Annotated in this window: 52 protein-coding genes, 4 tRNA genes and 1 pseudogene (1 of these 57 running past the window's edge); 26 read left to right on the top strand and 31 right to left on the bottom strand. The window is 63.7% G+C overall.

Annotated features, from left to right (window positions below):
- Positions 1-306, bottom strand: partial view of a substrate binding domain-containing protein gene (locus D7S89_RS02305; protein ID WP_121275203.1) — the start only. 609 nt of this gene lie to the left of the window's left edge; only the first 306 of its 915 coding nucleotides appear in the window; it begins with the start codon at positions 304-306; the stop codon falls past the left edge of the window.
- Between the two features lie 169 nt (positions 307-475).
- On the opposite strand from D7S89_RS02305, the gene gcl reads away from it, so the two are divergent.
- The 3 genes from gcl to D7S89_RS02290 all read left to right on the top strand — a co-directional run bounded on the left by gcl (position 476) and on the right by D7S89_RS02290 (position 4,120).
- Complete coding sequence (gcl, locus tag D7S89_RS02300) at positions 476-2,251, top strand: glyoxylate carboligase (RefSeq protein WP_121275201.1); 1,776 nt, start codon at positions 476-478, stop codon at positions 2,249-2,251.
- A 75-nt stretch (positions 2,252-2,326) separates the two neighbouring features.
- Complete coding sequence (gene hyi, locus D7S89_RS02295; protein ID WP_121275199.1) at positions 2,327-3,118, top strand: hydroxypyruvate isomerase; 792 nt, start codon at positions 2,327-2,329, stop codon at positions 3,116-3,118.
- 93 nt (positions 3,119-3,211) lie between these two features.
- Positions 3,212-4,120 (top strand): 2-hydroxy-3-oxopropionate reductase, encoded by a 909-nt coding sequence (locus D7S89_RS02290; protein WP_121275197.1) that lies wholly within the window; start codon positions 3,212-3,214, stop codon positions 4,118-4,120.
- A 305-nt stretch (positions 4,121-4,425) separates the two neighbouring features.
- Here D7S89_RS02290 and D7S89_RS02280 read toward each other — a convergent pair whose 3' ends face one another.
- The 6 genes from D7S89_RS02280 to D7S89_RS02255 all read right to left on the bottom strand — a co-directional run bounded on the left by D7S89_RS02280 (position 4,426) and on the right by D7S89_RS02255 (position 10,553).
- A complete protein-coding gene (locus tag D7S89_RS02280) occupies positions 4,426-5,448 on the bottom strand; it encodes an asparaginase (protein ID WP_121275193.1) in 1,023 nt (340 codons plus the stop codon).
- A gap of 69 nt (positions 5,449-5,517) precedes the next feature.
- On the bottom strand, positions 5,518-6,447 hold the full coding sequence (locus tag D7S89_RS02275; RefSeq protein ID WP_121275191.1) for a CysB family HTH-type transcriptional regulator: 930 nt from the start codon (positions 6,445-6,447) through the stop codon (positions 5,518-5,520).
- Positions 6,448-6,528: 81 nt separating this feature from the next.
- Complete coding sequence (locus D7S89_RS02270; protein ID WP_121276017.1) at positions 6,529-7,602, bottom strand: sulfate/molybdate ABC transporter ATP-binding protein; 1,074 nt, start codon at positions 7,600-7,602, stop codon at positions 6,529-6,531.
- An 18-nt stretch (positions 7,603-7,620) separates the two neighbouring features.
- On the bottom strand, positions 7,621-8,511 hold the full coding sequence (cysW, locus tag D7S89_RS02265; protein WP_121276015.1) for a sulfate ABC transporter permease subunit CysW: 891 nt from the start codon (positions 8,509-8,511) through the stop codon (positions 7,621-7,623).
- Entirely contained in the window at positions 8,508-9,383 is an 876-nt protein-coding gene (gene cysT, locus D7S89_RS02260) for a sulfate ABC transporter permease subunit CysT (protein WP_121275189.1), read from the bottom strand. The genes cysW and cysT overlap by 4 nt, the downstream gene beginning before the upstream one ends.
- A gap of 117 nt (positions 9,384-9,500) precedes the next feature.
- Positions 9,501-10,553 carry a sulfate ABC transporter substrate-binding protein gene (locus D7S89_RS02255; RefSeq protein ID WP_121275187.1) on the bottom strand — a complete coding sequence of 351 codons (1,053 nt, stop codon included), beginning with the start codon at positions 10,551-10,553 and terminating at the stop codon, positions 9,501-9,503.
- A gap of 212 nt (positions 10,554-10,765) precedes the next feature.
- On the opposite strand from D7S89_RS02255, the gene lexA reads away from it, so the two are divergent.
- The 3 genes from lexA (at position 10,766) to D7S89_RS02240 (ending at position 12,467) form a co-directional block, all read left to right on the top strand.
- Positions 10,766-11,413, top strand: coding sequence for a transcriptional repressor LexA (gene lexA / locus D7S89_RS02250; protein WP_121275185.1), 648 nt, complete (start codon positions 10,766-10,768; stop codon positions 11,411-11,413).
- Positions 11,414-11,432: 19 nt separating this feature from the next.
- Positions 11,433-11,771, top strand: coding sequence for a hypothetical protein (locus D7S89_RS02245; RefSeq protein ID WP_121275183.1), 339 nt, complete (start codon positions 11,433-11,435; stop codon positions 11,769-11,771).
- An 84-nt stretch (positions 11,772-11,855) separates the two neighbouring features.
- Complete coding sequence (locus D7S89_RS02240; RefSeq protein WP_121275182.1) at positions 11,856-12,467, top strand: DUF2939 domain-containing protein; 612 nt, start codon at positions 11,856-11,858, stop codon at positions 12,465-12,467.
- An 18-nt stretch (positions 12,468-12,485) separates the two neighbouring features.
- On the opposite strand, the gene D7S89_RS02235 is transcribed toward D7S89_RS02240, so the two are convergent.
- A complete protein-coding gene (locus D7S89_RS02235; RefSeq protein ID WP_121275180.1) occupies positions 12,486-12,986 on the bottom strand; it encodes a universal stress protein in 501 nt (166 codons plus the stop codon).
- Between the two features lie 228 nt (positions 12,987-13,214).
- Between D7S89_RS02235 and nodI the strand changes: the two genes are divergently transcribed.
- Positions 13,215-14,129 (top strand): nodulation factor ABC transporter ATP-binding protein NodI, encoded by a 915-nt coding sequence (gene nodI / locus D7S89_RS02230; protein ID WP_121275178.1) that lies wholly within the window; start codon positions 13,215-13,217, stop codon positions 14,127-14,129.
- A 20-nt stretch (positions 14,130-14,149) separates the two neighbouring features.
- On the top strand, positions 14,150-14,995 hold the full coding sequence (locus D7S89_RS02225) for an ABC transporter permease (RefSeq protein WP_121275176.1): 846 nt from the start codon (positions 14,150-14,152) through the stop codon (positions 14,993-14,995).
- Between the two features lie 23 nt (positions 14,996-15,018).
- On the opposite strand, the gene D7S89_RS02220 is transcribed toward D7S89_RS02225, so the two are convergent.
- From D7S89_RS02220 to dusA, 3 genes are all read right to left on the bottom strand, one after another.
- Complete coding sequence (locus tag D7S89_RS02220; RefSeq protein WP_121275174.1) at positions 15,019-15,441, bottom strand: hypothetical protein; 423 nt, start codon at positions 15,439-15,441, stop codon at positions 15,019-15,021.
- Positions 15,442-15,618: 177 nt separating this feature from the next.
- Positions 15,619-15,694 (bottom strand) — tRNA-His (locus D7S89_RS02215).
- A 92-nt stretch (positions 15,695-15,786) separates the two neighbouring features.
- Entirely contained in the window at positions 15,787-16,797 is a 1,011-nt protein-coding gene (dusA, locus tag D7S89_RS02210; RefSeq protein ID WP_121275172.1) for a tRNA dihydrouridine(20/20a) synthase DusA, read from the bottom strand.
- Positions 16,798-17,117: 320 nt separating this feature from the next.
- Between dusA and D7S89_RS02205 the strand changes: the two genes are divergently transcribed.
- The 5 genes from D7S89_RS02205 to D7S89_RS02185 all read left to right on the top strand — a co-directional run bounded on the left by D7S89_RS02205 (position 17,118) and on the right by D7S89_RS02185 (position 22,571).
- The gene (locus D7S89_RS02205; RefSeq protein WP_121275170.1) at positions 17,118-18,011 is read left to right on the top strand and encodes a LysR substrate-binding domain-containing protein; all 894 of its coding nucleotides are present in this window, start codon (positions 17,118-17,120) and stop codon (positions 18,009-18,011) included.
- A 135-nt stretch (positions 18,012-18,146) separates the two neighbouring features.
- A complete protein-coding gene (locus D7S89_RS02200; protein WP_121275168.1) occupies positions 18,147-19,445 on the top strand; it encodes an MFS transporter in 1,299 nt (432 codons plus the stop codon).
- 246 nt (positions 19,446-19,691) lie between these two features.
- Entirely contained in the window at positions 19,692-19,997 is a 306-nt protein-coding gene (locus D7S89_RS02195; RefSeq protein ID WP_147426579.1) for a hypothetical protein, read from the top strand.
- 339 nt (positions 19,998-20,336) lie between these two features.
- The gene (locus D7S89_RS02190) at positions 20,337-21,329 is read left to right on the top strand and encodes a PRC-barrel domain-containing protein (protein WP_121275164.1); all 993 of its coding nucleotides are present in this window, start codon (positions 20,337-20,339) and stop codon (positions 21,327-21,329) included.
- A 9-nt stretch (positions 21,330-21,338) separates the two neighbouring features.
- Positions 21,339-22,571 (top strand): MFS transporter, encoded by a 1,233-nt coding sequence (locus tag D7S89_RS02185; RefSeq protein WP_121275162.1) that lies wholly within the window; start codon positions 21,339-21,341, stop codon positions 22,569-22,571.
- Positions 22,572-22,683: 112 nt separating this feature from the next.
- On the opposite strand, the gene D7S89_RS02180 is transcribed toward D7S89_RS02185, so the two are convergent.
- On the bottom strand, positions 22,684-22,926 hold the full coding sequence (locus D7S89_RS02180; protein ID WP_121275160.1) for a hypothetical protein: 243 nt from the start codon (positions 22,924-22,926) through the stop codon (positions 22,684-22,686).
- A gap of 64 nt (positions 22,927-22,990) precedes the next feature.
- Positions 22,991-23,188, bottom strand: coding sequence for a hypothetical protein (locus D7S89_RS02175; RefSeq protein ID WP_121275158.1), 198 nt, complete (start codon positions 23,186-23,188; stop codon positions 22,991-22,993).
- A 166-nt stretch (positions 23,189-23,354) separates the two neighbouring features.
- Here D7S89_RS02175 and D7S89_RS02170 point away from each other — a divergent pair, with 166 nt between their 5' ends.
- Positions 23,355-23,780 (top strand): hypothetical protein, encoded by a 426-nt coding sequence (locus D7S89_RS02170; RefSeq protein ID WP_121276013.1) that lies wholly within the window; start codon positions 23,355-23,357, stop codon positions 23,778-23,780.
- 22 nt (positions 23,781-23,802) lie between these two features.
- Here the strand turns inward: D7S89_RS02170 and D7S89_RS02165 are convergent, their stop codons facing one another.
- From D7S89_RS02165 to D7S89_RS02155, 3 genes are all read right to left on the bottom strand, one after another.
- Complete coding sequence (locus tag D7S89_RS02165) at positions 23,803-24,945, bottom strand: enoyl-CoA hydratase/isomerase family protein (RefSeq protein WP_121275156.1); 1,143 nt, start codon at positions 24,943-24,945, stop codon at positions 23,803-23,805.
- Between the two features lie 131 nt (positions 24,946-25,076).
- Positions 25,077-25,415: a DMT family transporter gene (locus tag D7S89_RS02160; RefSeq protein ID WP_121275154.1), complete on the bottom strand. Its 339-nt coding sequence runs from the start codon at positions 25,413-25,415 to the stop codon at positions 25,077-25,079.
- A 1-nt stretch (position 25,416) separates the two neighbouring features.
- A complete protein-coding gene (locus tag D7S89_RS02155; RefSeq protein ID WP_121275153.1) occupies positions 25,417-25,914 on the bottom strand; it encodes a heme-degrading domain-containing protein in 498 nt (165 codons plus the stop codon).
- Between the two features lie 224 nt (positions 25,915-26,138).
- On the opposite strand from D7S89_RS02155, the gene D7S89_RS02150 reads away from it, so the two are divergent.
- The 7 genes from D7S89_RS02150 (at position 26,139) to D7S89_RS02120 (ending at position 31,549) form a co-directional block, all read left to right on the top strand.
- Positions 26,139-26,215 (top strand) — tRNA-Met (locus tag D7S89_RS02150).
- 285 nt (positions 26,216-26,500) lie between these two features.
- Positions 26,501-27,046, top strand: a complete 546-nt coding sequence (locus D7S89_RS02145) for an NUDIX hydrolase (RefSeq protein WP_121275151.1) — start codon at positions 26,501-26,503, stop codon at positions 27,044-27,046.
- A 31-nt stretch (positions 27,047-27,077) separates the two neighbouring features.
- The gene (gene aat / locus D7S89_RS02140) at positions 27,078-27,815 is read left to right on the top strand and encodes a leucyl/phenylalanyl-tRNA--protein transferase (protein ID WP_121275150.1); all 738 of its coding nucleotides are present in this window, start codon (positions 27,078-27,080) and stop codon (positions 27,813-27,815) included.
- A 78-nt stretch (positions 27,816-27,893) separates the two neighbouring features.
- A complete protein-coding gene (locus D7S89_RS02135; protein WP_121275148.1) occupies positions 27,894-28,712 on the top strand; it encodes an arginyltransferase in 819 nt (272 codons plus the stop codon).
- Between the two features lie 110 nt (positions 28,713-28,822).
- The gene (locus tag D7S89_RS02130; protein ID WP_121275146.1) at positions 28,823-29,866 is read left to right on the top strand and encodes a quinone-dependent dihydroorotate dehydrogenase; all 1,044 of its coding nucleotides are present in this window, start codon (positions 28,823-28,825) and stop codon (positions 29,864-29,866) included.
- A gap of 88 nt (positions 29,867-29,954) precedes the next feature.
- A complete protein-coding gene (locus D7S89_RS02125) occupies positions 29,955-30,767 on the top strand; it encodes a cystine ABC transporter substrate-binding protein (RefSeq protein WP_121275145.1) in 813 nt (270 codons plus the stop codon).
- Between the two features lie 122 nt (positions 30,768-30,889).
- Entirely contained in the window at positions 30,890-31,549 is a 660-nt protein-coding gene (locus D7S89_RS02120; RefSeq protein ID WP_121275143.1) for an amino acid ABC transporter permease, read from the top strand.
- A 53-nt stretch (positions 31,550-31,602) separates the two neighbouring features.
- Here the strand turns inward: D7S89_RS02120 and D7S89_RS02115 are convergent, their stop codons facing one another.
- Positions 31,603-32,319 carry a FadR/GntR family transcriptional regulator gene (locus D7S89_RS02115; protein ID WP_121275141.1) on the bottom strand — a complete coding sequence of 239 codons (717 nt, stop codon included), beginning with the start codon at positions 32,317-32,319 and terminating at the stop codon, positions 31,603-31,605.
- 1,100 nt (positions 32,320-33,419) lie between these two features.
- Here D7S89_RS02115 and D7S89_RS02110 point away from each other — a divergent pair.
- The gene (locus D7S89_RS02110) at positions 33,420-34,154 is read left to right on the top strand and encodes a Crp/Fnr family transcriptional regulator (RefSeq protein ID WP_121275140.1); all 735 of its coding nucleotides are present in this window, start codon (positions 33,420-33,422) and stop codon (positions 34,152-34,154) included.
- Between the two features lie 63 nt (positions 34,155-34,217).
- On the opposite strand, the gene D7S89_RS02105 is transcribed toward D7S89_RS02110, so the two are convergent.
- The 6 genes from D7S89_RS02105 to rnr all read right to left on the bottom strand — a co-directional run bounded on the left by D7S89_RS02105 (position 34,218) and on the right by rnr (position 40,619).
- The gene (locus tag D7S89_RS02105) at positions 34,218-34,454 is read right to left on the bottom strand and encodes a hypothetical protein (RefSeq protein ID WP_121275138.1); all 237 of its coding nucleotides are present in this window, start codon (positions 34,452-34,454) and stop codon (positions 34,218-34,220) included.
- A gap of 128 nt (positions 34,455-34,582) precedes the next feature.
- Positions 34,583-35,275, bottom strand: a complete 693-nt coding sequence (gene rpiA / locus D7S89_RS02100) for a ribose-5-phosphate isomerase RpiA (RefSeq protein WP_121275136.1) — start codon at positions 35,273-35,275, stop codon at positions 34,583-34,585.
- Between the two features lie 198 nt (positions 35,276-35,473).
- Positions 35,474-36,493 (bottom strand): phospholipase D-like domain-containing protein, encoded by a 1,020-nt coding sequence (locus D7S89_RS02095; protein ID WP_183085075.1) that lies wholly within the window; start codon positions 36,491-36,493, stop codon positions 35,474-35,476.
- A 428-nt stretch (positions 36,494-36,921) separates the two neighbouring features.
- Positions 36,922-37,293, bottom strand: coding sequence for a nucleotide pyrophosphohydrolase (locus D7S89_RS02090; RefSeq protein ID WP_121275130.1), 372 nt, complete (start codon positions 37,291-37,293; stop codon positions 36,922-36,924).
- 5 nt (positions 37,294-37,298) lie between these two features.
- Positions 37,299-38,042: a 23S rRNA (guanosine(2251)-2'-O)-methyltransferase RlmB gene (gene rlmB, locus D7S89_RS02085; RefSeq protein ID WP_121275128.1), complete on the bottom strand. Its 744-nt coding sequence runs from the start codon at positions 38,040-38,042 to the stop codon at positions 37,299-37,301.
- Between the two features lie 111 nt (positions 38,043-38,153).
- Positions 38,154-40,619 carry a ribonuclease R gene (rnr, locus tag D7S89_RS02080; protein WP_183085074.1) on the bottom strand — a complete coding sequence of 822 codons (2,466 nt, stop codon included), beginning with the start codon at positions 40,617-40,619 and terminating at the stop codon, positions 38,154-38,156.
- A 206-nt stretch (positions 40,620-40,825) separates the two neighbouring features.
- Here rnr and D7S89_RS02075 point away from each other — a divergent pair.
- From D7S89_RS02075 to D7S89_RS02065, 3 genes are all read left to right on the top strand, one after another.
- Positions 40,826-40,910 (top strand) — tRNA-Leu (locus D7S89_RS02075).
- Between the two features lie 138 nt (positions 40,911-41,048).
- A tRNA-Leu gene (locus D7S89_RS02070) sits at positions 41,049-41,133 on the top strand.
- A gap of 441 nt (positions 41,134-41,574) precedes the next feature.
- Positions 41,575-45,717: an AIDA repeat-containing protein gene (locus D7S89_RS02065; protein ID WP_121275124.1), complete on the top strand. Its 4,143-nt coding sequence runs from the start codon at positions 41,575-41,577 to the stop codon at positions 45,715-45,717.
- A 38-nt stretch (positions 45,718-45,755) separates the two neighbouring features.
- Here D7S89_RS02065 and D7S89_RS02060 read toward each other — a convergent pair whose 3' ends face one another.
- From D7S89_RS02060 to D7S89_RS02050, 3 genes are all read right to left on the bottom strand, one after another.
- The gene (locus D7S89_RS02060) at positions 45,756-47,120 is read right to left on the bottom strand and encodes an autotransporter strand-loop-strand O-heptosyltransferase (protein WP_425470730.1); all 1,365 of its coding nucleotides are present in this window, start codon (positions 47,118-47,120) and stop codon (positions 45,756-45,758) included.
- 204 nt (positions 47,121-47,324) lie between these two features.
- On the bottom strand, positions 47,325-47,717 hold the full coding sequence (locus tag D7S89_RS02055) for a 2-oxoglutarate dehydrogenase (RefSeq protein ID WP_121275120.1): 393 nt from the start codon (positions 47,715-47,717) through the stop codon (positions 47,325-47,327).
- A 46-nt stretch (positions 47,718-47,763) separates the two neighbouring features.
- Positions 47,764-49,599 carry a S10 family serine carboxypeptidase-like protein gene (locus D7S89_RS02050; RefSeq protein WP_121275118.1) on the bottom strand — a complete coding sequence of 612 codons (1,836 nt, stop codon included), beginning with the start codon at positions 49,597-49,599 and terminating at the stop codon, positions 47,764-47,766.
- A 519-nt stretch (positions 49,600-50,118) separates the two neighbouring features.
- Between D7S89_RS02050 and D7S89_RS02045 the strand changes: the two genes are divergently transcribed.
- Positions 50,119-50,529, top strand: a complete 411-nt coding sequence (locus D7S89_RS02045) for a VOC family protein (protein ID WP_121276011.1) — start codon at positions 50,119-50,121, stop codon at positions 50,527-50,529.
- A 109-nt stretch (positions 50,530-50,638) separates the two neighbouring features.
- Here D7S89_RS02045 and D7S89_RS02040 read toward each other — a convergent pair whose 3' ends face one another.
- The 5 genes and pseudogenes from D7S89_RS02040 to D7S89_RS27625 form a co-directional block, all read right to left on the bottom strand.
- Positions 50,639-51,025, bottom strand: a complete 387-nt coding sequence (locus D7S89_RS02040) for a DUF4150 domain-containing protein (RefSeq protein WP_121275116.1) — start codon at positions 51,023-51,025, stop codon at positions 50,639-50,641.
- Between the two features lie 12 nt (positions 51,026-51,037).
- Positions 51,038-51,697 (bottom strand): DUF3540 domain-containing protein, encoded by a 660-nt coding sequence (locus D7S89_RS02035; RefSeq protein WP_121275115.1) that lies wholly within the window; start codon positions 51,695-51,697, stop codon positions 51,038-51,040.
- 23 nt (positions 51,698-51,720) lie between these two features.
- Complete coding sequence (locus D7S89_RS02030) at positions 51,721-52,803, bottom strand: pentapeptide repeat-containing protein (protein ID WP_121275113.1); 1,083 nt, start codon at positions 52,801-52,803, stop codon at positions 51,721-51,723.
- Positions 52,800-55,277: a DUF2169 family type VI secretion system accessory protein gene (locus tag D7S89_RS02025; protein WP_121275112.1), complete on the bottom strand. Its 2,478-nt coding sequence runs from the start codon at positions 55,275-55,277 to the stop codon at positions 52,800-52,802. The genes D7S89_RS02030 and D7S89_RS02025 overlap by 4 nt, the downstream gene beginning before the upstream one ends.
- Positions 55,278-55,309: 32 nt before the next feature.
- Positions 55,310-55,816, bottom strand: a pseudogene (locus tag D7S89_RS27625) (type VI secretion system tip protein VgrG); the annotation flags it as partial.

The raw sequence follows: 55,816 nt of genomic DNA, 5'->3' as shown, positions 1-55,816 counted from the left end.
GTACGCGGCCGGTGCGGACACGATCAGATGCCCCGTCACGGCGCGCCGCCCCGCCGCGAGCTCGTTCTCGGCCTGCTCCCATTCGGCGAGCAGGCCCCGGCAGCGCTCGAGAAACGAAGCGCCCTCCTCGCTGACCACGAGCCGACGCGTCGAGCGATACATCAGCTTCACGCCGAGGCGTTTTTCGAGCGCGTCGATGCGCCGCCCGAGGATCACCGGCGAGACCCCCTCCTCGAGCGCTGCCGCGGCCAGGCTGCCGGCCTCGGCCACCCGCACGAATGTTTCGATCTGCTTGAAGCGATCCATGTGCACTCCTCTATGTGGCCGGCCGCCGTCGCACCGCTGCGCGCGCTCATTCAATACTTTTTGTTTCGAAACAAGCGACTCCACCGAATCTTATCAAACCTTTTCGACAACCCTACAGTGCATCTGAACGCGGTTTCAACGCCATTCCAACGCCATTCAGGAGACATCCATGCCGAAGATGAGAGCCGTCGACGCCGCCGTGCTCGTGCTCGAACGAGAGGGAATCGACACAGCATTTGGCGTGCCGGGCGCCGCCATCAATCCGCTCTACTCGGCGCTGCGCAAGGCCGGCGGCATCAGCCACGTGCTCGCGCGCCACGTCGAAGGCGCCTCGCACATGGCCGAGGGCTATACGCGCGCAGCCCCGGGCAACATCGGCGTGTGCATCGGCACATCGGGTCCGGCCGGCACCGACATGATCACGGGCCTTTATTCGGCATCCGCCGACTCGATCCCGATTCTCGCGATCACGGGCCAGGCGCCGCGTGCGCGGCTTTACAAGGAAGACTTCCAGGCCGTCGACATCGAATCGATCGCCAAGCCCGTCACGAAATGGGCTGTGACCGTGCGCGAGCCTGCGCTCGTGCCGCGCGTGTTCCAGCAAGCCTTTCACCTGATGCGCTCGGGCCGCCCGGGCCCCGTGCTGATCGACCTGCCCGTCGACGTGCAACTGGCCGAGATCGAGTTCGACATCGATACGTACGAACCGCTACCCGTCTACAAGCCGAGCGCCACGCGCAAGCAGATCGAGGCCGCGCTCGCGATGCTCAATGACGCCGAGCGTCCGCTGATCGTGTCGGGCGGCGGCGTCGTCAATGCATCGGCCGAAGCGCTGCTCGTCACGTTCGCCGAAACGGTCGGCGTGCCCGTTATTCCGACGCTGATGTCGTGGGGCGCCATCGCCGACGATCATCCGTTGATGGCCGGCATGGTCGGGCTGCAAACGGCGCATCGCTATGGCAACGCGACGATGCTCGAAGCCGATTTCGTGCTCGGCATCGGCAACCGCTGGGCCAACCGGCATACGGGAAGCATCGACGTCTACACGAAGGGCCGCAAATTCGTGCACGTCGACATCGAGCCGACGCAGATCGGCCGCGTGTTCGGCCCCGATCTCGGCATCGTGTCCGACGCCAAGGCGGCGCTCGAGCGCTTCGTCGAGGTCGCGCGCGAATGGCAGGCGGCCGGCAAGCTGAAGGACCGCAGCGCGTGGGCCGAGGCCTGCCGCACCCGGAAACGCACGCTGCAACGCAAGACCCACTTCGACGATGTGCCGATCAAGCCGCAGCGCGTCTACGAGGAGATGAACCAGGTGTTCGGCCGCGACACCTGCTATGTGAGCACGATCGGCCTGTCGCAGATCGCCGCCGCGCAGTTCCTGCACGTGTACGCGCCGCGCAACTGGATCAACTGCGGCCAAGCCGGGCCGCTCGGCTGGACCATTCCGGCCGCGCTCGGCGTGCGTGCGGCCGACCCGCAGCGCCCGATCGTCGCGCTCTCGGGCGACTACGACTTCCAGTTCATGATCGAGGAACTCGCCGTTGGCGCGCAGTTCAAGCTGCCGTACGTGCACGTGGTCGTGAACAACTCGTATCTCGGCCTGATCCGCCAGGCGCAGCGCGCGTTCGACATGGACTACTGCGTGCAGCTCGGGTTCGAGAACGTGAATGCGCCCGAGGTCAATGGCTATGGCGTCGATCACGTGTCCGTCGTCGAGGGCCTCGGCTGCAAGGCGTTGCGCGTGTTCAAGCCGCAGGACATCCGCCCCGCGCTCGAAAAGGCACAGGCCATGCTCGCCGAATTCAACGTGCCCGTCGTCGTCGAGGTGATTCTCGAACGCGTGACGAACGTCGCGATGGGCACCGAGATCGACGCGATCAACGAATTCGAGCCGCTCGCAGAAACGCGTCACGACGCACCGACTGCGATCTCGCTGCTCGACTGAGCGAGCGTAATGGATTCGACGAGCACCCAAAAACCCAAAACGAGCGACAGCCCCGACCGACCGACGAGAACCGACATGCCGAAATTCGCCGCCAACCTGACGATGCTGTTCAACGAAGTGCCGTTCCTCGAGCGCTTCGCGGCCGCCGCGCAAGCAGGCTTCGATGCCGTGGAATTCCTGTTTCCCTACCCGTATGCCGCGCACGAGCTCGCCGAACGGCTCGAGACGAACCGCCTGCGGCTCGTGCTGCACAACCTGCCCGCCGGTAACTGGGAAGCGGGCGAACGCGGCATCGCGTGCTTGCCCGAGCGCATCGGCGAGTTTCAGGACGGCGTGGGCCGTGCCATCGAGTACGCAAAGGCGCTGAAGGTGCCGCAGCTCAATTGCCTCGTGGGCATTCCCACGCCTGATGTCGATGCCGACCTCGCCCGCGCAACCATCGTCACCAACCTGCGCTTCGCGGCGGACGCGCTCGAACGCGAAGGCATCAAGCTGCTCGTCGAGCCGTGCAACAGCTATGACATCCCGGGCTTTGCGCTCAATCGCTCGCGTCAGGCACTCGACGTGATCGAAGCCGTCGGCTCGACGAATCTGTATTTGCAGTACGACATCTATCACATGCAACGCATGGAGGGCGAACTGGCCGCGACGATCGAAAAACACTTGCCGCGCATCGCCCACCTCCAGCTCGCCGACAACCCGGGCCGGCACGAACCGGGCACCGGCGAGATCCACTACGCGTTCTTGTTCGCGCGACTCGACGCGCTTGGCTACGACGGCTACATCGGCTGCGAATACAAGCCGCGAACGACCACGCTCGATGGGCTCGGCTGGCTACGCGCGCTCGCGGGCCACCGCACCGCTTGAGACTCGCCGGCGAAAACCGCTCCACTCCATCAAGCGCGGCGGGCACTGCGCCTGCCGCGCCTCTCACCACGACAAGATAGACGGACCATCGACATGGCAAAGATCGGCTTCATCGGCCTCGGCATCATGGGCGCACACATGGCGCGCAACCTTCTCAAGGGCGGACACGCGCTCGTCGTCAACGGCGCTTATCCGATACCCGACGACCTGCGCGAGCGCGCGACGGTCGCCGCCGATTCGACGGCGGTCGCCAAGGCGGCCGACATCGTCATCTCGATGGTGCCCGACACGCCCGACGTCGCAAACGTGCTGTTCGCCGACGACGGCATCGCCAAGGGCCTGTCTGCCGGCAAGCTCGTCATCGACATGAGCTCGATCTCGCCGCTCGAGACGCAAGCGTTCGCCAAGCGCATCAACGCACTCGGCTGCGACTACCTCGATGCGCCGGTGTCGGGCGGCGAAGTCGGCGCGCGCGACGCCACGTTGACGATCATGGTCGGTGGCCCGGAGGCCGCGTTCGAGCGCGCCAAGCCGTTGTTCGAGCTGATGGGCAAGAACATCTCGCTGATCGGCGACAACGGCGCGGGCCAGACCTGCAAGGTCGCCAACCAGATCATCGTCGCGCTGAACATCGAAGCCGTCGCCGAAGCGCTGCTGTTCGCGGCGCGCTCAGGCGCCGATCCCGAACGCGTCAGGCGTGCGCTGATGGGTGGCTTTGCTTCGTCGCGCATCCTCGAAGTGCATGGCGAGCGCATGACCCAGCGCACGTTCGCCCCAGGCTTTCGCATCGAGCTGCACCGCAAGGACCTGAACCTGGCGCTCGACGGCGCACGCAAGCTCGGCATCGCGCTGCCCCATACCGCGAGCGCACAGCAGCTCTTCAGCGTCTGCGCCGCGCACGGCGGCAGCGGCTGGGACCACTCGGCGATGATTCGCGCGCTGGAATTCATGGCCGACTTCGAGATCGCGCAGGAGAAGGACCAGAAGACGCTTGCGGCCTGAACCGGCGCAAGCCCGGATTCGGCCTCCGGCTTTTCCAGCCGGACGGCCGGCACGTGGGGCGCCTCGCCCCGGCGCAAGCACAGGCAGGTCCCGCGACCTGCGGTGCGCCCGCCAGGGCAGGCAAAGAAGCCGCTTTCGGCTGAAGGCGGCGGTGGGGTCCGCAGCGGCACCCGGCGACGCCGGGGAAGCCTTGGTCGGTCAGACGTCGTCGTCGGGTGTCCGTCTGTCGGATTACACGTTCTTAGCGCCCGACCTTGCGTTACGATGGCGCGGCATCGCGCGCGCTCTCCCGTTCTGCTCAGTGCTCAGTAGGTATCGAACGCGCGTTGCAGCGCGACGCGATCGGCAAAGCCGGCCGTGAGCGCAAGCATCGTCAACACGCGCGCCTTGTACGGGTTCAGCGCGCCCGCGCTGACGAAGCCGAGCCTATCGTCGGGCGCCGCGCCGTTGTGCATGACGTGCCCCGAACCCACCCGTGAAGCGCGCACGACCTGGATGCCCGCGCTCACGGCTTCGGCCAGCGCGGCCTGCATCGACGCGTGGATCGAGCCGTTGCCGGTGCCTGCGACGACGATGCCAGCCACACGCGCCGCGATCAACGCATCGACCGTCAGCCGCGACGCGCCCGCATAGCTCGTGACGATTTCGACGGCCGGCCACGTCGATGCGACGGCAAACGGCGTGGCCGTCGTATGCGGACGCACGGCGCTGCGCTGCAAATCGACGCGACCATCCTGCACCCAGCCCAGCGCGCCGATCTCGGGCGACTGGAACGCGTCGACGGCATACGTACTCGTCTTCACGACATCGCGCGCACAGTGGATGCGATTGTTGAACGCGACGAGCACGCCCTGTCCGTGCGCGCCAGTCGACGCGGCTACCGTCACCGCATTGAGCAGATTGAGCGGGCCGTCAGCCGACAGCGCCGAAGACGGCCGCATCGCCGCGGTCAGGACGACAGGCTTGGCCGTTTTCAGCACCAGATGCAGCAGATAAGCCGTCTCTTCGAGCGTATCGGTGCCGTGCGTGACGACGACGCCATCGATGTCGTCCTGCAGGCACAACGCGTCGATGCGGTGCGCCAGCGTCGTCCACAGCGTGGCATCGAGATCCTTGCTATCGATGCTCGCGATTTGTTCGGCGTGGATGCGGGCGATGTTCGCGAGCGCGGGCACGGCCGCGAGCAGTCGGTCGACGCCGACCACGCCAGCCTGATAGCCGGCCGTTTGCGCGGCATCGGCCGCGCTGCCTGCGATCGTGCCGCCCGTGGCGAGGACGGCGATGCGCGGCAGCGCCGCTGTCGAAGAGGGGGATGAAGTCGTATTCATGGCCGCCATTCTATACGCGGCGGCGTGCCTATCGGCAGGCCGGCAGCGGGTCGCAGCCGGCCTTTTCCGTTACGCGGCTTCGCGCAGCCGGTTCGTCAGATCGGCCTCACTGAGCTGCGGCGCGAACATCTCGATGAAGCGATACGCGTACGCGCGCAGGAACGCGCCCTTGCGCAACCCCACGCGCGTCGTACTCGCGCCGAACAGATGCTGAGTGTCGAGCGCCACGAGCTCGGTATCGCGTTTCTCATCGTAGGCCATCGCGGCCACCACGCCGACGCCCATCCCGAGCTCCACGTAAGTCTTGATCACGTCCGAGTCGATCGCGGTCAGCACGACGTCGGGCAGGACGCCGGCCTTGGCGAACGCATCGTCGATGTGCGAGCGGCCCGTGAAATCGCGGTCATAGGTGACGATCGGATACTCGGCCACCTCTTCGAGCGTCAATTTCGTGGTGCGGCCGACGAGCGGATGCTGCTTCGGCACCACGACGACGTGGTGCCACGAATAGCACGGAAACGTCACGATGTCGGCGAAGCGGTCGAGCGCCTCGGTCGAGATGGCGATATCGGCCTCGCCGTCGATGATCATCTGCGCGATCTGCCGCGGGCTGCCCTGACGCAGCGCCAGATGCACCTTCGGAAAAATTTCGGTGAACTGACGAATCACCTTGGGCAATGCATAGCGGGCCTGCGTGTGCGTCGTCGCGACGACGAGATGGCCCGTGTCCTCGTCGGCATACTGGCGCGCGACGCGGCGCAGGTTCTCGGCATCGAGCAGCATGCGTTCGATCAGCCTGTGCACGGCCTTGCCGGGCTCCGTGAGCTCGGTGAGCCGCTTGCCGCGGCGGACGAAGATGTCGACGCCGAGCTCGTCCTCGAGGTCCTTGATCTGCTTGGAGACGCCCGATTGCGACGTGTACAGCGCATTGGCGACTTCAGTCAGGTTCAGATTGCGGCGCACCGCTTCGCGCACGAAGCGCAACTGCTGGAAGTTCATGTCGACCTCTCTTCTGTCAATCAGGTTCTATTGTTGTGATCGTGCGCGGCAGGCCACCGCCGCGCACGGTGTGGACCGACTTCAATGCTCTGCAAACACGCGCAGCGAGCGCGGCACGACCGTCACGCGCTCGCCCTCGGCAAGTGCGAGCGCCTCCCATGCGTCGCGCGTGAGCTCGGCCTCGAGCTGGCCCGCCTCGCCGGCCAACTCGACGCGCACCGATGCGCCGAGCTGAATCACGCGCCGTACGCTGGCGGCGAGGCCGTCGTGCGCCGCGTCGTCGTGGCGGTAAAGGCGCAGATCGTGCGGACGCACGTACGCATGCGCAGGCCCTTGCGCGACCGGCGCATCGCCTGCCGTGCGCGCGAGCGCGAGTGCCGCGTGAGCGCCCTCGGGCACGAAGCCGCACGGCTCGAGCCGCCCCGGCAACCGATTCGCGGCGCCCAGAAAGCCATAGACGAACGGCGTGCGCGGATGATCGTAGACCTCCTGCGGGCTGCCGGTCTGCTCGACCTGGCCGTGATTGATCACGACGATGCGGTCGGCCACGTCGAGCGCCTCATCCTGATCGTGCGTGACGAAGATCGTCGTGATCGCGAGCTCGTCGTGCAAGCGACGCAGCCAGCCACGCAACTCCTTGCGCACTTTCGCATCGAGCGCGCCGAACGGCTCGTCGAGCAGCAGCACCTTGGGCTCGACCGCGAGCGCGCGCGCCAGCGCGATGCGCTGCCGCTGCCCGCCCGAGAGTGCCGACGGATAGCGGTCGGCGACCCAGTCGAGTTGCACCAGCTCGAGCAGCTCGTGCACCTTCGCGCGAATAGCGGCCTCGCTGGGCCGCTCGCGGCGCGGCTTCACGCGCAAGCCGAACGCGACGTTCTCGAACACCGTCATGTGGCGAAACAACGCATAGTGCTGAAACACGAAGCCCACCTGCCGCTCGCGCGCATCGAGCGACCCGACATCGCGCCCGCCTAGCAGCACCTCGCCACGGTCGGCGGTCTCGAGGCCCGCGATCACGCGCAGCAGCGTGGTCTTGCCGCAGCCGGACGGACCAATCAGTGCATTGAGCTCGCCGCGTGCGAAGTAGAGCGACACGCCATCGAGCGCGGTAAACGCGCCGAAGCGCTTGTGCAGGTTGCGCACCGTGATTCCCATCGGCATCTCCCTATTCCTTCACCCTCGAACCTGCATGGCCGCTGCCAGACGCCGCTCGGCAACGAGCTTGAGGACCAGCGTCGCGAGCGCGATCAGTGCCAACACGGACGCGACCGCGAAAGCAGCCGCGAAGTTGTAATCGTTGTAGAGCATTTCGACGTGCAGCGGCATCGTATCGGTTTGACCGCGGATATGTCCCGACAGGACCGACACGGCGCCGAATTCCCCCATCGCCCGCGCGTTGCAAAGAATCACGCCGTACAGCAGCCCCCACTTGACGTTGGGCAGTGTGACGCGACGCCAGATCTGCCAGCCCGACGCGCCCAGCACGCGCGCGGCCTCTTCCTCGTCGCTGCCCTGCGCCTGCATCAGCGGAATCAGCTCGCGCGCGACGAAGGGAAACGTCACGAAGATCGTCGCAAGCACGATGCCGGGCACGGCGAAGACGATCTGCAGGTCGTGCGCCTCGAGCCACGGGCCGAGCCAGCCCTGCGCGCCGAACAACAGCACGTAGACGACGCCCGAAATGACGGGTGACACCGAGAACGGCAAGTCGATCAGCGTCGTCAGCAACGCGCGCCCGCGAAACTCGAACTTGGCGATGGCCCATGACGCCGCGAGCCCGAATACCAGGTTCAGCGGCACGGCGATCAGCGCCACGCCGAGCGTCAACGCGATGGCCGCCCGTGCGTCGGGGTCGGCGAGCGCAGCCAGATAAAAGCGCACACCTTTGGCGAACGCCTGATCGAAGACGACCACCAGCGGCACGACCAAAAACAGCGCGAGAAACACGAGCGCGACGCCGGTCAGCCCCCAACGCACGAGGTGGGGAACCATACGCGACCGAAGCGGAACGTGGGCGCGGCTCGCCTGCTCTGCCTCGTTCACGGAAATAGCCAAGCGGTTCATCGGCGCACCTCCCCGGTACGCTCCGTGAGCGCGGGCGCGCGGCTCGTACGGCGCTGCCAGTGCCATTGCAAGGCGTTGATGACGAACAGCATCGCGAACGAGGTGACGAGCATGACGACGGCAAGCGCCGTTGCGCCGGCGTAGTCGTACTGCTCGAGCTTCGTGACGATCAGCAGCGACGTCACCTCCGACTTCATCGGGATATTGCCGGCGATGAAAATGACCGAGCCGTACTCGCCGAGCGCACGCGCGAACGCGAGCGCGATGCCCGTCAAGAGCGCCGGCGCGAGCGCGGGCAGGATCACGCGCAAGAACGTCTGCGCGCGCGTCGCGCCCAGGCACGCCGCCGCTTCCTCCTGCTCGCGCTCGAAGTCTTCGAGCACGGGCTGCACGGTGCGCACGACGAACGGCAAGCCGATGAACGTGAGCGCGACGAGCACGCCGGCCGGTGCAAACGCGATCTTCACGCCGAGCGGCGCGAACCATTGGCCGATCCAGCCGTTGCCGGCGTACACGGCGGCCAGCGCGATGCCGGCCACTGCCGTGGGCAGCGCGAACGGCAGATCGACGATCGCATCGACGAGACGCTTGCCCGGGAACGGATAGCGCACGAGCACCCAGGCGACGAGCAGGCCGAACACGGCATTGATCAGCGCGGCGAGCGCGCTGGCGCCGAACGTGAGGCGGTACGACGCGAGCACGCGCGGCGACGCGACTGCCGCGACGAACTGGGCGACATCGAGCGTGGCCGCTTTCGCGAACGCCGCGGCGAGCGGGATCAGGACGATCAGGCTCAGGTACGTGACCGTCACCGAGAACGTCGCGCCGAAACCGGGCAGCGCACTCGGCTTACGGAAGGAGAACGTCGTCATGCTGGGCTCTTCAGGGTCAATCGATCGGCCTCGTCGCGCAGCCTGGTCAGGCCGCGCGCGGGGGCTCTCATCATCTGGGTGTGCAACGTCGGACTGCCGGATGCCGCTCGCTCAAAGTCAGCGCGGCTGATAGATCGAATCGAATACGCCACCGTCGGCGAAGTGGGTCTTTTGCGCCTTGGTCCAGCCGCCGAACGTATCGTCGACGGTGTACAGCTTCAGCTTCGGAAACTTGCCCGTCAGATCGGTCGGCACGCTGGCCGAGCGTGGGCGATAGAAATTGCGCGCCGCGATGCGCTGCCCTTCGTCGCTGTACAGGAACTTCAGGTAGGCCTCGGCGAGCTTGCGCGTGCCGTGCTTGTCGACGACCTTGTCGACCACGGCCACGGGCGGCTCCGCGAGAATGCTGGCCGACGGGACGACGATGTCGAACTGGTCCGCGCCGAACTCCTTGCGCGCGAGAAACGCTTCGTTTTCCCACGCGATCAGCACATCGCCCAGGCCGCGCTGCACGAAGCTCGTGGTCGCGCCGCGCGCGCCCGAATCGAGCACGCCGGCATTGCGGTAAAGCTGGGTGACGAACGCCTTCGCACTCGCCTCGCTGCCGCCCGGCCGGTGCAGTGCATAGGCCCAGGCGGCCAGATAGTTCCAGCGCGCGCCGCCCGAGGTCTTCGGATTCGGCGTCACGATCGAGATGCCGGGCTTGGTCAGGTCGTCCCAGTCCCTGATGTGCTTGGGATTGCCGTGCCGCACGAGCAGCACGATCGTCGACGTGTACGGCGCGGCGTTCTCGGGCAGCCGCTGTTGCCAGTCCTTGCCGACGAGGCCGCGATCCGCGAGCACGTCGACGTCATAGGCAAGGCCCAGCGTCACGACGTCGGCTTGCAAGCCATCGAGCACCGAGCGGGCCTGCGCGCCCGAGCCGCCATGCGATTGCCGAATCGCGACCGTCTCGCCGGTCTGCGCCTTCCACGAGGCCGAGAAGGCGCTGTTGATGTCCTGATAAAGCTCGCGCGTCGGATCGTACGATACGTTCAGCAACGTCGTTTCCGCATGTGCCGCGGTGCTTGCCGCAAAGGTCGTGACGGCCGCGAGCGCCACGGCCGCCGCGGCATGGGCGACGAACTTCGACTTGGCGCGCCAAACAGCGAGCCCACCCCGATTCACCATTCTCTTTTCTCCGTTTCGCATCGACTACGCCAGAACAATGGGGCCAGTCTAGCCAACGGCTCTTATCTCCAAAAATAATAAATGATCATTTTTTTATGAGTTTTTCTGCTAAGGGAAGGTGCGACGATGCGCTGCGGGGTCGCATCGTTTACTTGAAATCCATTCGATACTGTATAAAAATACAGCAACCTGTCTATCCATACAGTGGCTCCATGACCAAACTCACCGCACGACAGCAGCAGGTCTACGATTTGATCCGCCAGTCGATCGAGCACAGCGGCTTCCCGCCGACGCGCGCCGAAATCGCGGCCGCGCTCGGATTCAGCTCGGCCAATTCGGCCGAAGAGCATCTGCGCGCGCTCGCCCGCAAAGGCGTCATCGAACTCGCGGCCGGTGCATCCCGCGGCATCCGCCTGCTCGCGCTGGACGACATGCCACGCCAGCTCACGCTGCCGCATCCGGCGCTGATGCAGCTGTCGCTGCCGCTGGTCGGGCGCGTGGCGGCCGGTAGCCCGATCCTGGCGCAGGAGCACATCTCGCAACACTATGCGTGCGATCCCGCGCTGTTCTCGAGCAAGCCCGATTACCTGCTCAAGGTGCGTGGGCTGTCGATGCGTGACGCAGGCATCCTCGATGGCGACTTGCTGGCCGTGCAAAAGCGCACGGAGGCGAAGGACGGGCAGATCATCATCGCGCGGCTCGGGGACGACGTCACGGTCAAGCGTCTCAAGCGCCGGCCCAACGGTCTCGAACTGATCGCCGAAAACCCCGATTACGAAAACATCTTCGTCGCAGCCGGCAGTGCCGATTTCGCGCTCGAAGGCATCGCGGTGGGGCTCATTCGCCCGACCGAATTCTGACCATCACACCGGAGACGCCATGAACCGTCTTGCCCGCCTCATGCCGTTACGCCCTTTCGGCCGGCTGCGCCATCTGCGGAGCTTGCTGCCCTGCCCGCCGCTCGATGCGCTGGCGGCGCCGAACATCGCCGTCGAACGCGAACCCGGCGCCGATGAGCAGCCCTCCTCACTGCCGGCGTTTGCGCGCGTGTCGCTGAACAGCGCTCTCCATTCCGAGCCGGCGCGGCGCGCGCCCGTGCGCGTCTATCACGGTGCGTCGCGTGTGATCCTCGTCGGAACCATCGACGCCGTATGCAAGATGATCGATCGCTGCATCGACGAGGAACGTGCCGGCGTGCGCACCGCGCAATTGGGCTGAGTGAGCCTCGCCCGGCCCTGCTACGATGTTCGCACCGCAGCGGCCATCGTCGTCGCACCTGCCCTCAGCCAACGCTGTTTCGCTATGAACCACCGCTCTCAAAAACGGCTTATCGCGCTGTTGATCATCGCCGCGCTCGCCGTAGCGGGCTACACGTATGCCACGCCCTATCTCGTGCTTCATCGGCTCAAGCAAGCGGCCGACGCGCGCGATGCGGTGATGGTCGATCGGTATGTCGATTACCCATCGCTGCGCGTGAGCCTGAAGGAACAAGTCACCGAATTGCTGATGCGCCGCGTCGACGCACAAAAGCGCGAGCATCCGCTGGCTGCAATCGGGGCACTGGTGGGAATGGCGCTGATCAGTCCGCTCGTCGACGCCTATGCGACGCCCGACGGTGTCGCGGCGCTGCTAAATGGCTTGCCGCCGCGCGGCGAGCCCGGCGAAACACCGCCAGCGCCACCGAGCGATGCGACTTCCGGCGCGCCACGCGGAGAGTCGGCTCAGTCGTCCACCGAGTCCGCCGCGCCCGAGGCTGAACACAAGCCGTCACCGCGAACGAGCGCAGGGTACCGCTCGTTCGACGAATTCGTGGTCACGTATGAAGACAGTGGGGGACACCAGCGCTATAGCGCGATCTTCGAGCGCTACGGCTGGTTCTCATGGAAGCTTGCCGCCGTCGATCTGAATCGATGACGTGACGGCGGCACCGGCTCAGCGGTCCGACCCTGCGTTCGCAGGCGTACTCGAGGTTTCCGTCGTCTCCTCGGCCTCATGGGGCGCCGACACCGCCACCAGGATGCTGCACGAGACGCGGTCGAGCAACGGCGTGTTGCCCGAACCCATCCACCATCGCGACAGCCCGCTGCGCGCGCGATGGCCGACCACGACGAGATCGACCTTCAATTGTTCGGCCAGATTGGCGATCTCGTCGATCGGGTGACCGAACGCGAAATGCCCATGGGCCGTCACACCACGCTCGGTCAGCCAGTCGACACCTTCCTGCAGGATTTCGCGCGCGGCCTCCTCGAAGCGACTGCAGGCAACGTCGGTCAGCAAGCCGGCGCTTTGCGCAATGCTCGTACGCATATCGACCACCGACAACAGGTGCGTTTCGGCTTTCAGATCGAGGGCAAGGTTGGCGCCAACGCGCAGGGCCTTACGCCCTTCACGGGTACCGTCGTAGCAGAGCAGAATCTTGTTATAGCTTGCCATCAGGGTCTCCCTGTCCGCGTCGATCGCAGACGTTCATGTGTTCGTTGGAATCATGCTGCGCTGCAAGCGGGCTGGCAAGGCAAGGAAAACGCCTAGATTCGTCTGCTCGCACACGCACGGAGGCGGTCCATTCGCGACGGCCTGTCCGTGCCGAGTGAGACGACGCTGCCCGCGCCGCCAATGCACTAGAATGGCCCGGCCCCGCACGACCACGATGCGCCAACGCCCATGTCGAATCACGCCATCGAATTTCTCGAAGTCGAAAAGCACTACAGCGGTAGAGCCGTCGTCGATCGCCTTTCGTTTCATGTGCGGGCTGGAGAATGCTTCGGTCTGCTCGGCCCGAACGGTGCCGGCAAGACGACGACGTTACGCATGCTGCTCGGTCTCGCCGAGCCCGACGCAGGGCGAATCGCCCTGTGCGGACAGACCATTCCGAGTCAAGCACGCCTTGCCCGGCAGCGCGTCGGCGTCGTGCCGCAGTTCGACAATCTCGACCCCGATTTCACGGTCAGTGAGAACCTGATCGTCTTCGGACGCTACTTCGGTTTATCGACGAGCAAGGCTCGGGCCATGATCCCGGCACTGCTCGATTTTGCGCGGCTCGAGAGCAAGGCCGAGGCGCGTGTGGGCGAATTGTCGGGTGGGATGAAGCGGCGCCTGACGCTCGCTCGCGCCCTCATCAACGACCCAGACGTGCTCGTCATGGACGAGCCTACGACGGGACTCGATCCGCAGGCGCGCCATCTGATCTGGGAACGTCTGCGTTCGCTGCTTGCCCGCGGCAAGACGATTCTGCTCACGACGCACTTCATGGAAGAAGCCGAGCGGCTGTGCGACCGGCTGTGCATCATCGAAGAAGGGCGCAAGATTGCCGAAGGCGCGCCGAACGAGCTCATCGCGTCGGAAATCGGGTGCGACGTCATTGAAGTCTATGGTGCGTCGCCGGCCACGCTGCGCGACGAGCTCGCGCCGTTCGCGGTGCGTACCGAAATCAGTGGCGAGACGCTGTTCTGCTATGTGCGCGATGCAGAACCCGTCCATGCGCGGCTGGCAGACCGCACGGGGCTGCGTTACGTCCATCGCCCCGCCAATCTCGAAGACGTGTTCCTGCGGCTGACGGGCCGCGAGATGCAAGACTGAATCGCATAGGTGCAACGCACATGGATGCCCGTTCTTCCTACGAGACTCGCGTCAAGCACGACGCCGAACGCTCCGCGGCACCCCATCGCGCGGCGCTGGCGCTGCCGGCCAACGCGACGAATTGGGTTGCGGTATGGCGGCGCAACTACCTCGTCTGGCGCAAGCTCGCGCTCGCGTCGATGTTCGGCAATCTGGCCGATCCGATGATCTACCTGTTCGGTCTGGGTTTTGGACTCGGGCTCATGGTGGGACACGTCGACGGCGTGTCGTACATCGCGTTCCTTGCAGCCGGCACGGTGGCCTCGAGCGTCATGATGTCGGCAAGCTTCGAGTCGATGTATTCGGGCTTCTCGCGCATGCACGTGCAGCGCACCTGGGAGGCGATCATGCACACGCCGCTGACCCTTGGCGACATCGTGGCCGGAGAGATCATCTGGGCCGGCAGCAAGGCCGTACTATCGGGTGCGGCCATCATGCTCGTGGCGGGCGCGCTCGGCTACGCCCATTTTCCGTCGATGCTCGTCGCGCTGCCCGTGATCGTGCTGGCCGGTGTCGCGTTCGCGAGTCTCGCAATGGTCGTTACGGCGCTCGCGCCGTCCTACGACTTCTTCATGTTCTATCAGACACTGGTGCTGACGCCGATGCTGCTGCTGTCAGGCGTGTTCTTTCCGCTCGCGCAGCTGCCGGGGGCCGTGCAGCAAGCGGCGTGGCTGCTGCCGCTCGCCCATGCCGTCGAGCTCATTCGACCCGCGATGCTGGGGCGGCCTGTGGCGCATGTCTGGCTGCACGTCGCGGTGCTGGTCGCTTACGCGATCGTGCCGTTTTTCGTGTGCGCCGTGCTATTCAGGCGCCGACTCATGCGCTGAGGCGTCGGCGCCGTTCGTGCGCGTCAGACTTCGTCGTCGCTCCAGGGAATGTCGACGTCGCTCAGAAACGCGACCGTCTCGAGCGGGCGTCCGTCGTAGCGGCCGACCTTGCCGTCGGCACGCTGCCATTCAACGCGAAACGTCGTGGCAGTCGTGTTGGCGAGCAGCCAAATCTTGCGCAGCTCGTCGGGATCGGCTTGCTCGACGGGGCCATCGAGCGAAAGCAACAGTGTCTGCGGCCAGATGCCTTGGTCCGGGTCGTAAATGCGGTCGCCATCGGGGATCGACGTGAATGCCTCCACGCCGATGGTCTCGCAGGCGTCGACGACCATCTTGCCGAGCGCGCGCAGGAGCGCGGTGGCGCGGGCCGAATCTGCTTGCCGCATAGCGAGGTCGCCACGCGTGAGTGCCTGCTCGAGTTTGGGATCGATCTTTTGCTTGCTCATACGCTTTCCTGTGCTCGACTCCGGCCGCAAATGGCGGCGCGAGTCACTATTTTTACTACCAGTCGAGGCATCGTACCATCGCGCGACAGGCGCACGTCATCGAGTGCGATCGCGTTGAATTGTGAAGCCACAAAGAAAAACGGCACTGGAACAACTCCAGTGCCGTTTTCGGAATTTTGGGGTGGCTGATGGGACTCGAACCCACGACGACAGGAATCACAATCCTGGACTCTACCAACTGAGCTACAGCCACCACTGAATCTTGCTGCCTGGCTTGCCGAATCAGGCTTACCAACCAACGAAGAAGCGAGATTATACAAATTCGATTTGGGTTTGCATAGCCCCTCAATCGATAATTTCTGAAGATTCACGCAAATGGCTGCGCGCTTCATCAAAGATCGATAGATCGGCCGCCGCCAGACGCTTGCTGTCCGAGAGGACGCGACGCCAGCCGCGGGCGCCGGCTACGCCCCGGTGCAGCCCCAGCGCGTGACGCATGATGGCGCCGAGGAACGTGCCGCGCGCAAGCTCGGCAGCGCAATACTCGATGAGCTCCGACTCGATCTGCTCGCGCGTCTTGGCGGGGCCGGCAGCGCCATAGAAACGTGTGTCGACGTCGGCCAGCACGTACGGGTTGTGGTACGCCTCGCGACCGAGCATCACGCCGTCGACGTGCTGCAAGTGCGCCTCGACTTCGTCGAGCGTCTTGATGCCGCCGTTGATGATGATCTCGAGCGACGGAAAGTCGTGCTTGAGACGGTACGCATATTCGTACTTGAGCGGCGGGATCTCGCGGTTCTCTTTCGGCGACAAGCCTTTGAGGATCGCATTGCGCGCATGCACGACGAACACGTCGCAGCCGGCTTGCGCCACCGTGCCGACGAAGTCGCGCACGAAGGAATAGTCTTCGACCGCATCGACGCCGATGCGATGCTTGACCGTGACGGGCACCGTCACCGCATCGCGCATCGCCTTCACGCAATCGGCCACGAGTTGCGGCTCGTTCATCAGGCACGCGCCGAATGCGCCGCGTTGCACGCGCTCGGACGGGCAACCGCAATTGAGGTTGATCTCGTCGTAGCCCCACTGCTCGCCGAGCTTGGCGGCGCGCGCAAGGTCATTGGGCTCGCTGCCGCCCAACTGCAGCGCGACAGGCGCCTCTTCGGCCGTAAAGGTGAGATGGCGTGCCACATCGCCGAACAGCAGCGCGCCGGTCGTGACCATTTCGGTGTACAGCCACGTGTCGCGCGAGATGAGGCGATGGAAGTAACGACAATGTCGATCGGTCCAATCCATCATCGGGGCGACGGACACGCGCCTACCCGTTGATTTCGTCAATTTTCCCTGGAAATTCATCTGCTTAAATGCATTTTCCGGCTGCGTGATTCCCTGCGGTTCTTCGTCGTTTTGCTCGGTTTTAGCGGTCGAGTGCTACGATGTAGCCCCAAAAAAAGCCGCGTAGCACTGGGAGATAGGGGGACAATCACGCCGCGCCAACGTAAAGACGGGAGTATACGGCACACCGTCCCGATCCGCCGCAAGGAAGGCGGGAGAGCGGGCTTCACAGAGGCGCAGCCCTTCGACCGCGAGCGGGAACTGCCGCAACCGGCGCGCTGGAATCAGCGAAACAGCCCCTCGTCTCTCCGAGATGACCAGGCACTACATCCGCAAGCTCGATGCACATTCATCCCCTCCCCCCTCTGCAATGCCTCATCGCCTTCGATGCGGCGGCGCGATTCGGGAATTTCACGCGCGCCGCGCAAGAGCTGAACGTCACCCAGGGTGCCGTGAGCAAGCAAGTCGTCAAGCTCGAGAACTACCTGGGGACACCCCTCTTCGTGCGCGAAGCGAAAGCGCTGCGCCTGACTCGGGCCGGCCAAATTTATGCGCAACGTATACACGACATCCTTTCGGACTGCGCCCAAGCAACAGCCGAGGTAATGAAGGAGCAATCCCCGCACAGCGTAACCATCGCTTGCGCTTCCGGCACGGGCTCGCTCTTCCTGGCGTCGCGCATTTCCAAATTTTCACGCGAGCATCCGGAAATTTCGATTCGAATCGTCGTGCGCGAGGCCGTGTTCAGCCTGGCCCCCGCGGAATTCGACATCGGGATCTACTACATCCGCGACGCCCCGCCTCCAGGCATGAGCGGCGCCCCATTCATCAGTGAGACGGTGCAGGCCTATTGTGCCCCGGAGTTCTTGGCCGGCAAGCGCTATCAGCCAAGGGACCTCATGGGACACACGCTGCTTGTCGCGGACGAACAGCAGCGGCAATGGATGGGTTGGCGAGACTGGTTTCGCTTTACCTGCGGTGAAGCGGGCTTTACCCCGAAACGGACGATCACGGCGACGAGCTATCCGCTTCTGGTCCAACTCGCGCTCAGCGGCGAGGGCATCATTCTCGGCTGGAGCGAAATCATCAGAAGCCTCGTCGAGTCCGGTCAACTCGTTCTCGCGAGCGACGCTAGTGCAACCTATGGCGGTGGCTACCAGCTCGTCTGGCCGAGTGATCGCCGCGATACGATGGCAGTGGCCACCCTGCGCAACTGGCTCGTGCAGCACAAGTAGACGATGGCTGATCCATTCCAGAAAGTCAGCCTGCTCTGAGAAAATTTCTGAGCACCGCTCTTAAGCTTCCCATTAATATTTGCCCCAGTGTCGAGAAATACCGACATACATGACAATAAATGAGGGCATAAAGAGATGGCTAGTCAGATCACATCTGATGGGGTTGCGTTTGCGCATGAGTCGGACACGACAAGGAGAGCCGTTATTGCCGTGATCATCGGCAACGGCTTCGAGTGGTTCGATTTTATTTCCTTCAGCTTCTTTTCGGTAATTATCTCCAAACTTTTCTTTCCATCGACCGACGGCAATCTGTCGCTATTACTTGCCGTATCCACCATTGGCGTCGGATTTTTTATGCGCCCGGTCGGCGGAATCGTCCTCGGCAATATGGCGGACAAAGTGGGACGACAGGCAGCGCTGACCTTGGCGATTGCCTTGATGACTGCCGGTACCGCTTTGATCGCATTCGCGCCTACCTATGATCAGGCGGGCATATGGGCCCCCGTTACGATCGTGATCGCGCGCCTATTGCAAGGCTTTTCGGCCGGTGGCGAAATGGGCGGGGCAACGGCCTACTTGCGCGACTGCGTCCCCGCCTCCCGGCGAGGCTATTACACGAGTTGGATTCAGGCGAGTATCGGCCTCGCGATCATCATCGCATCGGTGCTCGCCGTCGTGATCGTCGATTTTCTCGATCAGAAACAGATCAATTCATGGGGGTGGCGCGTCCCCTTTTTCTTTGGCCTCCTCCTTGGCCCCGCAGGTTTTTACATTCGCTCGCGGCTCCATGATCCCTCGACTGCGGCCACCCGATCGCGTGCGCGCACGCCGGCGGTAGAGGTCGTCCGCACATGGCCCCGCGAGATGCTGACCGGCTTCGGCCTGGTGATCTTCTGGACGGTCTGCTCGTACGTCCTGCTCTTTTATATCCCGACGTATGCGTCGAAGGTACTGAAGCTGGCACCGTCGGCCGGATTCATCGCGGTCTTGGTTGGCGCCTCCATTGTGCTGACCGTGACGCCGATCGTCGGGCTTCTATCCGACCGATTCGGCCGCCGCCCTTTCCTTATCGCCGCACTTGTGGTTGCGCTCGTTGCTGCCTATCCCCTATTCGCATTGCTCAATGCGCGACCGCAGCTCAGCTCGTTGATTCTGTTCCAAGTGGTATTTGGTTGCGTGATCGCACTCTACGAGGGCCCAGTCCTTGCCGCGATTTCCGATCAATTCCCGAGCGAAGTCCTGTCGACCGGCATATCAATTTCATACAACCTCGCGGTTGTGACATTTGGTGGCTTCTCCGCTTCGATCATCACCTTTCTTATCACGCATGCCGGCAGCAATCTCGCGCCGGGATTCTATGTGATCGCCACTGCCGCTCTAAGCTTGATTGCAGTTCTATGCTGGCGCCCCCTTCAGAGGGGACGGACGGCGTAAGCGCGTAAGCAACGCGCTGCCCAATCTCGATTACTGATTTCACCACGGTTCGATGTGCCTACTACGGCGCATCGAACGGGCACCGTCTCGCCCGCCCTTCGCTTCAAAAAGGCAAGCGCCTCATCGCCTTTAGCACTACCCAGGCATTGCCTGGCCATCGCTCCATCGCAACACACTGCGCCAATGGCTGTCCGATGGATTGGGAGAAGTCGCCTGCCGCTGGTGGGCGGGTCACAAGGAAGAATCGTGGATACCGACCTCGGAAAAATAACAGCGAAGTTCAAGTTCACCCGCGACGAGGCAAGAAGTTGGATCAAAGCCGCCAAGCCGACCGTGAGGTTTTACGTGCATGTGCGGATTAACCAAGCCGTTGAGGGCGTCGACGACAAACGTGTTCGCAATGCAGCCCGTACTTCGGTTGAACTGACGCAGAGCTCAGCGCTTGATCTTGTGAGGGGATGCCTCTCCACTTATTCGGAAGAGACTGGGCGCCGTATCCCGTGCAGCGTCTTCGAGCATGGTGAATACATGGCTTACTGGATTGGGGGTTAGCCATGCCGTAAGCGCGTAACTCGAGTCGAGCATGCGGCTGACGCGCCTTACCCATTTTTCTTTGCATCAGACCCTCGAACGTGCCCCGGAGTTGGGGCGCGCTTGTGCCGGCCTATACGAGCGGCACTTTTTTCAGAACAGGTCATGAACCAACCGCTTGCGTTCATGAGCCAGGCTGGCCTGCATGCCGCCCACGCCTCTACCCGCCCTCGTTTACACCGAACATCCCAAAAGCCCGATCGAAAAAACCACCGGCTAGAATGGAGCCCGCGCCACGCCGACGGACGCGTCATCGCACACGTTCACCCGGCCCTCACCCCTCGCAAGGAGTTTTTCTCGATGAGCGGCGGATCCTCCCGTCAGTACGTCCCCCAGCGCATCCTGTTGCTATTGCTGCTATTGATGCTCGCCGGATGCAGCAGTCTGTTCGGCCCGCGGCCCGCCCCTGAGACCGAGCAGACCGCCGCCCCGGCCGAGCCGGCCTCCGAGGCCGCGCCCGAACCGGCTTCCGAAGCAGCAGCACCCGCGCCCGCTTCCGCACCGGCACACGAAGCCGGCGAAACGCGACGCGTGCCACCGCGGCAAGCCGCACGCGCCGTGCCCCGCAGGCGACCAACGCCCGCGCCTGCGCCCGCACCGGCCACCCGGCCCGCCACACCCCCGCTCCTCAGCATGCGGACACTGTCCTCGGCCGACACCCATGGCCTGCTCGATGCGCGCGTGCAGCGGCCCGACGGCAAGGTGATCGGTCGCGCCATCGACATGTTGATCGACGCGAGCGGCAAACCGCGCGAAATGCTCGTGAACCTGACCGGCTTCATGGGCATTGGCGATCGTAAGCTGCGCTTCCCGTGGAACGCGTTCTCGTTCAACGCGACGGGGAAAAAAGCGCCGATCACGCTCGCCGTCGCGCCAGGCCGCCCGCCCGCAGCCGAGCAAGCGCAGGCGAAAGGCGCGAGCAAGCCGGACACACCGGCCTCAGCCAGCCGCGCCGCGCACTTGCTGTCGCTCATCGATGCAACGGTCGAGCGCGGTAACGGCACACGCGTCGGACGCGTGATCGATGTGCTCATCGACAATCGCGGCGATCCGCAGGCGGCTGTCATCGACGTGGGCAGCTTGATCCACGAGCGGCGTAGCGTGGCTGCGGATTGGTCGGCCCTGCACTTCGTCGACAAAGACGATTCGCTCGCCGTGCAGACCGAGCTCTCCGACGAGCAGGTTCACGCCGCGCCGCGCTATGCGCCCGACGAACCGATTCGCGCGATTGCGCCGGCGGCACCGGCCTCGACGTCAGGCGCAGCTTCGGCCGCACGCGCCGCTTCACGGTGACCTGAGCAGATGGCAAGTATTCGTAGTCTTCGCGCACTCGATTGGCTCAATTTCTTTCTCGCCAACGTGCAGACCGGCTTCGGGCCGTTCATCGCCTCCTATCTGACGTCGAACAAATGGACACAGGGCGAGATCGGCCTCGCCTTGAGCGTCGGCACCGCAACGGCCATGCTGAGTCAGGTGCCGGCCGGGGCGTTGATCGACGCGCTGCGCAACAAGAAAGCAGCCGGCGCGATGGCGATCGTGGCGATCGCCGTCTGCGCGCTGCTGCTGGCCGCCAGTCCGACGCTACTGTCGGTACTCGCCGCCGAGATCTTTCACGGCTTTGCCAGTTGCATGCTGACGCCGGCCATTGCGGCGATTTCGTTTGCGCTGGTCGGCCGCCACGCGCTCGGCAATCGGCTTGGGCGCAACGCGCGCTTCGCCTCGATCGGCAGCGCCGTGGCGGCCGCATTGATGGGGGCTTTCGGCGAATACTCGTCGGCACGCGCGGTGTTCTGGCTGACCGCGGCGCTCACGATACCGGCCCTCGTCGCACTGTCGATGATCGAGCACACGGGCCCGGTCACGCAGGGCGGCGCAGGTGCGGGCGCGGGGGAACCCGAGGAGCGGGAAAGCATCAGCGAGCTACTGCGCGACAAGCGCGTGCTCGTGTTCGCCGCTTGCATCGCGCTCTTTCACCTGTCCAATGCGGCGATGCTCAATCTCGCCGCAGGCGAAGTCACGACGCACATGAGCGACAACGTCCAGCTCGTCATCGCGGCCTGCATCATCGTGCCGCAGATGGTCGTCGCGGCACTGTCGCCATGGGTGGGACGCTCGGCCGAACGTTGGGGGCGGCGGCCGCTCCTGCTGTTCGGCTTTGCCGCGCTGCCGGTGCGCGCGCTGCTGTTCGCGGGCGTCTCCAGCCCCTACCTGCTCGTGCCGGTGCAGGCGTTCGACGGCATCAGTGCGGCCGTGTTCGGCGTCATGCTGCCGCTCATCGCGGCCGACGTGGCCGGCGGCAAAGGTCACTACAACCTGTGTATCGGGCTTTTCGGCCTGACCGCCGGCATCGGCGCGACGCTGAGCACGCTGGTGGCCGGCTTCATCGCCGATCGCTTCGGCAATACGGTCAGCTTCATGGGCCTCGCGGCAGCGGGCGCGCTGGCCGTGCTGCTCGTCTGGGCCGCGCTGCCCGAGACGCGCGAGCAAGCTCAACCGGGCACACCCGGTGAAACCGCTACGCCGATGGAAACATGATGCGCGAGCACAGGCGCAGGCACACGTTCACGTCGGCACGCAAGCCGCGTACACGCGCGCAGCGCCTGGCCACGTGGCGGGACGACACACCAAGGGGCTCGCCGCGCAAAGCCTAGTCGACGAGCTCCTGATCGACGGCTGCGCGCGCCGCCACGAGCGCCGCCTCGGCCGCCGAATGCTCGGTCGGCCACACCGCATCGACACGCACGAGCCGCCAGTCGAGTACGACCGCGTCGGCCTTCAGCACGCGGTAATGCGCTTTGATACCGGTCAGCAATTGCTCGATGGCGACTTCGAGATCGAAGCCCTTGTAGGACTCCTCGTAATCGCCCATATCGATACCCTTCGGTTTCATACCGACCTCGCTTCGCGATCAACCGGGCCATGCCGAATTGGGTGACAGGTGCGCAGCGTCACGATCAATCGCAATCTCCCGACAGATACTTTCTGCCGTCACAGGTGATTTCGATGACGCCGTTGCCGTTCTCGTCGGCCAATCCCGCGCCGAGCAATTCAGCCGCAATCGCACTCGACACCAACGGCGGCGCCTGCCCGATCCCGACTTCGTTCAAACACCGCAGCGCCTCGATGGCTTCGGGACTCAAGGATTTCGACATGGCCGGCTCCTCTCGCATGGAACACGCCAATTCATGCTAGCACTTCCATCGCGCCGTGCATGTGACCCGAGAGACGCAAAGGCGCCTCTATAATGTGGCTCGTTCCGATTCTCTCGCGGGAACACTCGCACAGTCTCTTCTGTCCGTGCGTTCCTCGACGCACTACATGCAAAAAATCCTTCTGCCTCTCGTGTCGGGTTTTCTCGCTGCGCTGTTCTTTCACGAAGCAACGCTCGCCCTGTTGCACGCAGCCGGGCTCATTGCGGCCGACGGCTTTTCGACGGCACCGTTCGCCCCACTCGGCATTCCGGAATTCGTCGCCAACGCGCTATGGAGCGCCGTGTGGGCCGTGTTGATGGCATGGCTGCTGCGCGTCTCGCCCGAACGCGTCGCGCCATGGGTGCAGGCCTGCGTATTCGGCGGGCTCGTGCTGACGGCCGCGCGCCTGTTCGTCCTCGATCCAGTACGTGGCATCTGGCCGAGCGGCAACATGCTGCCGCACTTCGCGGTCGGCTTCGCAGCCAACGCGGCATGGGGCTGGGGCGCGCTCGTGTTCATGCGCGCGTTCATGCCGGCCCAGGAAGCGGCATAGCACGGCTGGACCGTACCGCCCTCTATCCGAGCAACGTCCGTAGCGGGTGCTCATCGAGCTCCCACGGGCTCTCGAACATGCGTTCGACGTCGGCACGCGTGACGTCTTCGATTTGACCGATGCGCCAATTCGGGCGATTGTCTTTGTCGATGATGCGTGCACGCACGCCTTCGACGACATCGCCGATTTCGAACGTCGAGCGCGTGAGATCGAGATCGCGGCGCAAGCACTCGGACATCGTGCTTTCGCTGCGTGCCACGACCTCGAGTGATACGGCCATCGACAGCGGCGAACGCTCGCGCATCGTGCCGATCGTCTCCTCGGCCCAATCGCGCGCGACAGTGTCCTGCTCGGCCTGAAGCGAAGCCAGAATGCGCACGACATCGGGCTGGCCGAAATGTCGGTCGATCCATACGCGCGTCTCGGCGAGCGACGACTGCGTGGCGGCCTCGCCCGGCTCCCCCGCGTCCTCGCGCACGAAGCGTTCGAGGCAGGCGACGACGTCGGCTCCACGCTCGAACGATTCGCCGCGCAGCGCTTCGAGCAGCGCGGGACTCATGGCGTTGGGAAGATAAGCGTCCGCGAGGCCCGCATATAAAGCATCTTGCGCGTCCATCGTCGCGCCCGTCACGGCGAGGTAGCGGCCGATCGCGCCCGGCGTGCGCGCGAGAAACCAGCCGGCCCCGACGTCGGGAAAGAGGCCGATGCGCGTCTCCGGCATCGCCATCTTCGTCGAATCGGTGACGATGCGCAGCCCGCCGGTGCGATGCGCGCCTTGGGAAATGCCCATGCCACCGCCCATCACGATGCCGTGCATCAGTGCGATGTAAGGCTTCGGATACGTGAAGATCGCGTGATCGAGCGAATACTCTTCGATGAAGAACGTATCTTGCGCCGCGAGATCGCCGCGCTGCGCCACCTCGTAGAAATAGCGCACGTCGCCCCCGGCACAAAACGCACGCGGATGCGGACTGTAGACGAATATCGCGAGCACGTTCGGATCGCTGCGCCAGGCATCGAGCGCGGCGTGGATCGCGCGAATCATCGGAAGGGACAGCGCGTTCAGCGCCTGAGGGCGATCGAGTTCGATGAACCCGATGCGGTTGTCGACGTAGGTACGCACCTCGCCGCAGGCCGCGCTGGAAACCGGTTCGTGAGTGGGCATGGCAAGAGACTCTCGCGAATGGTGACAGCGCACACGGTAGCACGCACGTGCCGCGATACGGTAGTGCCGCCTTAGGGGCAGCGCCGCATCAGGCAGGCTGGTTCGCTATCCGTGCGCGCCTGACCGAGAGGTCAATGTGCCTGCATGCGCGAGAACAGATTGAGCACGACCACGCCCGCCACGATCAGCGAGAGCCCCGCAACGGCCGCGAGATCGGGCACCTGTCGATAAAGCACGATCGCAACGAGCGTGATGAGCACGATGCCGACGCCGGACCAGATCGCGTAGACGATGCCAACGGGCATCGTCTTCAACGTCATCGACAGACAGTAGAACGCGACGCCATAGCCCGTCACGACGACTAGCGACGGCAACAGCCGAGTGAATCCCGCCGACGCACGCAGTGCCGATGTACCGATGACCTCGGCGACGATCGCGACAGCGAGCCACCCATACCCAGCGCCCCGCACGTTACACCTTGGCGAGCGCGAGTTTGGCATAGTCGTGGCCGAGTTCGGCGCACAACGCCTCGACGACGAACTCGTGATCGCCCCGCTGCGGCAGCCCTGACACGGTCACCGAGCCGATCACGCCGACACCGGCCAGCGTGATCGGAAAGGCGCCGCCGTGGGCGGCGTAGTCGGCCACTGGCAAGCCATGCTTCTCGGCAAGCGAGGTGCCGGCACGCTGCAAGCGCAGGCCGATCGCGTACGAGCTACGTCGAAAGTGGGCAACGACGTTGGCCTTGCGCTGCGCCCAGGCAGCGTTGTCGGGCGTCGCGCCTTCGAGCGAACTGAAAAACAGCGGCTGCCCGAACGTCCGCACGTCGATCGCGAGCGCCAGTGCGCGAGCCGTCGCCACTTCATGCAGGTACGCGCCGAGTTGCCAGGCCCGCGCGGCATCGAAGCGGGAGAAAACGAGCGCCTGTTCCTGCGCGGCGATCAGGTGCAGATCGTGGTCGATATCCATGACGAACAAGGGAAAGAGGAAGGAGAAAAGAGAAGGCCGTGAAAATGCGTGGCGATGAAACGAGGTCCTGCAGCCGTGACAAGCAAGCACCAAGCGCCTCGCAGCAATGCAGACGATTCTAGCGCACGCCCTGAGCGCCCTGCATCCGTGACGCATGAGAAACCGTATGCGCATCATCGCTTGCAACGCATCTTCGTTTGCTCTATACTCTTGTTTTCGACGGACGCGGGGTGGAGCAGTCTGGCAGCTCGTCGGGCTCATAACCCGAAGGTCGTAGGTTCAAATCCTACCCCCGCAACCAATACCGCCGTCTGTACGAAATTCAGTGAAAAGCCCGGTCATCGCACCGGGCTTTTTGCTTTTCAGCTGTGTTGCATCGTTGCACACGACCAGCGTGTCGCGCCTATCGTTGTCCGCACAACCAAACAAAAAAACCAAAGCAAGTCGTACCCGCAAGCACGGGAAGATCCTGCCCCTCCTCTCGTCGACGATCGGCACGCCGCTGCGCGATTCGAATCTCCGCGTTCGGACTCGGAAGCCGGGCAGCCGGTGATACACTCGCATCACCCTCACCCGCGCGCCTCCTATGAAATTCTGTTCAGTCTGCGGTCACGCAGTCAGCTTGCGCATTCCGCCCGGCGACAACCGCGAGCGTTTCGTCTGCGAAAGCTGCGGCACGATCCACTACCAGAATCCCCGCAACGTGGTCGGTACCGTGCCGGTCTGGGAAGACAAAGTGCTGCTGTGCCGCCGCGCCATCGAACCGCGCTACGGCTACTGGACACTGCCTGCGGGCTTCATGGAGATGGGTGAGACGACGGCCGAGGCCGCCGCGCGCGAGACGCTCGAGGAAGCAGGCGCACGTGTCGAAGTGCAGCACCTGTTCTCGCTGCTGAACGTGCCGCACGTGCATCAGGTGCATCTGTTCTATCTCGCGCGTCTGCTCGATCTCGACGTCGCGGCCGGCGAGGAAAGCCTCGAGGTGCGCCTGTTCGACGAAGACGAAATTCCGTGGGACGACATCGCGTTCCCGACGATCGGCCAGACGCTGCGCTTTTTCTTCGCCGATCGCTCGGCCGGCAGCTACGGCTTGCATACAGGCGATATCTTCCGTTCGCTGCGCGACGGCTGACACGCCGCCCTTCCGCTTTCTCACGATTCGCATGGTCCCCTGGCTCGGTCCCGACGATCCGTTCCCGCCTGTCGAGCACGCGCTCGGTGAAACGAGCGGCGCGCCGGGGCTGCTCGCCGCAAGCTCCGATTTGCTGCCCTGGCGCATTCTCGACGCCTATCGGCAAGGCATTTTCCCGTGGTACTCCGATGGCCAGCCCGTTCTGTGGTGGAGCCCCGACCCACGCATGATCCTCGTGCCCGGCGAGTTCAAGGTCTCGCCTTCGCTGCGCAAAACACTGAAGCGCGTGTTGCGCGATGCGAGCTGGGAAGTGCGCGTCGACGCCGATTTTGCCGGCGTCATGCGCTCATGCGCGCAAGCGCCACGGCGCGGCCAGCGCGGTACATGGATCACGGCAGAGATCGTCGACGCCTATTCGGCATTGCACCGGCTCGGCAACGCGCACAGCATCGAAACGTGGCATGAGGGCAAGCGTGTGGGCGGGCTCTACGGGGTATCGCTCGGACGCATGTTCTTCGGCGAATCGATGTTCGCGCATGTCACCGATGCATCGAAAATCGCGCTGGCGGCACTGGTCGGACACCTGCGCCGTCACGAAATAGAAATGATAGACTGCCAGCAGAATACGTCGCATCTGGCCTCGCTCGGCGGCCGCGAGATTGCCCGCAAGGCCTTCGTCGCACACGTGCACAAAGCGGTCGCCGCGGAACCCATCGTCTGGCGCTTCGACAAAACCGCGCTGCTCGATGTGCTGCCGAATGCGGCGTGATTGATCGCCCCCGCCCACGGCAACCAGTCGTGCGAGCAAGAGGCGTCGAAAACCAGGGACGATGCTTGAGAGCCGCCGATGACTCACCCCAATGAGCTGCCGCTTTCACCGCTTTCCGCGCTGCAATTTTATGCAACCGCGCCCTATCCCTGTAGCTACCTGGATGGACGCATTGCGCGCTCGCAGGTCGCCACGCCGAGCCACCTGATCAACTCCGACGTCTACACCGACCTCGTCAAGGCCGGCTTCCGGCGTTCGGGCGTGTTCACTTATCGCCCCTACTGCGAGGGCTGCCGTGCCTGCGTGCCGGTGCGCGTGCCCGTCACCACCTTTCAGCCCAACCGCACGCAGCGGCGCATCTGGAAGCGGCACGGCACACTGGTCGCCTCAGTGGCGCCGCTGCATTACGACGAAGAACATTACGCGCTTTACATGCGCTACCAGGCGGCACGCCATGCGGGCGGCGGCATGGATCGAGACAGCCGCGATCAATACGAACAGTTTCTGCTGCACAGCCGGATCAACTCGCGCCTCGTCGAATTTCGCGAGCCCCCGGCGCCCAGCGACGTTTCGGGTGCGCCCGGCGCGCTGCGCATGGTCAGCATGATCGACATCCTCGGCGACGGACTCTCATCGGTCTATACGTTCTTCGAGCCGGACGCGCCGCACACGAGCTACGGCACCTACAACATCCTGTGGCAGATCGAGCAGGCCAGGAGCCTCGGGCTGCCGTATGTCTACCTCGGTTACTGGATCCGCGAAAGTCCGAAGATGGCCTACAAATCGAACTTCCGGCCGCTCGAAGGCTTGCTCGAGGGCCGCTGGCGCACGCTCGAACCCACCGACGAGACGACCTCGACGGCCGTCGCAAGCCCCCCGGATGGACTCGAGCGCTGAGCCCCGTGGGCCAGGCCGCCCCCAGCACGCGTGTTGTGCCGCGCCTCTGGGGCAAGCCAGGCGAACCCGCTAAAATAGGCGGTTTTCATTTTTTGCCGTCGACTTCTCCCGTGCTCAGTTCCCTCTACCCGCTAGTGCGCGCCCGTCTGTTCCGTATGGACGCGGAAGACGCCCACCACATGACGCTGCGCGCCCTCGGCGCAGCCGGCCGGACCGGTCTCGCGCGACTGCTCGCGCCACACGTGCCGGACCTGCCGCGCACCGTCATGGGCATCGCGTTTCGCAACCCGGTCGGCCTCGCCGCGGGCCTCGACAAGGACGGCGCCTGTATCGACGGTCTTGCCGCACTCGGCTTCGGCTTCATCGAAGTCGGCACGGTCACGCCGCGCCCACAGCCCGGCAACCCGCGCCCACGCATCTTCCGGCTGCCCGAGGCCGGCGCGCTGATCAATCGCATGGGCTTCAACAACGGCGGCGTCGATCAGTTCGTGAAGAACGTCCAGGCGGCGCGCTATCGCGGCCCCCTCGGGCTCAACATCGGCAAGAACGCCGATACGCCCATCGAGCGCGCGGCCGAAGACTACCTGTACTGCCTCGAACGCGTGTACCCGTTCGCCAGCTATGTGACGATCAACATCTCGTCGCCGAATACGAAGAACCTGCGCCAGCTGCAAGGCGCGAACGAGCTCGACGCCCTGATCGGCGCGCTCAAGGACAAGCAGCAGCGGCTCGCCGATATGCACGGCAAGCTGGTGCCGCTCGCGCTGAAGATCGCCCCCGACCTCGACGACGAGCAGATCAAGGCCATCGCCGATACGCTGCTGCGCCATCGCATCGAAGGCGTGATCGCCACCAATACGACGCTCTCGCGCACCGCCGTTGCGGGCCTGCCGTACGCCGAGGAAACAGGCGGCCTGTCGGGCAAGCCCGTGCTCGACGCGTCGAACGCCGTCATCGCGAAGCTGCGTGCCGAAGTCGGCGACGCGGTCGCGATCATCGGCGTCGGCGGCATTTCGTCGGGTGAGGATGCGGTGGCCAAGCTCGCCGCCGGCGCCTCGCTCGTGCAGCTGTACACCGGCTTCATCTATCGCGGCCCAGCGCTCGTCGGCGAATGCGTGGAGGCGATCGCACACCGCCAACGCTCGGGCATATAGACATAAACAAACGGTATTTCGGATCCGATTGCCTTATCGCTATCATTGCTTCCCACGTCAACGCCCTGCCGGGCAAAGAGAGGAATAGATGAAGATTGCGACGTTGAAGAAGATCCTGACGGCTGGCCTGATTGGCGTGACGTGCTTCGCGGCGAGTGCGCACGCGCAAGATCTGCTCGACCAGGTCAAAACGCGCGGCACGCTACGCGTGGGTCTCGAAGGGACGTTCCCGCCGTTCAACTCGAAGGATCCGAAGACCGGCGAACTCGTCGGCTTCGATGTCGACATCGCCAAGGCCGTGGCAGCCAAGCTCGGCGTGAAGCCCGAGTTCGTCACGACCGAATGGAGCGGCATCATCGCGGGCCTGCAAGCGGGCAAGTTCGACGTGATCGTCAATCAGGTCGGCATCACCGACAAGCGCAAGGAAACGCTCGACTTCTCGCCGGCCTATACGTACTCGGCCGCGCAGCTGATCCAGCGCAAGGACGATTCGCGCCAGTTCAAATCGCTTGAAGACCTCAAGGGCAAGAAGCTCGGCGTCGGCCTCGGCACCAACTACATGGATATGGCCAAGTCGGTGCAGGGCATCGACGTGAAGACCTATCCGGGCGCGCCCGAGTACCTGCGCGATCTCGCGGCCGGGCGCCTCGACGCGGCCCTCAACGACCGCTTGATGCTGGCCTACCTGCTCAAGAACTCGCAGCTGCCGCTGCGTACGGGCGCCAGCGTCGGCGCGGGCAATCCGTCGGGCATCCCGTTCAAGAAGGGCAATCCGAAGTTCGCGAAGGCGATCGACGATGCGATGACGCAGCTCGAAGCCGACGGCACGTTCGCGAAGATCTCCGACAAGTGGTTCGGCATCGACGTGACCAAGCCTCTGCCGGCCACCGCGAACCAGTAAGCGCATCCGCCGACGGCAAGCATGATGGGCGGCATCCCGACGATGCCGCCCTTTTCTTTTGGCCGTTTTATGATGTGCGTTCGCCGGCTGCGCGCCTAACGCCCCTGTTCCCATCACACGCCATGTCCACCACTTCGCTGCTCGTTCAATCGATGCCCGTGCTTGCGCAAGGGGCTGTCCTCACGGTCAAGTTCGCCGTGCTGTCGATGATCTTCGGGCTGATCGCGGCCGTCGTGCTCGCCCTGATGGGCATCTCGCACAGCAAACCGCTGAACTGGCTCTCGCGCACCTACGTCAGCCTGATCCGCGGCACGCCGCTGCTCGTGCAGATCTTCGTCGTCTATTACGGATTGCCAAGTATCGGCATTTCGCTCGACCCCACACCGGCCGGCGTCATTGCGCTATCGGCGAACGTGGCGGCGTATTTGTCCGAGAGCATGCGCGGCGCGATCAACGGCATCCATCGCGGCCAATGGCTGGCCGCATTCAGCCTGGGCCTGTCGCGGCGCCAGACGCTGCGTTACGTGATCGGCCCACAGGCGCTGCGCATTGCTGTGCCGAGCCTGTCCAACAGCCTCATCAGCCTCATCAAGGACACCTCGCTCGTCTCGGTCATCACCGTCACGGAGCTGCTGCGCAGCGCGCAGGAAGTCATTGCCTCGACCTACCAGCCGCTGCCGCTGTATCTGGCCGCGGCCGCGGTGTACTGGGTGCTGTGCCAGGTGCTCGAGTGGGTCCAGCACTGGTACGAACGCCGGCTCGCGCTGCCGACGCGGCATTGAGCGCATGAGGCTGCGGCGAACGCCGCAGCCAGTACCCTGCCAACCGACCTGCCCTAACGCCGGCTCGGCATCTCGACGGAGAACTCGCGGCTGATCTCTTCGGCCGCGAAATCGATGACGGCCACTGCAGCCGCTTCGGCCTCCTTAGGATCGCGCCGCTCGATGGACTCGACGAGCCGCTCATGCGTGCGGACCGCGATCTCCCAGCCCCCCGGCTTCCGGCTCAGCATCGGAAGCGTGGCCGCGAGTGCGCCGCGGATGATGGCCGCCATCTGCTGGAAGAACTGATTGCCGCTCGCGTGAACGATGCGCGTGTGCAACAGTTCGTCGGCCGGGGCATAGCCGGGGTCTTCGGGCGCCAACGTCTTGAACACGTCGTACGCCTCGCGGATGCCGGCCACTTCGGCCACGCTCGCTCGCGCAGCTGCCTGCGCCGCGGCGCGCGGCTCGATCAGCATGCGGAACTCGATGACGTCGCGCATGAACTGCGGGTCGGGTTTCGCGCGAAACCGCCAGTTCACGACGTCCTCATCGATCATGCGCCAGTCGCGCATGGGCCGGATGCGCGTGCCCACCTTGGGGCGCACATCGAGCATGTGACGCGCGAGTAGCATCGACAACGCTTCACGCATCACGGTGCGACTGACGTCGAACTCCTTCGACAGCACATCCTGCGGCGGAAGAATCGCCCCGTATTTTTCTTCGACGATGCCGGCCACCAGCCCATCCATGACTTTGCTGACCAGCGAACGATCCTTGCCCTGCTCCATGACAACCCCCGATGCGTCCTCCGACGCGTGTCCTTCGCCTGTTTCTCTATGCACCTTTTGCCTCGCTTTCTCGGGTACGCGATACGGTGCTTCGATCTATATCGACACGCCATCGGGAAACGCCTGAACAGGGTTATCCCTCTGACGAAATCGTCTACGACCGGGCCCGGATCAATGCCACCGTGCCGCTCTTGTTGCGCAGTGACTTACTTCGTACACCTTCACAATTAAAATCACGCGTCGCGGCGCTTGCCACCTCGATCTCGCGGTTTCAATCGCACGCCAAAGTAATACGAATCGTCACGGTTGCACGGTACGCGTCAGACAAGTCCTGTTCCGTTCGCCATCGCACTCATGCGAAGGTTGCGTATCGTCCATAGGGGAAACCCCGTTGGCTACCGCACAACGGAGGCAGTGCCTAAGCGATGTCTCAACCTTGAGTCATTCGCGACGCGCGCGCGTTTTTACAACGGCGGGCCACACCAACAAGCGTTGCCTCGACGCGTCCGACTTTGTAAAGCACGGTCGCCCGAGCGTCGGCGCGGCGCGATGCGCTGGGTGCCGCCTGCGACAAGCCTCCGCCATTGTTCAGACCAGACGCGACGCGGCGCATCAGATCAGCCGATGCAACACAACTGAATCAATTTGAGCGGGCTCCCAGCGCTCGCGTGCGGTCCATCACACGGGCCGGCGACGCGTGCAAAGACGTCGCTCGATGCCTGGGAGCCAATGCTGACAAGGGTTTGGCGAGCACAACGGGCTCTGATGGGGCAACTGGCGGGACGTGCGGCTCAATGTGCAGATTTGAAACAAAAACGAATCGCCCGCCAGCCCAAGCCCGTCGCTGCGTGCGTTGCAACACGCCCGGAGCAGTGTTTGAGCGGCTTGGCACGATCCTCGCTGAACTCGACGCGCAACTGAGCGCTGCCGCACAGACGGCAACGCGGCCAGGGAGAGGCCAAAACGACGCCGGAACGCGCGCAGCCCCAAAAGGTTCGATGTCCTTGACGTCTTGCGCGACGTATCCGGCCCAGAAACATGAAGCCGCGAAAGCCCATGCGACGTTTCGCCCATGACGCGGCTTTTACCGAGGACCGATCATGCTAACCCTACAATCCGACCTTCACGGCAACCACCTCCTCGGCGCGTTGCCGTCGCATGAGTGGCAGGCGCTGACGCCGCACCTTGAATTGGTCCATCTGCGTACCGAGCAATTGCTGTGCGATTGTGGCCACAAGATCCACCACGTCTATTTCCCGACCACAGCGATCATCTCGATCCTGTCGATGATGGAGGACGGTGGTTCGGTCGAGCTCGCGGCCGTGGGCCGTGAAGGCATGACGGGGGTCCAGGTGCTGACAGGCGGCGAAACGATGCCGAGCCGCGTGCAAGTGCAATGCTCGGGCTTCGCCTATCGCATGAGCGCTCAGCAGTTGAAGCACGAAATCGCACGTTCGGATCTGTTGCGCCGCCTGATGCTGCTCTACATGCAGGCGCTGCTGACGCAGGTCGCGCAGACTGCCGCGTGCAATCGCCATCATTCGCTGAGCAAGCAGCTTTGCCGGTGGCTGCTGATCGAGATCGATCGCGCTGCGACGAATGAGTTGGCCGTCACCCAACAGCTGATCGCGGACATGCTGGGCGTACGCCGCGAAGGCATCACGGAAGCGGCCGGCAAACTGCATGACCAAGGCCTGATCCACCACAGCCGCGGCCACATCAAGGTGCTCGACCGCCAGGGGCTCGAGTCGCGCGCGTGCGAATGCTATGGGCTGGTGAAGCGGGAGTTCGATCGCCTGCTGCCAAGCTTGCACCAGACGAACACCGTGAGCTGAAAATTGGCATGCCATGCGCGCACACCGAACGCTGCGCGTGGGCCGTAGGACCTGAGAGAACGACTAATACGCGTTGAAATCGCTGCGCACACGTTCGCGCGCTTCGTAAAGGGTGGCCAGCATCACGAGATGCGCACGCTCTTCGGCGGCCTCCTGTTCGGTCATTCCGCCGCACGCCTGGCCGCCGACGACGATGCCGAGACCGAGCGCATAGTTGCCTGCGAACGTGGTGGGAGAGGCGTCGGCGTCCCTTAGCCGCGCATACGCCGTGTCGAGGGCGTGCCGCAGTTCGCGTTGCATGATCGGTCAATCCTTGAATCTGATTCTGGTACGTCGGTACGTCGGACAACCGCTAATGTAATCGATGCCCATGCGTTTGGCTGCTCCTGGCAGACCCTAGGAGCAGCCGACGACATCCAGCTTCAGGCTTATGTGCGGTAGTCGAGGGTTTCGACGCCTTGATCCGAGCCCAGCAGGCACAAATCGGCACCGCGGCCGGCAAACAGGCCTACCGTCACGACACCGGGCCACGCGTTGACCGTCGCCTCCAGCGCGCGCGGATCGGCGATGCGCAAGCCTTTCACATCGATGATCTCGTTACCGTTGTCCGTAATGTAAGGCGAGCCATCCTGGCGTACGCGCAACACCGGTACGCCACCGAGCGCCGTCACGCGGCGGCCGATCGCCGTACGCGCCATCGGCACGATCTCGATCGGCAGCGGGAATTGGCCGAGCACGTCGACGCGCTTCGATGCGTCAGCGATGCAAACGAATACTTCGGATACCGATGCGACGATCTTCTCGCGCGTGAGCGCACCGCCGCCGCCCTTGATCATCGCGCCGCTCGCGTCGATCTCGTCGGCGCCATCGACGTACACGGGCAGCGATTCGACGTCGTTGAGGTCGAACACCTCGATGCCATGCTGCTCGAGGCGGGCCGTCGTGGCGACCGAGCTCGATACCGCACCGCGAAAGCGCTGCTTCTGCGTGGCCAGTGCATCGATGAAACAGTTGGCCGTCGAGCCCGTGCCGACGCCGATAATGGCGCCCTCGGGTACGTTGTTGATGACATAGTCGGCGGCCGCCTGGCCGACCAGCCGCTTGAGTTCGTCTTGGGTCATGGGAGTAAGGACAGAGCTGGCGAAAGGCGTCAGTTTACCGGAGTTGGGGCGGCCTTTACCGGAGTTTGGAACGCCTTTACCGGAGTTTGGAACGCCTTTACCGGAGTTTGGAACGCCTTTACCGGAGTTTGGAACGCCTTTCGCCCGAGCCGCGTCGCTGCGCGCGCCGCGGCTCGCCCCTCCTTTACGCGACGCCGATCAGAACGGCGATTTCAGCGAGAGCGCGCCGCTGCCGTACTGGGTGCCACCGCCAAAATCGGAGCTGAGCGTGGCATTGAGCGAAGACAGCGTCGCCGCATCCTGCGTGATCAAGCCGAGCTCGCGATTGCGGGTGAGCGAAGCGACCGAAAAGTTCTCCGAGCCGACGAACGCGCTCGCACTCGAGGTGCCGTAGTCGGCGAGGATCACCTTCGCGTGAATGTACAGAGACGCGCTCGGATCGTAGGTGCTGATCTGCACGCCAGCCGCGCTGAGCGTGTTGTAGTTGGTGACCCACTTGCTGCTGTAGGTCATCGCCACCTGCACCTGCACGCCGCGCTTCGCCGCGTTCACGAGCGCCGTCACGATCTTCGAGTTGCTCATCTCTTCGTTCTCGACCTGCAGCGTGCTCGTCGCCGAATTGATCAGGCCGACGAGATCGGTCGTCGACTGCGTCGGACTCCAGACGAGATCGTCCCCGGCCGGCGGGCTGATCGCGCTCGCGTTGAAATCGGCATTGAACGTCTTCTCGATCGCGGCCACGTCGTTCGCGTCCTGCTCGATGACCGCGAAGTCACGCGAGGTCGAGTAGTAGCGGCTCGTGAGGTTCAGCGACATGATCGCGACCGACTGGCCGTCGACGACGATCGACTTCTGGTGCGTGGCCGAATAGGTCGGGTTGGCCCATACGACGTTCACGCCGTTTTGCGACAAATAGTTGTAAGCGGTCTGGTTGTTGCTCGACTCGAGGTTCTGGTCGAGGATCACGCGCACCGCCACGCCGTTGGCCGCGAGCTGCGTCAGGATCTGTTCGGCCGTCGTGTCGACGAGTTCGTACATCGTCATGTCGAGCGTCTTCGTCGCCGTGCGCATGAAGTTGTAGATGGGCGTAAGGCCTTGATCAGGCTCGGTGACGAGCGTTAGCGGGCCAGCAGCCGATGTCGTAGCAGCGTCGACATCGGTGGCAGCGGCAAACCAGGTTGCGGCAAGTAGCACGGCAATTGCAGGGACTCGATTCATGAACGACCTCCAGAAATAAAAGTATTCCCCGGCAGGTACTTTCTGTATTTTTCGCCTGCAATCACACATTTTCATTTTCGCCACAAAACAGACACGGCTTTCTTATAAACGAAAACCCATGCCACACAAAACCCTTACACGGTCACGACGATCATGAAAGGCTTGCAGGTCGCTTGCAGCGGGCTTCTCACGGCACGCTTATCTTGCACACCTTAGAAAAACCTGCGGATTATTCAAGAATGTTTTTTACGTGGCAATCGAAATCGAGCCGAATGAGCGATCGACTTCGCGCGATTGAATTTTTAATAATTTTATATATCGCTCGATTATCGAAGACGAGCCATTCTGTCCATGACTCGTGCGCAAGATGGCAGTCGCCGATGGGGACGCGATCGACGCGGGTCGCGCGCCCCCTCCTCGCACGTGCGTTACGTTTCGTAGTCCGTATATTTACGCGAGTCGCCCTTGACCTTCTCGACCGGATACTTGGCGCGATTGATCGCCATCTTGTCGATGACGGCTTCACGCAGGTCGACGTCGAGCTTGTCGGCAAGGCTGATGAGGTAGGTCAGCACATCGGCCATCTCGTGCCGGACCGCCTCGAGCTTGGCCTGCCCGAGCTCGTGCCGCTCACCCGTGGCAAGCCATTGAAACGGCTCGAGCAGTTCGCTCGCCTCGACGCTCAACGCAATGGCCAGGTTCTTGGGCGTATGGAACTGCTCCCACTCGCGCTCGCGCACGAATGTGCGCACGATCTCGCGCAGCTCGAGCAGATCGCGCTTGGCGTCGGTCGGCTCCATGTCGCTTACCGTTTGACGGCGCGCTGCCGCACAGCCTCGAACAGGCACACGCCGCTCGCCACCGACACGTTCAGGCTCTCGACGGTCCCCGCCATCGGGATGTGCATGACCTCGTCGCAGGTGTCGCGCGTGAGCCGGCGCATGCCCTCGCCTTCGGCCCCCATCACGAGCGCCACGGGGCCATCGAGCTTCGTGTCGTAGAGGCCCGCCGGCGCATCGCCTGCCGTGCCGACGATCCATACGCCCGCGTCCTTGAGCTCGCGCAGCGCGCGGGCCAGGTTCGTGACCGTGATGTACGGCACCGTATCCGCGGCACCGCTCGCGACCTTGGCGGCCGTCGCATTGAGTCCGACGGCCCGATCGCGCGGCGCGATGACGGCGTGCGCGCCGGCTCCATCCGCCACGCGCAAGCATGCGCCGAGATTGTGCGGATCGGTCACGCCGTCGAGCACGAGCAGCAGCGCCGGGCCGTTGATGCCGTCGAGCAATTCCGCCAGGTTCTGCGCCAGCGGCAGATCGGCCGCGCGCGCGACCACGCCCTGGTGACGCTCCGTATGCGCGAGGCCCCACAGCCGCGTCTCGTCGGCGGCGATCAGACGCACGCCGGCCTCCTTCGCCGTTTGCAGGAAATCCTGCATGCGGCGATCGCGTCGCGTCGCGTCGTAGAACACCTCCTCGACCGTCGACGCGTCGTGCCGCAAGCGTGCGGTGACTGCATGAAACCCGTAGAGAACCTTAAGACGTGACATAGCTGATTCGAAACATCAATGGATGATGCGGGGGGGCGCGCACCGTGCGCGGCCTTTCGCGTGAGGGGCGAAGCGGACGTGCGGCGCGCGCGAGCGGACCGCACGCCGTCGTCAACTTTTCTTGCGGGCGCGCCCTTTTTTGGCGGCCGGCTTCGATGCCGTGCGCTTTTTGGCAGCCTGACCGCGCGCCGCACGCGCCGCCTTGACGGCCGGCGATTGGCTGGGCGCCGCCTTCTTGTGCCGCCCGCCTTCGGGCGAAGCCAGCGAACGCACACGCGGCCCGCCACCGGGTTCGGCCACCGAACGCTCGGCCTGCGCCGCACGCGCCTGACCTGGCGCTTTGGCGAGCGTGTCGCGCACGAGCCGGAAGTCGATTTTGCGTGCATCGAGATCGACACGGCTCACCTGAACGCGCACACGATCGGACAACCGATAGCGGATACCCGTGCGCTCGCCGCGCAGCTCGTTCTTGATCTCGTCGTACTGGAAGTAGTCGGCGCCCAGCTCCGTCACGTGCACGAGCCCCTCGACGAACAGCGAATCGAGCTGCACGAAGATGCCGAACGACGTCACGCCGCTGACCATCCCTCCGTACTCCTCACCGAGCTTGTCGCGCATGAAATAGCACTTGAGCCACGTCTCGACGTCGCGCGAGGCTTCGTCGGCACGTCGTTCGTTGGACGAGCAATGCAGGCCCAACTCTTCCCAGATCGCCGTGTTGGCTCGCCCGCCCACTCGCGGGTTCTTCTGCTCGTCGGCTTGCTGCAACGCGCGCGCGCGCGGCGACAATGCCGTATTGAGCACCACGCCGTTCGCCGGCTCCGGACGGTACTTCTGGCCCGAGAGGATCGCGTAGATCGCGCGATGCGTGAGCAGGTCGGGATAGCGGCGGATCGGGCTCGTGAAATGCGCGTATGCCTCGTAGGCGAGCCCGAAGTGGCCGATGTTGTCGGGACTGTAGACGGCCTGCTGCATCGAGCGCAGCAGCATCGTCTGCAGCATCTGCGCGTCGGGCCGGTCGCGGATCTGCGTCATGATCTCGGCGTAGTCGCTCGCGTGCGGCGTGTCGCCGCCGCCCAGCGACAGGCCCATGCCGCGCAGGAACGTGCGCAGGTTCTCGAGCCGCTCGGCCGTAGGCCCCGCGTGCACGCGGTACAGGCCCGGATGCTTGTTGCGCTTCATGAAGTCGGCCGCGCAGACGTTCGCGGCCAGCATGCATTCTTCGATGAGCTTGTGGGCGTCGTTGCGTTGGCGCGGCAGGATCTGCTCGATCTTGCCCTGTGCGTTGCAGACGATATACGTCTCGGTCGTGTCGAAATCGATGGCACCGCGCGTTTGCCGGGCGGCGAACAGCGCCTTGTACACGCCGTAGAGGTTCTGCAACTGCGGCAGCAACGCGGCGCGGCGCGCAGCCTCGGGGCCCTTCGTGTTGGCGAGCACCGCGGCCACTTCGGTATAGGTGAGCCGCGCGGCCGAATGCATGACGCCCGGATAGAACTGATAGGCCTTGATCTCGCCGCGCGCCGTGATGACCATGTCGCACACGAGCACGCAACGGTCGACCTCGGGATTGAGCGAGCACAGCCCGTTCGACAGCTTCTCGGGCAGCATCGGGATCACGCGGCGCGGGAAGTAGACCGACGTGCTGCGCTCGATCGCATCGGCGTCGAGCCCCGTCCCGGGTTTGACGTAGTGCGAAACGTCGGCGATCGCGACGAGCAGGCGGAAGCCTTCGCTACGCCCGATCTTCATCGGCTCGCAGTAGACGGCGTCGTCGAAGTCGCGCGCGTCCTCGCCGTCGATCGTGACGAGCGGCACGTCGCGCAGGTCCACGCGCTGGCGAAGGTCGGCTGCACGCACTTCGTCGGGCAGCTTGGCTGCATCGCCGAGCGCCGCATCGCTGAACTCGTGCGGCACGCCGTACTTACGCACGGCGATTTCGATCTCCATGCCGGGATCGTCGATGTCGCCGAGCACCTCGACCACGCGCCCGAGCGGCTGCGAGTGGCGGCTCGGAAAATCGGTCAGCTCGACGACGACGACCTGCTCGGCCCTGGCCTTCTTCACGTTCTGCGTGACGAGGATGTCGTGGGCGATGCGCTTGTCCTCGGGCGCGACGATGAGCGCGCCGTTTTCATTAAGCAGCCGGCCGATCACGCGCTTGTTCGCGCGCTCCGTGACCTCGACGATGTGCCCTTCGGGACGTCCGCGGCGGTCATAGCCGACGATGCGGGCCAGCACCCGATCGTTGTGCATGACCTTCTGCATTTCGGCGTTCGGCAGGAAGAGGTCGTCTTGCCCGTCGTCGCGAATGATGAAGCCGTAGCCATCGCGATGGCCTTGCACACGGCCTGCGACGAAGTTGGACGGGTGAGTCAGCTGATAGTAGCCGCGTTTATCGAGCCGGAGCTGGCCGTCGCGCTCCATGGCACCGAGGCGCTTGAAGAAACCTTCGCGCTCCTGGCGCTTGATCGACAAGGTCTCGGCAATGTCGTTCGCCGTCAACGGCGCTTCACTCGTGCGCAGCACGCCAAGAATCTCTTCGCGGCTGGGGATAGGGTACGGGTATTTGCTCAAAGGGCGCTTGTCGATGATTGTTCTCAATGCTTCGGGACACGGCGATGCGCGCCATTCTATCACCCGCTTTTTGCCGCACGAGCGCGTGCGGCAAGGCCGTGCGGCCTTCGAGACATGCCGTGTGGCGCTTCGATCGCCGGCGCATCGAAATGCTTGACAGCAATTTTCAGACAGCTATAATCTCATTCTTTGCTGCACGCACACCTGCCCAGGTGGCGGAATTGGTAGACGCACTAGTTTCAGGTACTAGCGGGTAACTCCGTGGAGGTTCGAGTCCTCTCCTGGGCACCAGATTCGAAGGCCGGCATGAGCCGGCCTTTTTCGTTATCGGGTGAGCGTGACGGCAAGCGAGTTGGTTGTCGGCGCGATGTTTCAAGTAGGATTGACATATTGAGCCGACTCGCTAGAATAGCGGTCTAGCTCGAAAGAGCCCAGGTGGCGGAATTGGTAGACGCACTAGTTTCAGGTACTAGCGGGTAACTCCGTGGAGGTTCGAGTCCTCTCCTGGGCACCAAGATTCGGAAAAGGTCAGCGCAAGCTGACCTTTTTTCATTTCCGGCTCGGGAAGAAGCAAGGTGCCGGCTCACTTTAAAAGCCTGCCTGTCGCTCGCATTTTTGCGCCCTCGCCCGTCCGTCATGGACACGGCAAATCGACACACGGGGCAATCCTTACGCAATTAAGGGATTCCCCTTACTCCATTTTCGTTCATCGCGTCCGTAATACCGTCTAACCGGGTTATCGCCCAGGGAGTCGGCACGGCGTCAAAAATTCCGCCCCACCCCGGAAGCGCTGGCCTCTCTCGATCATCGAGCAGCATAGACATACGGGGTATCGGATGCGGTCACATCGATCGTCAAGCTTCGCACCTATGGCCGCATTCTGGTCCGAAGGGAGAACACGGCGCACGCTAGCGCGCAACGATGGGATCGCTCGTCATCGGGGAGAGGCGCGCTCGTGAAACCGCTCTCCAGTCGCCGCAAGTACGGCATCCATCGGTTCGGCCGGAACTACAGGTCCTGGTCGAAGCTGTTGTCCGTGCTGCTCGCTGCGCTTGCCGCCCGCGGCGAGCTCATTCGGCCCGTCTTCGCCCAGTCCACCTGCCCGTCCTCGTGCGCGAGCTTGACCGTCAACAGCGGGCAAACGCAAGCGGTCAATGCGACCGGCACGGCCACTTCCACGACACTCAACGGCGGGAAGCAAACAGTCAATTCGGGCGGCACAGCAATCAGCACCATAGTCAACAGTGCCGGGCCGGGCACCGGAGGCGGCCAATTCGTTGCGGGCGGTACAGCCACCAGCACCACGATCAACTATGGCGGCACTCAGGAAATCGACGCCGGATCGGCTACCGTCACGACGGTCAATAACGGCGGCGCTCAACGGATAGTCAGCGGCACGGTCACCAGCACGACGATCAACAGCGCCGGCTTTGGATTCATATTCGGCGGCACGCTCACCAGCGTCACAATCAACAACGGCGGCTACCAGGCAATCAGCGGCGGATCGGTCACGAGCAGTGTCATAAGCGGCTTCGCTGCCGCGCAGTATGTCAACAGCGGCGGGTCGGCGACCCAGACCACGATCAACGGGGGCGTTCAGGTCATCTCCGGGGGCACGGCGGTGAATACCGTCCTCAGCGGCTCCACCGCCGTGCAGAACATAGTGGCGGGCTCGGCTGTCAGCACGACCCTCACCAGAGGGACCACGCAGATGGTCGCTGGCGGCACCGCAACGAGCACGATCGTCTCCAGCGGCGGCGCACAGACCATCTCATCCGGCGGCCTCGCTTCCGGTACCACCGTGAGCAATGGCGGCGCCCAATACGTCTCCTCCGGTGGCCGCGCTTCTGGCACCACCGTTAGCAGCGGCGGCATGCAAAGCGTCTCCTCGGGTGGCTCGGCCGTCAGCACGACCGTCCTCGGTGCCGGCGCGCAATCGGTCTATGCAGGCGGCGTCGCTTCCGGCACAACGGTGAGCAGCGGCGGCACTCAATCCGTCTTCTCCGGTGGCCTCGACTCCGGCACCACCGTTAGTAGCGGCGGCGTGCAAAGCGTCTCCTCGGGCGGCTCGGCCATCAGCGCGACCATCCTCGGCACCGGCACGCAATCGGTCTATGCAGGCGGCGTCGCCTCCGGCACCACCATTAGCAACGGCGGTGTACAAAGCGTGTCCTCGGGTGGTTCGGCCATCGGCACGACTGTCCTCGGCGCCGGCACACAATCGGTCTATACGGGAGGCGTTGCCTCTGGCACCACCATTAGCAACGGCGGCGTACAAAGCGTCTCCTCGGGTGGTTCAGCCATCAGCACGACTGTCCTCGGCACCGGCATGCAATCGGTCTACACAGGAGGCGTTGCCTCGAGCACAACGGTCAGCAGCGGCGGCGCCCAATCCATCTTCTCCGGCGGCGTTGCCTCCGGCACCACCATTAGCAACGGCGGCGTACAAAGCGTCTCCTCGGGTGGTTCAGCCATCGGCACGGCTGTCCTCGGCACCGGCACGCAATCGGTCTATGCAGGTGGCGTAGCCTCCGGCACAACGGTCAGCAGCGGCGGCACTCAATCCATCTTCTCCGGCGGCCTCGCCTCCGGCACCCTCTTCGGCAACGGCGGCATTCAATCCATCCTCTCCGGTGGCCTCGCCTCCGGCACCGCCGTTGGCAACGGCGGTGTGCAAAGCGTGTCCTCGGGCGGTTCGGCCATCAGCACGACGATCCTCGGCACCGGCACGCAATCAATCTATGCGGGTGGCGTAGCCTCCGGCACCACCGTTAGCAGTGGCGGCGTACAAAGCGTCTCTTCAGGCGGTTCGGCCATCAGCACGACGATCCTCGGCACCGGTGCGCAATCGGTCTATGCAGGAGGCGTTGCCTCGAGCACAACGGTCAGCAGCGGCGGCACCCAATCCATCTTCTCCGGCGGCCTCGACGCCGGCACCACCATTAGCAACGGCGGCGCACAAAGCGTCTCCTCGGGCGGCTCCGCCATCGGCGCGACCGTCCTCGGTGCCGGCGTGCAATCGGTCTATGCAGGCGGCGTCACCTCCGGCACAACGGTCAGCAGCGGCGGCACCCAATCCCTCTTCTCTGGTGGGCTCGCTTCAGGCACCACCATTAGCAACGGCGGTGTACAAAACGTCTCCTCGGGCGGCTCCGCCATCGGCGCGACCCTCCTCGGTGCCGGCGTGCAATCGGTCTATGCGGGCGGCGTCACCTCCGGCACAACGGTCGGCAGCGGCGGCACCCAATATGTCTCCTCAGGCGGCATCGCAAACGCCACGACGCTCAGCTACGGCGCCAACCAGTTCGTGAGCAGCGGCGGTCTGACGATCGGAACCACGGTCAATTCGGGCGGCGTGCAGACTGTGAACAACGGCGGCCTCGTTTCAGGCACCGTCGTCTCGAGCGGTGGTACGCAGAATGTCGCATCGGGCGGCACCGCCGTTGGCACGGTCGTGTCGAGCGGCGGAACCCAAATGGTCTCGAGCGGCGGCATCATGCAGGACACCGCAGTGCGTCAAGGCGGTACGGTCGTCAACAACGGCAGGCTCGTCTTCGCTCAGACCGTCACCTCGACCTTCGTCGGCACGCTCACGGGCAGCGGCACGGTGCTGCAACAAGGTGCCGGCACGACAGTCCTCGCAGGCGACAACCACGCGTTCGCCGGGACGACGACGGTGACGTCGGGCAAGCTGATCGTCGGCGAGTTGGGCGATGACAGCGCCTCGCTTGGCGGCAACGTCGCCGTTGCCGCAGCGGGCACGCTACGCGGACACGGCTCGATCGGCGGCGACGTCGTCAACGACGGAACCGTGATGCCAGGCGGCACCATCGGTACGCTGACCATCAGCGGCAACTATGCTCAGAACGCGGGCGCCGCGCTCGTCATCGAAGTCAGCCCCACGTCGGGCTCGCAACTGAAGGTGAACGGCACGGCCAGGCTCGGCGGCACGATGCAAGTGCTCTACGACCCCGGCAGCTATTCGGCGCGCAGCTACGCGATCCTCACCGCGAACGCGATCAGCGGCCAATTCAGCTCGCTATCGGCCACGACCTCGACAGGTGCCAATCTGAATGGGCTGACTCAGTCGCTCAGCTATGGCGCCACTGAAGTTGATCTGCTGCTCGCGCAAAGCGCGACCTCGACCATCACGACGACGATCGCGCCAATCAATACCAGCATCTACACCGCGCTCGGCTCGACCGCAGCGCTGGGCACGCGGGCGTTCGATACCGCCCTGCTCCAGCGCCGCGCCGCCGCGCCTGCGACGGCCCGCGCTGGCGCGCACGACGGGACCTGGGCAACGCTCACGGAAGGTTACGCGCGCGCGGACGGCAACGGCGCGGCTTCGTCGTTCGGCGCGCATCGCTCAGGCTTCACCGCCGGCTTCGATCATCGCAGCGACCGTGCGCTCGTCGGTGGCGCGATCGGCTACGAGCACGACGAGATCGGTGAAAGCACGACGCCGGACAACGGCAGACTCGACGCCATACGCCTCGCCGCCTATGGCAGCCGCATGCTCGGTCCTATCGAGGCATCGGCCGTGTTCGACTACGGCTTCGACTGGGCAAACGAAAAGCGGCCGTTCGGCGCCGGCTCGAACAGCACGCCCGAAGGCAGCCATTGGCTGCAAGAGCTGAGCGGCACGGCGCAGGCCGGTCTGCCGCTCGAGCTCTGGCGCAATACGGTCTTGGAGCCGCGCGCAGGTCTGCATTGGGCCTGGCTGCACGGACAGGGATTCACCGAGTCAGGCGGCGGCGGACAGAATCTTGCGGTCGGTGCCGATACGGTGCACAGCGCGCAGCCCTACTTCGGGCTCACGCTCATGCACGCGTTCGGTACGGCGGACAAGCCTGTGAACGTGCATCTGGACCTGGACTACGCGCTCGAATTGGCGAATCGCACGCGTACGCTGACGGTCTTCGCCCAAGACGGCACCGCATTCTCTGCGCCCGGCGCACCGCTCGCGCGCGAGATCGTGTCGCTCAGTACAGGCGTGCTCGCACAGATCAGCCCGTCATGGTCCGTTTCGGCCGACGCCGCAACGCAATTCCGTACGGGCTCGATGCTCCATATGCAGGTGTACTACCGGTTCTAACGAGCACCGACGGCAAGACCATCGCACGAACGCCTGCACTATCGCTGTTGCTGCAACTGCCCGAAGCCGGGAAGGCGCCTCACCGCCGCCTTCACTTGCTCGGGCGTAATGAGCCTCGTGCATTCGAACTGTCGAGGCGTGTCCTTATGGCGCGGACACCAAAAGAAGTCCTGATGGTCGAAGCGCAGTCGGACGTCGTTCCAGCAACTGTTGCAGGCGTGATAGTTGATGACGCGAAACGGTGTCGAAAACTCGTTGGTCTCATGAGTGAAGCCGCTGATGAGCACCGTGGGCGTGCCTGCGGCCCAGGCTAGCCACGAAAGACCGCTCGACAGGCCGATGAAGAAGCTCGCGTGACGCAGCCACCGCGCGCGTTCCTGCAGCGGCCGGTCGCCCGTCTGATCCTCGGCGCCGTAGGGAATGTGATTCCAGACGAAACCGACCCCGTGCGTCGGCTTCTGGTCGATGCATACCACGCGGTAGCCGTGCTCCTTGAGAAAGGCGACGATCTCGCGCCAGCCGGTCGGGTGGTTCCAGTACTTCGCCTGCGTAGAACTTTGCACGGCGATCACGACGTAGGGCTCCTCGAGCGGCCGACTCTCGTCGGCAAGCGCGAGGCGCGGGGGCTCCTCCGCGGGATCGACGCCGAGGATGTACCCCACCGTCCGGTGCAGCCCGACAAGCCGAAAATCGCAGGGTTGCCACACACACTCGGCATCGTCGAAGAACAGACCCAAGTTGTAGGTCGCGTAGTAGCGCTCGGGGCGCACCTGCTCAGGCGTGATGAATTCGATCTGCGGATAGGCCGCGGCAAATAGCGCAATGAGCTTCTCCGACATCGCGCATGTAAGGCGGCAGCCATGCTTGCGCTGGAACTTCACGGCATAGGGAAGCCAACCGACGATGTCGCCGATCGTGCCTACCGGGAATTGAATCAAGACCGGCTTGTCGTCGGCACAGAAGTGATGGATGAACGCGGGCTGCGCCGCCGGCCCGGCATCGCGACGCCAAATCTCGATGGAAAAGCGCACGTAGTACTTCTTCGTGCTCAGTACGAGGCCTGCCTCCAGCTCCGTCTCGAACAGCACGTTGTCGGTATCGGCATCGCGCAACCGCACGCGCCAGCCGCCTTCCGGCAGCGTGACACGGCAACCGTCGTTGAAGTCGAAGCGGATTCCGTTCGGACCCGACTGCGTGGCAACGGGTGCCGGCGGTGGGAAAGCAGGCTTTGGCGGCTCAGTGCCAGACCCGGATGCGAGCGGCACGGGGGACATGGCTGACGTATCTTGCGGGCTGGAAACCGGCTCCGCCGGCGAAACAGGTTGAGAGAGCTGAGTAGCGAGCATCGCCTGACGTGTGAAAGAAGAGGCCTGAGCCGGAGTAGGAGATGGATTATCCGCGATTCGGCGTGGAACATTCCATCGGGGATGCGCCAGTTGTCCGTTGCTGTATATCGGCCCCCATGCTGCCGGCTTGAGTGGGCGTCTCGGCAACAAGCTTCGGAAAAGGTCCGCGCCATGAAAAACACCCCAAAGGTTGGATCGGCGTCCGACTTTTGGGGTGTGGTTCAAGCACCGTCACGCTTCCGTGATCGGAGAAGACGGTCTTTATTGGTGTTGACGCTGCAGGTACTGCTTGACGTCGCCCATCGTGACTCGTCCGCTGTGTGTCGTGTCGATTTCGTCGAAGTGCTTGGCGATATAGCCAAGCCCGTTCGTTTGGGCTTGTGTCTTCGTGATCGCAGCGCCGTTACTGAGCACCGTGTTCGCGCCGAGACGCGCTTCAAGCCGCTGCTGCGCCTGCTGGGCCAGGTCGTTGCCGGTCGTCGGCATCGATGCAGCCACACGCGCATGCGGGAAGTACGGGCCGTCGACCCCACCTGCGCGATTCGGCAGTTGGGCTGGCGCGACCGATTGAAGCGTCGCCGCCTGGACGCCGCCAGCCAGCACGCTCAATACGATCCAAGGAGAAAGTCGTCGCAGCATATCGATTAGTGACATGATCCGCTCGCTATAAAAGGTAGCCGAAAAAAACCGCAATCGCCTGTTACTTCGCCGTGGCCTGTGCCGTCAGCGTCGGCGTACCCGCCGGGCTTTCGTCGCTCCACGGCGGCGGCAGCATCCACAATCCGAGCGCACCGGGTGCCTGCTGTCCGGCGTAGAAGTCACGCAGATCCGACTTCATCTTCGGGCGCGCATTGTCGTCGAGATAGATCATGTGGCCGCCCGGATAGAACGTCACTTGCAGATTCGGATTGAACCCGGACACCGTCTGCAGGCGCGCAAGCTGCTTCTCGGTGTTGAAGAACGGCGTGGCGAGATCGTGGTAGCCATTCAACGCCAGCACCTTCAGCTGCGGATTGATCTCGATCGCCGCCAGCAGATCGGGAATCGTGTCGGGCAGCGGCTGGCCCGCATGCGAGAAGTTCCAGACGTTGATGATGTTGCCATTCAACGGCAGGTACGTCGCGTTCGGCGCCGTGTAGCCGAGATACGTCGGCATCTGCGTCGCGAGGGCCGTCGTGAACGGCTGCGAAATCAGGATGTCCGAGGGGTCGCCATCGGCTTGCAGACGCGGATCGCTGTTGGGCAAAGACACGCGTCCGTCGTAGCGGCCGATCGTCGTACCCGGCAGTAGCTCGCTGCCGAACGGGTTGACGTTGAAGTAGCCGTTGAGCGCTTGGAACGACAAACCCGACGCCCACGTCCAGGAAGCCAGCGTCGGTGCAGTCGGGAAGACCGGCGGCCCCAGGAACGTCGGCACGCCGAGCTGGCTCAGCACCCACGACTGCGCGTAGTTCTGGAACTCGTTATAGTGCGTCGCGGTAAAGAGCTCCGACTGGAACGCAAACAGTGCCGGGTCGGCCTGCGCAGGCACGGATAGTTGGTTGAAGTAGGCCGCTACCGCCGCGTAGCCGGGGTAATAGCCGCTCAGCGTATCGGTGTCGAGCTTGAGCGCATCCATATCGATCGTATTGCCGCTCAGGATCGCGACGGCTTCGACCGCATCGGCGAAATAGTTCAGGATCGACGACTGCAGCATGATCCCCGTCAGGTGCACGCCCGACGATTCGAGCGCGAGCGCGAGCATGTTCGTACGCGGCGTACCGTACGATTCGCCGTACAGATAGAGCGGCGAATTGGTGCGGTTGTTCGCCGCGATATAGCGACGGATGAAGTCGCGCATGACGTTCACGTCGGGATCGCTGCCCCAGAACTTCTGGTTCGTATTCGGCGCGATCGCTTCCGAGAGCCCCGTGCCGGGCGGGTCGATGAAGACCATGTCGGTCGTATCGATGAGGCTCTGCACGTTGTTCACGAGCGGGAAGTTCGGCCAATTCGTCATCAGCGGATCGGGCGTGGCCACACGCGTCGGCGCAAACGAGCCCAGACGCAGCCAAATCGACGACGAGCCGGGGCCGCCGTTGTAGAAGAACGTGACGGGACGAGGCTTACCATCCTTGCTCGGCACCGTATAAGCGACGTACGACATCGTCGCTTCCGCGTTGCCGCCCGGGTCGGCCGCCGTCAAGTGGCCCATGGTCGTCGTGTAGTGGATCGTCTTGTTGCCCGACGTCCAATCGTGATGCATAACGGCCGCGTTTTCCGTCACCTGCGTCGGATCGAGGCTGTCGCCCGCATTCATCGAATAGGCGATCGGATCCGTATAAGGCGAATCGGCCGAGGCTTGCTGCTGACTGGCGGCCTGAGATTGCGCGGCCGCAACTTGCTGGGCGTTCGCGCTCGCCGCCGTCGACGAGCCGCCGTCGCCGCCACCGCAGCCGGCGAGCGCCAGCACGGCCACCGCGATTGCACCGAGCCCGAGTCCGCCGCCACGGCGACGCTCGAGGCCTGGGATACCACTCCTATCTCGCTTCTTCATTTTTGTCCTTGGTGGTTGAGTTGCCGCTTCTCGATGACCGCCCCGTTCGTGACGCACCGTTTTTTCGGCGCGCAATACCCGGCGGCGGCCGACATTCAGCCCTCTTCTCGATTACGACCAAGAGCCTGACTATCAAACCGGACGAATTAATACTGCGTGATGCGAAACGTCTGTAGAGCGCTTTTACTACAGGATTTCGGAGGGCGATGTAGATATGCCGACAGATCGGCGTTAGGAAATTATGCGCGAACGCGTGGCTTGTCAAGACGCAGTGCGGCTAAGCTCCACCGGGCGCGGGCGTGAGGTTCGGCGCACTACGCATGCTCGTAGGGAATTCTTGAATTGCCGTTTATTTGCGCTTCAAATAGCACACTCATCGGAAAGAGTAAGGTATTAGCCGATGAAAATATAAAGGTCGTTCCTTCCGAATTTAACTACATCCGCCATGGTAGACTGCATGGTCAGTTATCCCAAGATGGTATCGACCAATTAACCCATTGACGCCAAGGAGCAGTGCTCGTGCCGAAGCAAATCTTTGTCAATCTGCCTGTGAGCGATCTGAAGAAAGCGACCGCGTTCTACACCGCGATCGGTGCAACCCTCAATCCGCAGTTCAGCGACGACACGGCCTCGTGCATGGTCCTTTCGGACAGCATCTTCGTCATGCTCCTGACGCATGCCAAGTGGGCGACCTTCACGAAGAAGCCGATCGTCGACGCTCACCGTGAGAGCGAAGTGATGCTGGCGCTCTCGGCTGAAGACAGGAACGCCGTGGACCAGATCACCGATGCAGCCGGTGCCAACGGCGGCAAGGTGGACGTCAACCCAAAGCAGGATTTTGGCTTCATGTATGGCCGTAGCTTTGAGGATGTCGACGGGCATATCTGGGAATGCATGTTCGTGGACATGTCCCAAATGCCCCAGGGCTGAGCGCCTGGGCACCAGGATTCGGAAAAGGCCAGCGCAAGCTGGCCTTTTTCACTTCTAGTTCACTTCCAGCCCAGGAAGCAAAGTGCCTGCGCACGTTGCACGGTCTGAATCAGGGCGCCAGAAGCAGGACAATGGTCTGACTAGGTGAAACGCCCGAGCCGATCGTATTGCTGTTGTTTTGCTGCGTCTGGTCAGTCATTCGGGTCGCGGGCATAGCGGCAAGCAATACTGACTCTACCCCCTGAGCATTCAGGCTCGTTCCCGACACCGTGCCCGATGCCACACCGCCCATCGCCCCGCCACTGTCGCCGCGGGATGACGGAGTAATCGTCGCGACATTATGAGTTGGGCCGCCTCCCGTCAGTACGTTGGGGACATTCGGTAAGGCGCTTGCCCGCTCAGCCCTGTTTGGGTAGGAAACAGGCACCCCCACCGGAGGGGTCAGATTGACGCTCGAGGCAGAGTTGGTGCCGCTCGCGCTTGAATTCGCAAACATCGACGCTTCCTCCTAACCGAGGTGTATTTGCCCGGCATCGATCTTCGACAGATGCTCGGCCGTCAGCACGGTATTCTTCGCGTGCAGACGCATGTTTCCGCTCGCTGCGTGATCGATATGCGAGGCGCGCAGGTGTTCGACCGTTTCTACCGAACGGAAGCTGCTTCGGCACGACTGTGCGATGTGATCCATCACCATCTCCAACACCTTGCCGATCACTCGAACCTTCCCAAGCCGGCCGCGTAATTCCGTGCTGGTCAGCGTCGTTCTATCGGACGACAACGACGCGTCGAGCGACGACATCGTGAGTTGCTTCGTCTCGATCGACAATTGCTTGTGACTCGTCAGGCACAGAGCGTCGCCACTCTTCAGATAAACGTTTTGCGTCGCATCCAGCACAAGGTCGCCACGCACCCGAATGTACACGCCGTCCGCGTTCGAGCGCTCCAGGATCGAAGTCACATAAACGGCTCGCCGATCTACGCTGGAGATAACGACACGGTCGCCGATCCGAGGCTCGACCAGACAACTGAAGGCGCGCCGGCAACGCAGCTTCGCTCCTTCGCATGCGACGACGAATACATCGTCGGGCAGTACGTCCACGACGTCGGCCACCTTCTCTCGCGTGGCGAGCGGAGAAAAAGTGGGCGATTCCGCTACCGTTGAATTCATTTTCGTCCTCTATTTAGGATGCCTTAATGGTCGTCACGATGGCTGCTCTCGTCCCTTTGCCGTGACCACGCTTGCGCTTCCGACAATTCCGGATCGCACTCTACTGCGCCGGGATGCTCGCGCCATGCGATGTCGGGTTCGATGGCACCATGAAACGCGGTCCGCGCGAAGCTGGCTCCGTCAAATTCGGCTTCCGTCAAATCCGCGTAAGAAAAATCCACGCCCTCCAGGCTCGTCTGCGAAAAACGCGATCCATTGCATCGCGTGCGTTGAAGCACGGCCCCGTTCAACTTCGATCCAGTGAAGTCGACATTCCGAATGTCGGCCTGAACCCAGATGCTGTCGGGCAACGCGGCATGACGGCAGTTGACGTCATGTGCGTCGGTCTCGAAGAAAATCGCGTAAGGCGCATCGACTCCGTCCAGTCGTGCCCCCGACAGCTTTGCCCCCTGGAAATTGCAGCGCGCAAGGTTCGCCGCAGTGAAGTCGACGTTGCGCAGATCCGCGCCGGCAAACTGACAGCGGAACATCTGTTGACCTCGCAACCGCTGGCCGACGAGACTGGCTTCGGCAAAGACGGCGTCGTTGAACGTCGCTTCAAGGAAGATCGTCTCTTTCAGATCGAGCCGATAGAAGACCGCCTTGTGCACGATGGCGCGCGTGAAATCAGCACGTTCCAGCCGCGTTTCGCTAAAGACCGAGGATTCGATTCGCGCGTCATGAAACCTGCACGCGCTCAAGTCGCACTTCACGCAGTTGAAGCCGTTCGCGTGCGCCCCACAAAAATCCGCACCAACGGCATGCGTCGAACTCATCGTGCATCCGTGCAGAAGGCTTTCCGAGAGGCAAACATCGTCAAGGTGGCACTTTTCGAAGATGCACTTCGATAAATCCGCCTGCAGCATGTCGACGCCGCGAAACCGGCATTCGTTGAACACGACATCACCGAGCTGCACGCGCCGCATGGAGACATCCATGAACTGCACGTGCGCGAACACACCGCCGGAGAAGTCATGCCCATCCAGGTTTTCCGAATCGATCACGATGTCTTTGATGACTCGGCCCTGACGGATAGCCTCGGAGATCTGCTCCGCGCACGTGCTCATGGGCGGGCCTGCGCCAGCGGAAACCGCATCGCCTTGTCGACGTACGCCTCTTCCCATCGGGTATCGGCGTCGGCCAGAATTTCCGACAGATTGGCGCGAAACAGATTGGCTCGGCGCAGGTCGGCACCGTTCAGTGTCGCGCCCCGCAAGTACGCGGCCAAGAGGTCGGTGTCCCGAAGATCGGCTCCAGTGAAATCGGCCCGCACGAAGAAGCTCCCCTCCACCTTCGCGCCGCGAAAATGGGCAGCCTGCAAGCAGGCATCGGTGAAATCGCAACTGGCGATGCGCGCTCGGCTGAAATCCGCGTCTCGAAGATTCGTTTCGCGGAAATTGACTTCCTTCAGCGATGCCGACGAAAAATCGGCGCGCCCCATGTCGCAGTGCCGGACGAAGCATGCCTTCACCAGATTCGCGTGGTCGAAACGAAGCTGCCCGGGGGCCTGCGCCTCGACGATCCCGAATCCCTCGATATTGGCTGCCGAAAACCGTACGGCGACGAGCGAGCAGTTCAGCAGCAGCATCTTGCGGATCGTCGCCCCCGAGAAGTCCACCTCCTCGAAGGATTGATCGATGAAGATCAAGTTGCTCAGCGTTGCCCGACTGAAATCGGTCGCCTTGAATCCGCAATCGCCGAAGCGGGTATTCGCAAGGGTGGCACCGGTCAATCTGCAATTTCGTAGCTGCACACGCTCAACGATGCAATCGCTGAGGTCGGCACCGGTGAAGTCCGTGTGGTCGCAATCGGCCAGCGAGAGGTTGGCACCCGTCAAATCCGAATGGCAGAACTTCGTCTGCCTCAGGGTCGCACGTGCCAATACGGTACGGCTCAAATCCGTATCCGCCAGATCGGTGCCGCTCAGGTCGGCGTTTTCGAACATGGCGCCGGCGAACCGCGCGCCGCGCAGATCCATCGCGGACAGATCCGCGCCGGTCAGATCGATGCCCTCCAGCGATCGTCCTGCAGCGACGGCCGCTGCGACGAATGTGCGGCGTGACCGCGAAGCGGCCTCGTCCAGGCGTAGAGGCGCGTCTTGGTGTTGCACCGATTGCAGATACAGCTTGCGCAGACCCTCATCCGCATCGCGCTTCATCTTCTGCATATCTAATTGATCGGCCGATGCCGTGCTCTCGCGCGCGACATCATCATCCGCTGCGGCGATACCGGCAGGCGGGCCACGCCGCCCTCCTGCACATGCCTCGCGATGGGCCGCCAGATCCCGCTGCATTTGTTCCAGACCAGCACGCTGCTCGGCGGCCGCCGCTTCGTGGCGTTCGACGAACTCGACCAGTTGATCGAGACGGGGTGCCGCTACGAGGGCGGCATTCGGAAAAACGCTCAATTGGTCCTGCAGCAATCGTTGCCTCGCACTTTGCGAAACGGCCCCGGACCTGGCGGGAAGATCAGGCGAAAAACAGCCTTCGGGCAAGAGATCCTGATCTCGCAGCGCATAGAGCGCCTTCTTCTCATGTCGTGTGCGCCGCTCGATCACCTCGCGATACCATTCGGCCGGCCTCGGCTGCCCACTCGAATCCGCACCGAACAGCAACGTTTGGACGTCGCTCGCATCGAACGCCCGGACGACCGTCACGCCGTGATAGATCATCACCACCCGTTCGCGGTGTGGGATGAACCAGGCGGTGGTCAGCCGCATCGGAATTTCTTCGGGCGCCTCGCTGCCCTTGCGCACGATGAAGGTTCTCGCGCGCAGCGCGGGCAGGCGTCCGCTCAGCAATGCGTGTTCGGGATGCAGATGCATCAGCTCGTAGGCGACCCCATCCGGGAATTCGGAAAGCGCGACCCATTGCTGATCGGCCGGCGCGATGTTGAAGTAGCGCGGGTCGAGCGTGCGAGGGAAACCCGGAAAGTCCTCTTCCAGCCATTGCCGATCGTGTTCGCCGCACAGGCCCGCGCGCTGCGGCCACTGAGCGTCGATCGGGCAGAAGCCTGCAGGCAGGGGGCGCTCGTCGGGGAAGCGCATTGGACTACTCGCATATTCAACGTTCGGCAGCGGACGCGTGGCACCCTGCGCCGTCTCGGCCCCCCGCCCGCGGGGATTGTCCGCGCAACCCATACCGCCGTAGGCGAATTCCCAGTCGAGCTTCAGTCGCTCGAAAGGCTGCGGCGCCGTGGCACGCGCACCGGCCCATTGACGGTCGCCCGATACCCGCAGCCGTTTTTCCACGCCGGCGATACGGACGCCGACCTCGCATCCCCCTGCGCCCGGCGCGTCGGCATATTTTCCGTACGCATATCCGGAAACGAGAAACTCCGGATGCGCCTTCGGCAATGCCATGTCCAGCGTATACGCGCCCAGTTCGTCGCCGGCCAGATTCCAGAGCTCGGAGTCCGTCAGTAGCTGCGGATTCTCGCCCAGCGTCGCGACCATCAGCGAGGCAACGCCAAGGTGCTCATGCCCATGCATCCGATAGAGGCGAGTCAGCGGACTGATCCTGAATGGTTTGATGGTCTTCATCCTGCACCCTCATGCCCGCAAGCAAGCGTCGATCAAAAAGTTATTCGGAGTCCGACAACGTCTATGTGGTGCTCTTTCTTTGAGACCGTTACCTTGTTGTCTTCAATAAGCGCGCCCACCGTGTCGACTCTCGCTCCGTGCGCGATGACGGAAAATCCCGTCGTATCCACACTCGCCCCGGTCACACCGGTAACGAATCCAGCGAGGTCCGTCCTCGTCCCGTCCAACGAAACGCTGTTCGCGTTCAACGAGAAGTCCGTTCCATTGACTTCCGAATGTGCGTCTCCGCTGGTGACCTTGACGCGGTCCCCAACGATCACGGCCGTGGTGTCGCCAAATACCACGGCCGCAGAGGCGCCTTGCACGGTACTGACGGCGGCGGCGGCGGACGGATTCGTCAGCGCGGCCGCAACACCCTGCAGTGCTGCCGCGACATTCGCGGCGAGCGCCGGGGAGACGCTCGCGCTTTGCGGCCCCGATGCGGCGGGGCTCGACGCAGCAGGACTTGCCGCAGCAGGACTCGCCGCAGCGGGGCTCGA

Source organism: Trinickia fusca, from assembly GCF_003628145.1.
GTDB classification, from domain to species: Bacteria; Pseudomonadota; Gammaproteobacteria; order Burkholderiales; family Burkholderiaceae; genus Trinickia; species Trinickia fusca.
This window is presented reverse-complemented; position numbering and strand designations above follow the sequence as displayed.

Excerpts from the sequence above, each read along its gene's own strand:
- gcl (WP_121275201.1), top strand. The coding sequence starts at position 476 with ATGCCGAAGATGAGAGCCGTCGACGCCGCCGTGCTCGTGCTCGAACGA.
- hyi (WP_121275199.1), top strand. The coding sequence starts at position 2,327 with ATGCCGAAATTCGCCGCCAACCTGACGATGCTGTTCAACGAAGTGCCG.
- D7S89_RS02290 (WP_121275197.1), top strand. The coding sequence starts at position 3,212 with ATGGCAAAGATCGGCTTCATCGGCCTCGGCATCATGGGCGCACACATG.
- D7S89_RS02280 (WP_121275193.1), bottom strand. The coding sequence starts at position 5,448 with ATGAATACGACTTCATCCCCCTCTTCGACAGCGGCGCTGCCGCGCATC.
- D7S89_RS02275 (WP_121275191.1), bottom strand. The coding sequence starts at position 6,447 with ATGAACTTCCAGCAGTTGCGCTTCGTGCGCGAAGCGGTGCGCCGCAAT.
- D7S89_RS02270 (WP_121276017.1), bottom strand. The coding sequence starts at position 7,602 with ATGGGAATCACGGTGCGCAACCTGCACAAGCGCTTCGGCGCGTTTACC.
- cysW (WP_121276015.1), bottom strand. The coding sequence starts at position 8,511 with ATGAACCGCTTGGCTATTTCCGTGAACGAGGCAGAGCAGGCGAGCCGC.
- cysT (WP_121275189.1), bottom strand. The coding sequence starts at position 9,383 with ATGACGACGTTCTCCTTCCGTAAGCCGAGTGCGCTGCCCGGTTTCGGC.
- D7S89_RS02255 (WP_121275187.1), bottom strand. The coding sequence starts at position 10,553 with ATGGTGAATCGGGGTGGGCTCGCTGTTTGGCGCGCCAAGTCGAAGTTC.
- lexA (WP_121275185.1), top strand. The coding sequence starts at position 10,766 with ATGACCAAACTCACCGCACGACAGCAGCAGGTCTACGATTTGATCCGC.
- D7S89_RS02245 (WP_121275183.1), top strand. The coding sequence starts at position 11,433 with ATGAACCGTCTTGCCCGCCTCATGCCGTTACGCCCTTTCGGCCGGCTG.
- D7S89_RS02240 (WP_121275182.1), top strand. The coding sequence starts at position 11,856 with ATGAACCACCGCTCTCAAAAACGGCTTATCGCGCTGTTGATCATCGCC.
- D7S89_RS02235 (WP_121275180.1), bottom strand. The coding sequence starts at position 12,986 with ATGGCAAGCTATAACAAGATTCTGCTCTGCTACGACGGTACCCGTGAA.
- nodI (WP_121275178.1), top strand. The coding sequence starts at position 13,215 with ATGTCGAATCACGCCATCGAATTTCTCGAAGTCGAAAAGCACTACAGC.
- D7S89_RS02225 (WP_121275176.1), top strand. The coding sequence starts at position 14,150 with ATGGATGCCCGTTCTTCCTACGAGACTCGCGTCAAGCACGACGCCGAA.
- D7S89_RS02220 (WP_121275174.1), bottom strand. The coding sequence starts at position 15,441 with ATGAGCAAGCAAAAGATCGATCCCAAACTCGAGCAGGCACTCACGCGT.
- dusA (WP_121275172.1), bottom strand. The coding sequence starts at position 16,797 with ATGAATTTCCAGGGAAAATTGACGAAATCAACGGGTAGGCGCGTGTCC.
- D7S89_RS02205 (WP_121275170.1), top strand. The coding sequence starts at position 17,118 with ATGCACATTCATCCCCTCCCCCCTCTGCAATGCCTCATCGCCTTCGAT.
- D7S89_RS02200 (WP_121275168.1), top strand. The coding sequence starts at position 18,147 with ATGGCTAGTCAGATCACATCTGATGGGGTTGCGTTTGCGCATGAGTCG.
- D7S89_RS02190 (WP_121275164.1), top strand. The coding sequence starts at position 20,337 with ATGAGCGGCGGATCCTCCCGTCAGTACGTCCCCCAGCGCATCCTGTTG.
- D7S89_RS02185 (WP_121275162.1), top strand. The coding sequence starts at position 21,339 with ATGGCAAGTATTCGTAGTCTTCGCGCACTCGATTGGCTCAATTTCTTT.
- D7S89_RS02180 (WP_121275160.1), bottom strand. The coding sequence starts at position 22,926 with ATGAAACCGAAGGGTATCGATATGGGCGATTACGAGGAGTCCTACAAG.
- D7S89_RS02175 (WP_121275158.1), bottom strand. The coding sequence starts at position 23,188 with ATGTCGAAATCCTTGAGTCCCGAAGCCATCGAGGCGCTGCGGTGTTTG.
- D7S89_RS02170 (WP_121276013.1), top strand. The coding sequence starts at position 23,355 with ATGCAAAAAATCCTTCTGCCTCTCGTGTCGGGTTTTCTCGCTGCGCTG.
- D7S89_RS02165 (WP_121275156.1), bottom strand. The coding sequence starts at position 24,945 with ATGCCCACTCACGAACCGGTTTCCAGCGCGGCCTGCGGCGAGGTGCGT.
- D7S89_RS02155 (WP_121275153.1), bottom strand. The coding sequence starts at position 25,914 with ATGGATATCGACCACGATCTGCACCTGATCGCCGCGCAGGAACAGGCG.
- D7S89_RS02145 (WP_121275151.1), top strand. The coding sequence starts at position 26,501 with ATGAAATTCTGTTCAGTCTGCGGTCACGCAGTCAGCTTGCGCATTCCG.
- aat (WP_121275150.1), top strand. The coding sequence starts at position 27,078 with ATGGTCCCCTGGCTCGGTCCCGACGATCCGTTCCCGCCTGTCGAGCAC.
- D7S89_RS02135 (WP_121275148.1), top strand. The coding sequence starts at position 27,894 with ATGACTCACCCCAATGAGCTGCCGCTTTCACCGCTTTCCGCGCTGCAA.
- D7S89_RS02125 (WP_121275145.1), top strand. The coding sequence starts at position 29,955 with ATGAAGATTGCGACGTTGAAGAAGATCCTGACGGCTGGCCTGATTGGC.
- D7S89_RS02120 (WP_121275143.1), top strand. The coding sequence starts at position 30,890 with ATGTCCACCACTTCGCTGCTCGTTCAATCGATGCCCGTGCTTGCGCAA.
- D7S89_RS02115 (WP_121275141.1), bottom strand. The coding sequence starts at position 32,319 with ATGGAGCAGGGCAAGGATCGTTCGCTGGTCAGCAAAGTCATGGATGGG.
- D7S89_RS02110 (WP_121275140.1), top strand. The coding sequence starts at position 33,420 with ATGCTAACCCTACAATCCGACCTTCACGGCAACCACCTCCTCGGCGCG.
- D7S89_RS02105 (WP_121275138.1), bottom strand. The coding sequence starts at position 34,454 with ATGCAACGCGAACTGCGGCACGCCCTCGACACGGCGTATGCGCGGCTA.
- rpiA (WP_121275136.1), bottom strand. The coding sequence starts at position 35,275 with ATGACCCAAGACGAACTCAAGCGGCTGGTCGGCCAGGCGGCCGCCGAC.
- D7S89_RS02095 (WP_183085075.1), bottom strand. The coding sequence starts at position 36,493 with ATGAATCGAGTCCCTGCAATTGCCGTGCTACTTGCCGCAACCTGGTTT.
- D7S89_RS02090 (WP_121275130.1), bottom strand. The coding sequence starts at position 37,293 with ATGGAGCCGACCGACGCCAAGCGCGATCTGCTCGAGCTGCGCGAGATC.
- rlmB (WP_121275128.1), bottom strand. The coding sequence starts at position 38,042 with ATGTCACGTCTTAAGGTTCTCTACGGGTTTCATGCAGTCACCGCACGC.
- D7S89_RS02055 (WP_121275120.1), bottom strand. The coding sequence starts at position 47,717 with ATGTCACTAATCGATATGCTGCGACGACTTTCTCCTTGGATCGTATTG.
- D7S89_RS02050 (WP_121275118.1), bottom strand. The coding sequence starts at position 49,599 with ATGAAGAAGCGAGATAGGAGTGGTATCCCAGGCCTCGAGCGTCGCCGT.
- D7S89_RS02040 (WP_121275116.1), bottom strand. The coding sequence starts at position 51,025 with ATGTTTGCGAATTCAAGCGCGAGCGGCACCAACTCTGCCTCGAGCGTC.
- D7S89_RS02035 (WP_121275115.1), bottom strand. The coding sequence starts at position 51,697 with ATGAATTCAACGGTAGCGGAATCGCCCACTTTTTCTCCGCTCGCCACG.
- D7S89_RS02030 (WP_121275113.1), bottom strand. The coding sequence starts at position 52,803 with ATGAGCACGTGCGCGGAGCAGATCTCCGAGGCTATCCGTCAGGGCCGA.
- D7S89_RS02025 (WP_121275112.1), bottom strand. The coding sequence starts at position 55,277 with ATGAAGACCATCAAACCATTCAGGATCAGTCCGCTGACTCGCCTCTAT.